The organism is Janthinobacterium sp. GW460-12-1-14-LB5 (genome assembly GCF_059423585.1).
The window spans coordinates 173,015-230,685 of sequence record NZ_JBWKYD010000009.1 but is presented as its reverse complement, the minus strand read 5'-3'; the positions used below and the strand labels follow the sequence as shown (position 1 = coordinate 230,685).

Genomic DNA, 57,671 nt, shown 5'->3' with positions numbered 1-57,671 from the left:
GCATGTGCTGGGGCAAGCCACCTACACGGACGATATCGCCGAATTGCATGGCACCTTGCACGCGGCGCTGGGCCTGTCGCAAAAGCCGCACGCGCGCATCACTGCCATGGATTTATCTGCCGTGCGCGCCGCTGCCGGTGTCGTCGCCGTCTACACGGCGCAGGACATTCCCGGCACCAATGATTGCGGTCCCATTATCCACGACGATCCCATCCTGGCTTTTGATCTGGTGCAATATGTGGGCCAACCGATCTTCATCGTGGTGGCCGATACGCACGACCATGCGCGCCGCGCCGCGCGCCTGGCGCAAGTGTCATACGAGGAATTGCCCGCGATCATGACGCCGCAGGCGGCGAAGGCGGCGCAATCGTACGTGCTGCCGCCCATGCAACTGACGCGTGGCAACTACCAGACCGCATTCGAGAAGGCGCCGCATGTGGTCAAGGGCCAGCTGTATGTGGGCGGGCAGGAACAGTTTTATTTGGAAGGACAGATTTCCTACGCCATCCCGAAAGAAGCGCTGGGCATGCTGGTGCTGTGTTCGACCCAGCATCCGAGCGAGATGCAGCACGTGGTGGCGCATGCGCTGGGCGTGCATTCGCATAACATCACCGTCGAATGCCGTCGCATGGGCGGCGGATTCGGCGGCAAGGAATCGCAATCGGCCCTGTGGGCGGCGGCGGCGTCGATTGCGGCGGCCAAACAGAAGCGTCCCGTGAAACTGCGCGCCGACCGCGACGACGACATGCTGGTGACGGGCAAGCGCCACTGTTTCTACTATGAATACGAAGTGGGCTACGACGACGATGGCCGCATCCTTGCCGCCAAGGTCGACATGACCACGCGCGCCGGCTATTCGGCCGACTTGTCCGGCCCCGTCGCCACGCGCGCCGTCTGCCACTTCGACAACACCTACTATTTGTCCGACGTGGACATCCGCGCCGCCTGCGGCAAGACGAATACCCAGTCGAACACGGCATTCCGGGGCTTTGGCGGGCCGCAGGGCGCCATTGCCATCGAGTATGTCATCGATGAAATCGCCCGCCACTTGCAACGCGATGCGCTCGATATCCGCCTGCTCAATTTTTATGGCCGCAACGATGCGGAAGGGCGCAACGTCACGCCGTATGGCCAGAAAATCGTTGACAACGTCATCCATGAGCTCGTCGCGGAACTGGAAGACAGCAGCGATTATCGCGCGCGCCGCCGCGCCATCGATGCCTTTAACGAGGCCAGTCCTGTCTTGAAGAAGGGGCTGGCGTTTACGCCCTTGAAATTTGGCATCGCCTTCAACGTCACGCATTTGAACCAGGCTGGTGCCTTGGTCCACGTGTACGTCGATGGCTCCGTGCTGGTCAACCATGGCGGCACGGAAATGGGGCAGGGCATCAATACCAAGGTCATGCAGGTGGTGGCGCACGAGCTGGGACTGGATCTCGAATGCGTGCGCGCCACGGCCACCGACACCAGCAAGGTGGCGAACACGTCGGCCACGGCGGCATCCACCGGCGCCGACCTGAACGGCAAGGCGGCGCAGGATGCGGCGCGGCAGATCCGCGAACGCCTGGCCGATTACGCGGTCAAACTGTACGGCGGCGACGCTGTCAGTGTGCGCTTCTTCGACAACCATATCCACGTGCATGGCCATGTCGTCGCGTTTGCCGAGCTGGTGCAGAAGGCGTATCTGGCCCGTGTGCAACTGTGGTCGGATGGTTTTTACGCCACGCCGGGCTTGTCGTGGGATGCGAAGACGATGACGGGCCATCCGTTTTCCTACTACGCGTATGGCGCGGCCGTGGCCGAAGTGGTGGTCGATACCCTGACGGGTGAATGGAAATTGTTGCGCGCGGACGCCTTGTACGACGCGGGCCAGTCATTGAATCCCGCGATTGATCTGGGTCAAGTGGAGGGCGCATTTATCCAGGGTATGGGCTGGCTGACGACGGAGCAGCTGTGGTGGAATGCGGCGGGCAAGCTGATGACGCACGCGCCATCGACCTATAAAATTCCTGGCATTTCCGATTGCCCGGAAGATTTCCGTGTGAAACTGTTCCAGAACCGTAATGTGGAAGACAGCATCCACCGTTCCAAGGCCGTGGGCGAACCACCGCTGCTGTTGCCGTTTTCCGTGTTCTTTGCCATCCGCGACGCCATTTCCAGCGTGGGCCATCACGCCGTGCAGCCGCCGCTGAATGCCCCCGCCACCAGCGAGGAAATCCTCAAGGCGGTCATGGCCGTGCAAGCGGTTTGCGCTGGCGCATAGGGGGCGATGATGAGCGACTGGTTGACGGCAATCGAGAGTGGCACGCAGGCATCCGTGCTGGTGACGGTTGCCTTGGTGGAAGGTTCCGGGCCCCGCGAGCCGGGCGCGAAGATGCGCGTCACCCTCGATGGCCAGGTCGACACCATCGGTGGCGGCCACCTGGAATTGCGTGCCGTGGAAATTGCCAAGACCATGCTGGCGACAGGAGACACGCATGCGCGGCTCGAACGTTTTGCGCTCGGTCCCAGCCTGGGCCAATGCTGCGGCGGCGTCGTCCACCTGGCGTTCGAGCCTGTTGATACCAGCCTGGCTGCGGTGTTGTCCGCCCTGCGCGAACGCCGCCAGCTCGACAGCTGGAAAGTCACGGCGCTCGATGGCACCGCCGCGTCGGCCCTGTTCGATGCCGATGGAAAATTGATCGCCGGCACGCCAGGCCAGGCGCCCGACACGTTCTCACGCGAGCGCGCAACCCATGTGGCGCAGGGGAGTGAAGGGCGGCGCTGGCTGGTCGACCCCTGCCTGGCGCCGCGCGCCCATCTGACCCTGTTTGGCGCCGGTCACGTGGGGGCCGCCATCGTGCGCGCACTGGCCCACCTGCCTTGCAATGTCACCTGGGTCGATGAACGCGAAGACATGTTTTCCGTGGCGTTCCCTGCGGAGTTGCCAGATAACGTGCGCATCGCCGCCACCGATACGCCCGAGGAATTCGTCGCCATGGCGCCGCCGGGCGGCAGTTTTCTTGTCATGACGCATAGTCATGCGCTGGATCAACGCTTGACGCAAGCCATCATGGCACGCGAGGATGCGGGCTGGTTCGGCCTGATCGGTTCGCACACGAAACGCAAGCAGTTCGAGCACCGCCTGCGGGCGCGCGGCGTGCCGGACGAACGCATTGCCGCCATGGTGTGCCCGATCGGCATGCCCGGCATCCGCAGCAAGGTGCCGGCCGTGATCGCCGCCTCCGTTGCCTGCCAATTGTTGATGGTGTGGGAGGAAGCCGCCAGCGCGGCCCTGGCCGCACCGCTGCGGCTGGCCTCTGCCAGCGCGCCACCGCGCCGCCCAGCACGCGCCGCCATTCACCCGTTATAGAAAGAAGTCATGCCGATTGTTCCTGCCACATTGCAAGCTTACCGTGCCAGCTTGCTGCACTTCCACGCCGATCCCGCTTTCAATGAGGAGGCGCACGCCTGGCATGCCGATGGCTTGCTGATCGTGGCCGATGGCAAGGTCGTGGCCGCTGGCGACTACGCGCAGCTGCTGGCGACCTTGCCGCCTGGCAGCGAGATCGTCGATTACCGGGGCAAGCTGATCGTGCCCGGGTTTATCGATACCCACCTGCATTTTCCGCAGACGGAAATGATCGCCTCGCCCGCGCCCGGCCTGCTGCCGTGGCTGGAAACGTACACGTTTCCCACCGAACGCGCGTTTGAGGATCCTCAACATGCGCGCAACGTGGCCGAGTTTTTCCTCGATGAACTGCTGCGCTGCGGCACCACGACGGCCATGGTGTATGGCAGCGTGCATCCGCAATCGGTCGATGCCTTCTTCGGTGCCAGCGAGGCGCGCGGCTTGCGCATGGTGGCGGGCAAGGTCATGATGGATCGCAATTGCCCAGAGTTCCTGCGCGATACTGCCGAGTCCGGCGCGCGCGAAAGCGAGGCGCTGATCCAGCGCTGGCACAAGCATGGCCGCTCGCTGTATGCGATCACGCCCCGCTTCGTGCCGACGTCGACGAACGAGCAGATGCACCTGGCGGGCGAGCTGGCGCGCGCCTATCCGGATACCTATCTGCAAACCCATGTGTCGGAAAACGAGGATGAATGCCGCTGGGTGCGCGAACTGCACCCGCAGGCGCGCAGCTACCTCGACGTGTATGACCACTACGGCATGCTGCGCCCGCGCGCCATGTTTGGCCACTGCATCTGGCTCGATGAGCGCGACCGCGCACGCATGGCGGAAACGTCTTCGGCGGCCGCTGTTTGTCCTACATCAAACCTGTTCCTGGGCAGCGGCCTGTTCGATTTCGAGCGGGCCGATGCGGCGAGAGTGCTGCTGTCGCTGGCCACCGATGTAGGTGGCGGCACCTCGTTCTCGATGTTGCAAACAATGAACGAAGCCTATAAAGTAGCACGCTTGAAAGGCAGCTATCTGCCCGCCTTGCGCATGTTTTACCTGGCGACCTTGGGCGCTGCACGGGCCATGCAACTGGAAGGCACCCTGGGCAATTTCGCAGCTGGCACGGAAGCGGACTTCATCGTGCTCGACAAGCAATCGACGCCGCTGCTGGCGCGCCGCACGGCTGGTTGTCAAAGCCTGGAGGAATTGCTGTTTGCCTTCGCGCTGCTCGGTGACGACCGCGCCGTGGCCGCCACCTATTCAGGCGGGCAATGCGTGCACGTGCGGGGGCAGGGCTGACCTACCCGTTGTTCAACACGAATCATCCTGAGCGAGAATGCGAATGCACATAAAACTCACCGGCTTGGCGCTTGGCGCCGCGCTGGCCTTGACCGGAACGGCGCAGGCCGCCCCGACTTCCAACGAAGCGGCCACGGCGCGCCATTTTGCCGCTCTGGTTGGCGGTGCGCAGCCGAAGACAGCCGAGTTGAGCCTGTTCTTTTCCATGATGCCCAAGGGCGGCGACCTGCATCACCATTACTCGGGCGCCATCTACGCCGAGCAATTCCTCGACTGGGTCGACAAGGAAAACTATTGCGTCAACAAGACAACGTACCGCATCGAAAGCAACAAGGACGTCGTCGCGGCTGAGCGCGCCAAACCGGCCGGACAGCGCAGCTGCCTGTCGTCCACGGAAGTGTTTGCCGATGCGGGCCTGTATGCGGAGCTGCTGCAGCGCTGGTCCACCAAGGACTTTTATAACCACGGCGCCATCCAGACGCCGCCCGACCGTACTTTCTTTGATACTTTCGGCTACTTCGGCCCTGTCGCCTCGACGAATACGGCCGACGGCCTGAAAACCCTGAAGCAGCGCGCCATCGCGGAAAACCTCAGCTACATCGAGACGATTTTCGAACTGTCGCCCTTCGTGCAAAACACCCAGTTCGACCAGCAAGTGCTGGCGCCGGGCTTGCCGCCGGCAGCGTTGCAAGCCGTACTGGCCAAGTGGACAGCCAGCCTGGAGCAGGACGCCAGCTTCCAGAAAAGCATCACCGCCTACAACGATAACGTGAACGCCAGCAGCGCCGGCATCGACGATGCGCACTTCACCATGCGCTACCAGGCGTATGTGCTGCGTTTCCTGTCGCCATCGCAAGTGTTCTCGTCCATGGTGGCCGCGTTCAAGGCGGCCAGCCTGAATCCGCTGCTGGTGGGCGTCAATATCGTGGGCCAGGAAAGCGTGAACGTGTCCATGCGCGATTACAGCCTGCACATGGAAATGTTCAAGTTCCTCAAGGCAAAATATCCGAACGTCAAGATCGCCCTGCACGCGGGCGAGCTGGCGCTGGGCATGGTGCCGCCGGAGGGCATGGCGTTCCATATCGCCGAAGCCGTCGATGTAGCCGGCGCCGACCGTATTGGCCACGGCATGGATATTGCCTACGAGCACAATGCGCTGGCCACCATGCAAAAGATGCGCGAACGGGGCATTCCCGTGGAAGTGAACCTGACCAGCAACGATTACATCCTCGGCATCAAGGGGCAGGCGCATCCGGTCACCCTGTACCGCAAGTATGGCGTGCCGTTCGTGATCTCCACGGACGACGCGGGCGTGTCGCGCAATACCTTGTCGAATGAATACGTGCTGTTTGCCAGCCAGTACAAGACCGATTATGCGGAAATCAAAAAGCTGTCGTACAACAGCCTGCGCTATTCCTTCCTGGCGGAAGCGGACAAGCAACGTTTGCTGAAAGCGCTCGATGCCCGTTTTACCCGATTTGAAGCCTTGATCGCAAATAGTAATACTAAGGCAACTGTTGTAAAACCGTAAAAGTATTTCACCTCTCCCTCCTGCCACGCGACCGCAACTAGCGGTCGCGTAGTCTCCTGATCTTCATAGTTACAAAACCCTCCTTTTCTCCTTTTTGTTGTGCCTTTACGACAAAAAATGATGCGCTAGTAGTGCTTTCTTGCAATTATTTTCTGAAACAATTTCCAAGTCTTGCCGCTCATCTATAATTTCGCCCCGATGAGGTGAGCTTGCTCGGTTGATACAAAAAATGCGGCTTCCAGCGGTGATTTATATTTTTTATATATAAATTATTAAAAAAAAACGTATTTGTCAGCCTACAGACCTTAATGCATAGTTGGACGGCGAAGAATTGAATAAGTCATTTTTGATATCGCTTTTGTGACAATTCAGGATGTCTAGCGGCTCCTGTCACATTGCGGTCATATCCGTGTAACGGATTTGAAATATTCGATCTTTATACTGCCGTGTCTAGTTGGATAGTTTCCGTGTTTCACCACAATATAAGCAAGTCAAAATCTTGTAAGTTACAACACACTCTAGGGGGTTCAAATGCAGTTCATTCAACAACCAAAATTGCGACTAAGTATGATCGCAGTGGCATGCCAATTGGCCTGCTTCGGCATCTCTACTGCGCATGCGCAAAGTGCCGGCGAAGCCACAAAAGTGGTCATTACCGCGAAAAAAACCGGTATGGGCCTGATGGTGACGGAAGATGCGCCAAAAGCACGCAGCACGATTACGGCAGAAGAACTGGAAAAGCAGCGTCCAACGGGCAATGCGTACGAAGCCCTGGAGATGTTGCCAGCTGTCAATAGCTACAACTACGATGCAACTGGCCTGTTCGGCGGCGGCCTGACACTGCGCGGCTTTAACTCCGACCAGATCGGCGCCACGATCAATGGCGTGCCGGTGAATGACTCCGGTAGTTTTGCCATCTACCCACAAGAATATGTCGACCAGGAAAATACCTGCTCGCAAACCGTGACCCAGGGTTCGACCGATGCAGATTCGCCACAAGTGGGTGCCACCGGCGGCAACTTCGGTATCAACACCTGTAATCCTGAAGACAAGCATCGCCTGCGCATGATGCAGACCATCGGTCAACTGAACATGAAGAAAACCTTCGTGCGCGTCGACACCGGCCTGTTCTCTGACAAGCGCACCAAGATGTTCGTGTCCGCTTCGCATGCTGAAGCCGACAAATGGAAAGGCAAGGGCGGCGCCAAGCGCGACCATATCGATGCTGGTATCAATTACGATTGGGACCGCTTCAACTATATTCATGCCACTTTGCTGTACAACGAGGCGATGAACAACAATATTAATAACCTGACCTTGTCGGAAATCAACAAGAACGGTTATTACTTTGATTACGCCGATACTTTCAAGGGCCATCTGAAGCCGGTAAAAGGCGTGGAACAAAAAGAAAGCACACAGTCGCCAGCTTTCTACAAACTGGGCATCAATCCATTCAAGAATGCCATCGCATCGGCTACGGCAAAGTTTCGCCTGAACGAAAACCTGGATCTGAAAGTGTTGCCATACATCTGGTACGGCTATGGTAACGGCGGCGTGCAACAGCGCGCCCAGTCGGAAAAAGGTTTTTATGACGCGACCACCGGCCTGCGCAATAGCGGCGTCGACTTGAATGGCGACGGCGATACCCTCGATACCATCCTGGTCGCCAACGCCAGCGTCACCAAGACCTTCCGTCCTGGCGTGACCGCGTCGCTGAACTGGGTATCGGGTAACCACGATGTGCTCGGTGGCTTCTGGTACGAACGTGCGCGCCATCAGCAAACCGGCCCGATGCTGGCGCTGAGCAACGATGGTATCTCGCAAGATCCTTGGCTGCAAAACGGCCAGATCCTGCGTCCGGATGGCACGCCAGCGCAAAGCCGTAACTGGATGTCGATTTCGACCGCTTATCAGTTCTTCCTGCAAGACACGATCAGCTTGAATGATGACAAGCTGAAGATCAATATCGGCGTGCGCAGCCCGAACGTGAAGCGCGACTTCACCAACTACGGCGACGAAAACAACAACGTCAAGCCGTACAACCTGATCAAGAAATACAACACCTTGCTGCCGCAGTTGGGTGCGCGTTACCGCATCACCAACGACGACCAAGTGTTCATTTCTGTCGCTAAAAACGTCAAAGCACCCCCTAACTTCGTGTTTGGCAACATCGGTACCAGCGTGAAAGTGGTCAATGGCGTCGCCAACTTTGTTGGTGATGTGAAACAAGAATCGTCGTGGAATACCGATATCGGATATCGCCATCAAGATGACAAGTTCATCGCCTCGGTGACGGCGTTCTTCGTCGATTTCAAGGATCGTCAGGCAACCACCTTCGATCCAATCACGCAAGCGAGCAGCTACACCAACGTTGGCCGCGTTACCAACAAGGGCCTGGAATTCGAAATCGGCAATACGCCGATCAATGGCTGGGCGATGTACGGTTCGCTGGGTTTCAATAACAGCAAAATCAAGGACGACATGCTGTCCGCGACGAATGTGTACCTGCCGACTGCTGGCAAGGAAATGATCAACACGCCGAAGAAGAAAGCCGGCTTGTCGATCGAATATCAGAATGGCTCGTTCTGGACCCGCGTGAAAGCGCGCGCCACCGGCCAGCAGCAAGCATCGATGGTCAATGATGAAACGGCACCAGGCTACACCACCTTCGGTATCGACGGCGGCTACACCTTTGCCAACTTCGGTTACATCAAGCGTCCTAAGCTGACGTTTAACCTGAGCAACATCACGGACAAGCAGTACCGCAATCCGTCCTCGACCACCGTCAAGAACACGCAGCCTATCGCTGGTGTGACGACGTCGGTTGATACCCAGCGTTACTACCTGGGCGCACCACGCTTCGTATCGGTCACCCTGTCGATCGATATCTAATCGACGCTGACGCGCAGCCTGCAGGCCAGGCTGCGCGCGATGTGTTGCAACGGGCCTCAGGGCCCGTTTTTCTTTTCTGCCGGCGTTGTGCAGCCGGACCTTGTTTAACCCGTTTGCGCAATGCCGTACCCCGGCCGTTGCGCTATGCTGCGAAGCCTATGAAAACACTGCCCTTATCCCTGATCGCGGTGGCCATCGCCGCCGCCATGACCGGCTGCGCCACCCATCCTGTGGCACCCGTCAATATCAACCTGGTCGCCCTGAACGATTTTCACGGCAACCTCGACCGCAGCAAATTTACCTACACGAGCGCCGCCGATGCGGAGCGCAAGACGGTGCAGGCCGGCGGCATCGATACCCTGTCCGGCGCATTGACGGCGTGGCGGCGCGAAGATGCGCAGCTGATTTTTGTCGGCAATGGCGACCTGGTCGGCGCCAGCCCCGCCATGTCGGCGCTGTGGGCGGACGAACCGAGCATCGTCGCCATGAATATGCTGGGCATGAAGGCCAGTTCCGTCGGCAACCATGAATTTGACCAGGGCAAGGCGGAATTGCTGCGCCAGCAGCGCGGCGGTTGCGAATCGTCGCGCGCCGACAAGGCGTGCAAGTTCACGCCCGATTTCAAGGGCGCCAGCTATACCTATATGGCGGCCAATGTGATCGACACGCAGACGGGCAAGTCCTTGCTGCCCGCCTACCGCATCGAAGAGGCGCATGGCGTGAAGGTGGGCCTGATCGGCGCCGTGCTGAAAGATACGCCGTCCGTGGTGACGGCCGCCGGCATTGCCGGCCTGCAGTTCGGCGATGAAGCGGACGCCATCAATGCCACCTTGCCGCAGCTGCGCGCGCAGGGCGTGGGCGTGTTCGTCGTGCTGCTGCACCAGGGCGGCGAGACGAAGGAAGCTGTCGACCAGCCCGACTGCAGCCATCTGAAAGGCGAAGTGGTCGACGTGGTGAAACGCCTCGATCCGGCGATCCAGCTGGTCATCAGCGGCCATTCGCACCAGGGCTATCTGTGCCGTGTCGATGGCCGCCTCGTGACCCAGGCACAGATGGGAGGGCACATGTTGACGCGCATCAAACTCAAGGTCGATCCCGTCAAGAATGCGCTGATCGATGCCAGCGCGCAAAACGTCGTCATGTTGCCAGGCATGTATGAGCCGGACCCGGCCGTGGCTTCTTACCTGGAATCGGTCAAGCAACGCAGTGCGGCCGAATTGTCGCGTCCCGTGGCCGCCATCGCCGTATCTAGCGTGGGCCGCAGCACCAAGGGCGGCGGCGCTTCCCCATTGGGTGACCTGGTGGCAGACAGCACCCTGTTCGGCGCGCGCGCTGCCGGCGCGCAAATCGGCCTGATGAACAATGGCGGCATCCGCAAGGACCTGGAAGCGGGTGCCGACCTGATGACGAATGTGGGTCAGAACCAGGCCGTGGTGCCGTTTGGCAATACCTTGATCGTCGTCAGTCTTTCCGGCGCGCAAATCCGCACCTTGCTCGAACAGCAATGGCCGGGCGAAGAGGCCGGCGAAGGCAATTTGCTGCAAGTGTCCGAAGGTTTTAGTTATCGCTGGGACAGCACGCGGCCCCAGGGCCAGCGCGTGCTGCCCGGCAGCATCATGCTCAATGGCGTCGCCATTGATGACGGCCAACAATACCGTGTCGCGGCCAACAGTTTCCTGGCCGGCGGCGGTGACCGCTTCACCGTGCTGGCAGCCGGTACGCGCCGTCTGGACACGGGCGTGCGCGACATCGATGCCTTCAGCAATTACCTGATCGACCGCGCGCGGGCCGGCAAGCCGGCTGGCAGCGCCACGGCGGCGGGCCGCATCGTGCGCGTCAAATAATCTACAAGGAATAACCATGCGTCATTTATCTGTTTCCCTGCTCGTCACTACCCTGTTCGCGGGCACGGCCCACGCCGATTTCACAATACCCGGCTTTGAGCTGGTGCACACCTCGCCCGTGGAAACGAGCTTGACCAATCCCGATCTGCGCGAGCCCGTCGCCGTGTGGAGCGAGCTGTTCGATGGTGCAAAAAAAGAGATCGTCATCGCCCAGTTCTATGCCGTCAGCAAGCCGGGCACGGCCTTTGAAAAGGTGCTGGCCAGTTTGACGGCCGCCGGCCAGCGCGGCGTGAAGATCCGCTTCCTGCTGGACCAGAAGGGCGTGGGCCTGTCGGAAGCGGCGACCATCGCCCGCATCAAGGCGATTCCCAACCTGGACTTGCGCCTCATCGATTTCAATAAAATCACCGGCAACGGCATCGTGCACGCGAAATACCTGGCCGTCGATGGTGAAGTCGCGTACATCGGCAGCCAGAACTTCGACTGGCGCTCGTTCGAGCACATCCATGAAACGGGCTTGAAGATCACGGAACCTGCCATGGTGGGCCAGGTGCAGGCGATTTTTGAACAGGATTGGCAAGCCCAGGCGCTGACGTCGCAAGGCAGCCGCGCCACGGTGCTCAACAGCAAGGTGGTGCCAGCCAATTACGCGCAAAACGCCTTCCTGCTGGCCAGCCCGAACGCGTACAACCCGGCCGGCGTGGGCGACTCGGAAACGGGCTTGCCCGCCCTGCTGGCGGAAGCGAAAAACGAAGTGCGCATCCAGTTGCTCGACTATGCGCCGCTGTCGTATGGCCCGAACCGCACGCGGCCGTACTACGCCGTGATCGACAACGCCGTGCGCGCCGCCGCCCAGCGTGGCGTGAAGATCAAGCTGATGGTGTCCGCCTGGAATACGGAAGCGCCGGCCATCGCCTACCTGAAAAGCTTGGCCCTGGTGCCGAACGTGGAAATCCGCATCGTGACGATTCCCACGGCCTCGACGGGGTTCATTCCGTTTGCGCGCGTGATCCACAGCAAGACCATGAGCATCGACGGCAAGCTGGCCTGGGTCGGCACGAGCAACTGGGCGGGCGGCTATTTTGATTTGTCGCGCAACCTGGAAGTGGTGCTGCGCAACGACGCCATGGCACAGCGTATTGCCGCGCTGCATGAGCAGACGTGGAGCTCGGCGTATGCGCAGCCGATCGACATCAACAAGCAATATCCGAAGCCGGCGAAAGCCACGCCACAGGGCAAGGAGTAATGGTGAACATGAAAAAACTACTCTGCGTGCTGGCGCTGGGCGCCGCTTTCGCTTCCGGCAATGCGCTGGCCTGGGGCAACGACGGCCACCGCGCCGTAGGCGCCATTGCCGATCAATTGCTCAAAGGCAGCGCGGCCCAGGCGCATATCTCCCAATTGCTGTTGCCGGGCGAAAGCCTGGAAAAGATCGCCAATTGGCCCGATTGCGTGAAGGGCACGTATTGCGGCCCGCAATCGCCGGAAATGTTGACCTATGTCGCGGCGAACCCCAAGCATGGCGAGTACCATTACACGAACGTGCCATTCCAGAATGCGCACTATCATGACCATGGCGTGGGCACGGCCGACGACGATATCGTGCAGACGCTCAAGCGGGCGATCCTGGTGTTGCAAGGCAAGGCCGATGCGGCCAGCAATCCGCACGGTTTCAGCCAGCGCGAAGCGCTGATCCTGATCACGCACCTGGTGGGCGATATCCACCAGCCGCTGCATGTGGGCAATGCGTTTCTCGGCAAGGATGGCCAGTTCTTCGTGCCTGCCACGCAGGCGCAGATCGACGACGTCGCCATTTTCAATGCGCGCGGCGGCAACGATTTGCTGCTCGACGATGCGAAGATGACGGCGCTGTCGGACGCCGTGATCCCCGCGCCGCTGCCCACGGAAGACGGCACGGCCAAACCGGCCAGCAGCTATCCGAAGTCGTCCACCAGGCCCCTGCATTCATACTGGGACACGACCGTGGTCGATTACGCCATGCGCCGCCTGAGCACGCGCACGCCGCAGCAGTTCGCGCGCACCGTGATCGCCAGCGTGCCTGTGGTGAGCGCCAATAGTGGCGACCCCGCCACCTGGCCGTATCAGTGGGCCGATGCCGCGCTGGCGGCGTCAAAGCTTGCTTTCACGGACGTGGCGGCGGGACCGGCCACGCAGCAGACCAGCCGCAAGGGCGATGTCTATAATGTGTGGAGCTTGACGGTGCCGGACAATTACCCGGTGCCCAGCTCGGCGTTGGCCAAGCAGCAGCTGACCGAGGCGGGCTATCGCCTGGCTGCCGTGCTGCAGGCGATCTGGCCACAGTAAGGTGGCATCCGAAAGCGGCCTGCGGGCCGCTTTTTTCATGCCAGGGTGATGGCGATGCCCATCTCGCGGAAGGGGGCGACCAGGGCGTCTTCCACGTCGCGGTGCACGACGATATCGTTGATATGGCTCAAGGGTGCGATTTGGAACGGCGAGGTTGTGTTGAACTTTTCAGGCGACGCCAGCACAACGGTGCGTGCGGCGGCCTCGCTCAGGGCGCGTTTCACGCACGCTTCCTCGTAATCACCGGTGGTGATGCCCGCTTGCGGATGCAGGCTGGACACGCCCATGAAATACAGGTCGGCGCGGATGCGGCCGATGGCTTCCACGGTGGCCGCGCCGACGCCCACGATCGAGTGCTTGTACAGGCGCCCGCCCAGCATCAGCACCTCGATGAACGGGTGATGCACCAGTTCGACGGCAATCGACGGGCTGTGCGTGACGACGGTGGCGCGCAAGTCGCGCGGCAGCTGGCGCGCCAGCTGCACGGCGGTCGTGCCGCCATCAATGAACGCCACTTGCCCCGTTTGTATCATGGCGCCCGCTGCGCGGCCGATGGCGGGCTTGGCTTCCGGCGAAATCTGTTCGCGGGCCGCAAACGGCGCCAATGCTGGCGAGCTGGATAGCAAGGGCAGGGCGCCGCCGTGCACGCGTTCCAGTAAACCCTCTTTCGCCAGCTCGCGCAAGTCGCGCCGTATCGTGTCTTCCGACAAGCCAAGGGCGTCGCTGACGGCCTTGGCGACGATCTGCCCTTCGCGCTGGAGCAAGTCCAGCAGGTATTGTTTGCGTTGATGTGTGAGCACGGTTTTTCTTATATTTTCTTGATATTGCACGAGTTTGCATGATAAAGTCGACGAACGCAAGCACAAGGAGACGATATGCGCGAAGAAAATAGCAAGCAGGAACGGGTCCGCATCCAGCAGGTGCAAACCCTGTCGCATGACTGGTATCTGCTGCAAAAGACCACGTTCGACTATCTGCGCCACGATGGCGAATGGCAGACGCAGACGCGGGAAACCTATGACCGCGGCGATGGCGCCACCATCCTGCTGTACAACAAGGTCAAACGCACGGTGGTTTTGATCCGCCAGTTCCGCTTTCCCACGTATCGCGAGGGCCACGACGGTTTCCTCATCGAATCGGCGGCCGGCTTGCTGGAAGAGGCCAGCGCCGAGCAGCGCATCCGCGCCGAAGTGGAAGAGGAAACCGGTTACCGGGTGGGGCAGGTGCACAAGGTCTTCCAGGCCTTCATGAGTCCCGGTTCCGTGACGGAGCGCTTGCATTTCTTCGTGGCCGAATACGACCCGGCCAGCCGCATCGGCGACGGCGGCGGCCTGGCGCACGAAGGGGAAGACATCGAAGTGCTGGAACTGCCCCTGGCGCAAGCGCTGCGGATGGTGGCGGACGGGCGCATCTGCGATGGCAAGACCATCATGCTGCTGCAGCATGCGCAGCTGCATTTGATGCCGCGCAAAAGGGGGCTGCAGATTTTAGTGGCTGGCCCGTATCGTTCCGGCACGGGCGACGATCCGGCCTTGATGGCGCGCAATGTGGCGGCCATGGAAGCCGCCTGCCTTCCGTTGTATGAAAAGGGACACATGCCCGTGCTCGGTGAATGGCTGGCCTTGCCGATGCTGGCGCTGGCAGGCTCAACCGGGGTGGGCGATGCCGTGTACGAGGAATTGTTTCACGCGCATGCGACGCGTTTACTGAGCCATTGCGATGCCGTGCTGCGCCTCGGTGGCGCATCGGCTGGGGCAGACCAGATGGTCAACGTGGCGCGCAGCCTGGGTCTTGCCGTATTTTTTTCACCGGACGAGATTGCACAGGCATAAAAAAAGCGAAGCCCGCGGGCTTCGCTTTTTTGCGCCACGTCAAAGCCAGGCTTAACGAGACTTTACAAACGGAATGCCAATCGCCTTCGGCGCGATGGATTTCGCCATCAAGCCCGCCAGCACGATCACGGTGACGACGTATGGCACCATCTGGATCAGCGAACCGGGGATGCGGCCCACGACGGGCAAGTCCACGCCTTCAATTTGAATCTGGATGGCGGCGAAGAAGCCGAACATCAGGCAGCCGAGGAAAGTGTAGACGGGGCGCCAGTTGCCGAAGACCATGGCCGTCAGGGCCAGGTAGCCGGCGCCAGCCGACATGTCGCGCAGGAAGAAGCCGCTTTGCACGATGGCAAGATACGCGCCCGAGAACGAGCACAGGATGCCGGCCACCAGCATGGCCAGGTAGCGCGTCGCTTCCACGCTCACGCCAGCCGAGTCGGCCGCATGCGGGTTTTCGCCGCAGGCACGCAGGCGCAGGCCGAAGCGCGTGTGGTACAGCAGCCAGTGCACGAGCGGGATCAGCAGGAACGCCACGTAGACGAGGATGGAATGGCCACCGATCAGATGGGCATACACCCAGCCGATGAAGGGAATGTGTTCCACGTACTGCGTGCCCGGCAAGACCACGTCGAACAGCCGCGCCGAACCGAGGTCGGGCGTGCGGCCGCCCTGCTGGAAGAAAAATTGCGCCAGCACAAACGTCAGTCCGCTCATGGCGATGTTGATGGCCATGCCGGCCACCAGTTGGTTGCCCTTTTGCGTGATGCTGACGTACGCCTGCAGCAGGGCCAGGGCGACGCAGACGAGCATGCCGGCAGCCATGCCGTAATACGGGTTTTGCGTCGTGTAGGCCACGGCGGCGGAAGCGAAGGCGCTGGCCAGGATCTTGCCTTCCAGGCCGATGTCGATCATGCCGCTGCGTTCGGCGAACAGGCCGGCCATGGCGGCAAAGATCAGGACGGGCGCATTGCGCACGGTCGATACCAGGATGCTGGCGAAATGAAAGTCGTCGAGTGTCATGGTGTTAGCCTTTGGTGCGCTTGAGCAGGGCGGAAATGGCCGGTGCGTAGAAGTTTTCCATGGCGCCGCAGAACAGGATGATCAAGCCCTGGATGAAAATGAAAGTTTCCGTCGGGATATTCGGTTTTTCCAGCGACAGGTCGAATCCGCCCTGGATCAGCGCACCGAACAGCACGGCCGACAGGAAGATGCCGACTGGATGCTGGCGGCCCATCAGGGCGATGGCGATACCGATGAAGCCGGCGCCACCGACGAAGTTGAGCGACAAATAGTGCGTCGACCCCATGATGGAATTGACGGAACCCAGGCCCGCCAGCGCGCCGGAGATCAGCATGACGATGATGATCATCTTGCTGATCGACACGCCCGCATAGTGGGCCGCATGCTTGTTGAGGCCCGTGGCGCGCAGCTTGAAGCCCCACGACGAACGCCAGACCATCACGCCATAGATCACCAGCGCGGCGATCGCCAGGATAAAGCTGATGTTCAGCGGCGTGTCGCCCAGCGACGGGAACCAGGTGGAGAGGCGCGGCATTTCGCCGCTTTCCGCAAACACGCGGCTGGCCGTGTTCTGCTCGCCCGGCGGAATCAGGTACTTTACGATAATAAAATTCATCAGGCTGGCGGCGATGAAGTTGAACATGATGGTGGTCACGACGATGTGGCTGCCGCGCTTGGCTTGCAGGTAGCCGGGCAAGAAGCCCCATAATGCGCCGAACAGGGCCGCACCGATCATGGCGGCGGGAATCAGGAGCCAGGCGGGCAGGGTCTGGTCGAAGGCCAGCATGGCCACCGTCAAGCCCAGGCCGCCGATATACATCTGGCCTTCGGAACCGATATTGAACAGCCCGGCCTGCATGGCCACGGAAACCGACAGGCCCGTGAAGATGAAGGTGCTGGCGTAGAACAGGGTGTAGCTCAAGCCTTCCGGATTGAGGATGGCGCTGTTGATCAGGATCAACAGCGATTCGGCCGGGTCTTCGCCCAGCATATAAATCACCAGGGCGGCGACCAGCAAGGCCGACAGCAGGTTTAACATGGGCATGACAAAGGCTGTCGCCCAGCGTGGCAAGTCGTTATTCATGATTTATGCATTCCCCCCATCAACAGACCGATGCGGGTGGTATCGAATTCTTCAATTTTCAGTTCGCCGGTGATGCGTCCGCCGCACATGACGAGAATGCGGTCGGCCAGCGCCCGCACTTCTTCCAGTTCGACGGACACCAGCAGGATCGCCACGCCCGCGTCGCGCAGGGCCAGCAATTGCGTATGGATGCTTTCGATGGTGCCGATGTCGACGCCGCGCGTGGGTTGCCCCACCAGCATCAGTTTCGGTTTGGCCAGCACTTCGCGCGCGATCACCACCTTTTGCTGGTTACCGCCCGACAACAAGCCGATGCGCAGGTCCGGATTGGCCGGGCGCACGTCGAAGGTTTTCAGCAGTTCGGCGCAGCGCGCGCCGATGGCCTTGAAGTTGAACAGCCCCCAGCGGTTTTTCAGGTGATCCTGGTAACCGAGGATGGTGTTTTGCATGACGGAAAAATTCTTCACCACGCCATCGCGCAAGCGGTCTTCCGGAATGTGGGCGATGCCCAGTTCGCGGAAGGCCAGCGGCAAGCCGTCGGCATCGTGGCGCTTGGCAAATGGCAAGTCCTTGTCCAGGAAGCGCAGCTTGCCGGACGTCGGCAAGCGCATGCCCGAGAGGATTTCCAGCAGTTCGCTCTGGCCATTGCCCGAGACCCCCGCGATGGCGACGATTTCGCCGGCGCGCAAGTTGAAACCTATGTCGGCCAGCAATTTGACCTGCTGCTCGTCAGCCAGTTGCAAACCGTCAACTTCCAGCACCGTGGCGCCCGGATTGTACGGTGCGCGCGGCAAGTGGCTCTGGATGGGGCGGCCCACCATCATGTTGGCCAGTTCTTCCTTCGAGGTGCCGGCGGTCGCCACGGCGCCCACCACCGTGCCGCCGCGCATGACGGTGACGTTGTCGGTGATTTCCAGGATCTCTTGCAGCTTGTGCGTGATCAAGATGATGGTCTTGCCTTGTTCCTTGAACAAGCGCAAGATTTCAAACAGCGAGGCCGTTTCCTGGGCCGTCAGCACGGCCGTCGGCTCGTCGAGGATCAGGATATTGGCGCTGCGGTAAATCTGCTTGAGGATTTCCACGCGCTGTTGCGCGCCGACGGACAGGTCTTCGATCTTCGCCAGCGGGTCGACGTCGAGGCGGTAGCGCGCGCAAATCTCGCGCAATTTCGCTTCCGCTTCCGTGCGGTGGCTGGCCAGGCGGAAACCGCCTTCCGTGCCCAGCATGATATTGTCGAGGACGGTGAAGTTTTCGACCAGCATGAAGTGCTGGTGCACCATGCCGATGCCGAGGTTGATCGCTTCCTGGCTGTTGCGGATAGGCTGTACTTGACCGTCGAGCAAGATTTCTCCGCCGTCGGCACGGTAATACCCGTACAGGATGCTCATCAAGGTCGATTTGCCGGCGCCATTCTCTCCCACCAGGCCGTGGATACTGCCCTTGGCGATGGAGAAGCTGACGTCGGCGTTCGCCTTCACATGTCCAAACTGCTTGGAAATGCTGCGAAATTCTACTGCTGGCTGCATAGGTTCATAACTGGATAGTTTCATGGAAACGCGCCGCGCGGAGACAGGCCCCGGCGGCGCGCTAAAAGATACGGAGAAAAATTAAACCGGGCAGCTGCTGCCGACGCGGTAATCGATCACTTTGATCTTGCCATCGATAATGTCCTTACGCGCACCCAACACGCGTTTTTCGATTTCCGGCGTAATCAGCTTGCGGTTGTTCGCGTCGAGCGCCCAATCCACGCCGCCTTCTTTCAAGCCTTTATAGCTGACGCCACCTTTCCAGGTGCCGTTCTTGACTTCCATGAAGCTGTCGTAGACCGTGTTGTCGACGCGCTTGACCATCGAGGTCAGGATGCTGCCTGGATACAAATGGTTCTGGTTCGAATCGACGCCGATGGCCAGCTTGCCTTTTTCCTTGGCCATTTGCAGGGTGCCCATGCCGCTGCCGCCAGCGACGGCGAAGACGACATCGACGCCGCGCTCGAATTGCGAGCGGGCCAGTTCGCCACCCTTGGCCGGGTCATTCCAGGCGCCGGACGTGGTGCCGACCATGTTTTGCGTGATTTCCGCTTTTGCATTCACGGCCTTGACGCCTTGCGCGTAGCCGCAGGCGAAGTTGCGGATCAGGGGAATATCGATGCCGCCGATGAAGCCGACCTTCTTGCTCTTGCTGGCCATGGCCGCAGCCACGCCCACCAGGTAGGAGCCTTCTTCTTCCTTGAAGACAACGGAATTGACGTTGCTGCCGGCAGCCTGGCCATCGATCAGCACGAATTTGACGTTCGGGAATTCCTTGGCGACCTTTTGCACGGCTTGCGTTTGCGCAAAGCCGATGGCGGCGATCATGTCGAGTTTCTTGCGGGCCAGGCCGCGCATGACTTGCTCGGCTTGCGTATCGCTCGATGCCTGGACTTCGATGAAGGAAATGCCCGTGTCTTTTTTGAAGCGCGAGGCGCCTTCGAAAGCGGATTGGTTGAACGACTTGTCGAACTTGCCGCCCGCGTCATACACGACACCCAGTTTTGGGGTAGCCGCGGACGCTTGAGCAGTCAGAAATACGGCTGCGATCGTCAAACTAAATTGTGTAAGTTTCATGAATTGGCTCCTGGAAGATCGATATTGTATATTTTTTATAGGTGAAACATATAATTTGGGGCCGATTTAGCCTGTTTTTGATGCACGAGGTGATAATTCCTTATCAACATTGCACTGTATTGCACAAGATCATTGCTGGCCTCGACTGCTTTGATGTCGACAGTGTGATGCTCATGCAACAGTCGCGCCCCGTCTCTTTTATAGGTACAACATCGAATGGGGCTGCCGGAGCGGGCTGGGATGCGCCGTCAGTGGACGGGCTGGGCAAGCACGGAACCGGCGCCGCGATGGGCGTCCGAATCACTATGCATCATGCCAGATATGTATGACAAATACGTTTTTGTTTATGTATTTATATGCGGCGCATATAAATGGCCTGTCAGGCTGATGGGGGATTGATGATATTCAGGAAAGCCCGCACGACGGGAGCGTCATCGAGGGTCGTGTAGCTGATGTACAGGTTGGCCGACGGCGGATTCGTCTTGATGGGCAGGAAGACGACGCCGGGCCAGCCGATGCGGCTCGTCGTTTCCGGCACCAGGGTCACGCCCAGGCCCGCGCCCACCATGGCCAGCAGGGTTTGCGGCTCGCTCGCTTCCTGGAAGATCACGGGTTCGAAACCCGCGTTGATGCAGCATTGCACCAGGTAGCGGGGGAACGCGGATTTGTCGAGGTTGAGGGTCAGCATCGGCTCGTGGGCGATGTCGATCAGCTCGATGGCGGTGTTTTTCGCCAGTGGATGGTGTTCATTGACGGCCACGCAGACGTTTTCGCGGAAGCACAGTTCCTGGCGCAGGTTGTCGTGGCGCAAGTCGTCGTCATTGAGCTTGGGTTCGCGCCAGAAACCCACGTCGATCTGCTTGGCGCGCAAGGCTTCATATTGCACCGTGGGACCGAATTCATGGATGGTCCAGGTGACGCGGGGAAATTTGGTCTGGAATTCTTCCAGCAGGCTGGGGATGGGGCCCCACATGGCCGAGCCGACGATGCCCACGCGCAAGCGGCCCACTTCGCCGCGGTCGATCTGGCGGATGGTGTCGATGGTCATGCGCATCTTGGCCAGCAGTTCGGCCGCCTCGTTCATCAGCGCCTTGCCCGCCACGGTCAGCTCGAAGGTGCGCGTGGTGCGCGCAAACAGGCGAACGCCCAGTTCGCTTTCCAGTTTCATGATCTGCTGGCTCAGGGGCGGCTGCGAGATATGCAGGCGCTCGGCGGCGCGGCTGAAGCTTTTCTCCTCGGCAACGGCAAGAAAATACTTTAACTGTTTCAGATCGATGGACATGCTTTCCTTGCATTACCTGATACTAAGCGGGAACCTAAGCGCGGGAACGGCGCGCGAGCCTGAAGGCTGCGCGCTTTTTTACGGCAGTCCTATTATCGTGCCACGACAGCCTGCATGGCAATGGCCAGCGCGGTGCCGACTTGCGCATTGTGCTTGACCAGGGCGATATTCGTCGCCAGGCTGCGGCCATCCGTCAGTTGCTTGATGCGCGACAACAGGAAAGGCGTGACTTGCTTGCCCTTCACGCCGCCCGCATCCGCTTCCTGCAGCGCCTGCGTGGTGATCGCATCGATTTCTTCCTTGGGCATCGCTTGCGCGGCGGGCACAGGATTGCTGACGATCACGCCGCCTTTCAAGCCCAGCTGCCACTTGGTGCCGATGAAGGCGGCCTGCTCGGCGGCCGTGTCGAGGCGGAAATCGGCCTTGAAGCCGCTTTCGCGCGTGAAGAAGGCGGGAAAACCTTCCTGGCCCACGCTGATGACGGGCACGCCATGGGTTTCCAGGTATTCCAGGGTCAGGCCGATGTCGAGGATGGATTTGACGCCCGCGCAGACGACGGCGACCGACGTTTGCGCCAGTTCCTGCAAGTCGGCGGAAATGTCGAAGCTGGTTTCCGCGCCGCGGTGCACGCCGCCGATGCCGCCCGTGACGAACACGGCGATGCCGGCCAGTTCCGCGCAGATCATGGTGGCGGCCACGGTGGTGGCGCCCAGTTTGCGCTGCGACAAGACGAATGGCAAGTCGCGGCGGCTGACCTTCATGGCGTCGGGCGAGGTGCCCAGCAATTCCAGCTGTTCCGGCGACAGGCCCACGCAGATCTTGCCGTCGATGATGGCGATGGTGGCCGGCACGGCGCCGCCGTCGCGGATGATCTGTTCCACTTCGCGCGCCATTTCCACGTTTTGCGGATACGGCATGCCGTGCGAAATGATGGTCGATTCCAGCGCCACGATGGCCTTGCCGGCGGCGCGCGCGTCGAGGACTTCTTGCGAGAACGAGAGGAAGTTATGCAATTGCGTCATGTGTCAATCCTGTTGAAAGAGGGTAGGGGGAGGCGGCGCCAGGTCGGCGTCGTCGATGTCGTCGAGGGCGCCGGCCGAAATCTGGGGCGAGACGGTGGCAGCCGATTCCAGGGTCATGGCCGCCAGCTTCAAGCCGCGCCGGCATGCCAGTTTCAGATCGCTGCTGTCGTGGTAGAGCGACCAGCAGACGGCGGCGGAAAACGCGTCGCCGGCGCCCGTCACGTCGACGGCATCCACTTCGCGCGCGGCCAGGTGGACGATGGGCGCGTCCGGGCTGTCGCCATCGGTGAAGTACACGCCTTCGCCGCCGCAGGTGACGATCACCTGGCGCGCGCCCTGGCGCTGCACTTCGCGGCAGGCGGCGCGCACCTCGAACGCCGTTGGCAAGGCCCGCGCCACGCGCGTTTCCAGTTCGCCCCGGTTGAGGATCAGCAGATGCAAGCCCGTCAGGTCTTGCGGCAGGTGCGCCATCTTCGGCTGCGAGACGGCGACGATGACCAGCGGCGTCGCGCGGGCAGCATCCTGGCGCGCATCGGCCAGCAGTGCCTGCACGCTGTCGTGGCCCAGGTTCAGGTCGCAGACGGTGAGGGCGGCGGCGGCGCGCTGCGGCTGGCGGCTGTGCAAGAAGGCGGGCGTCAGCTGTTCATACAGTTGCATGTTCGCCATCGCCAGCAGCATTTCGCCATGTTCGTCGAGCACGGCCGTGTAGGTGCCGCTGCTGGTGTTGCTCAAATGCAAGCTGCCGCGCATGTCGATGCCTGCATCTTCCGCGTGCGTCTGCAGCGCATGGCCAGCCGCATCGTCGCCCAGCGCCGTCAGCAGGGCGACGGGGATCGACAACCGGGCCAGGTTTTCCGCGATGTTACGGCCCACGCCGCCAAACACTTCTTCCGAACGCACGGGATTCGAGGTGCCCATCTGCAGCGTTGCCAGGGTGCGCATCTTACGGTCGAGGTTGGCGGCACCAATGCACAGCACGGGGCGGCTGTCGGGCAGCACGTAGGCGCGTCCCAGCAGGCGGCGTTCACGGATGAGTCCGGCGATATGGCCAGCGACGGCCGAGCGCGACAAGCCCAGCTCGCTCGCCAGGTCTTGCTGCGAGATGAATGGGTTGTTGCGGATCAGCGCATATAGCTGGTCTTTTTTATTGGTATCGGTCACAGGTTTTCACTGAAGGGTTAAACATTTGTCCGAAACTGTAAACATTTGTCTTTGCGGTGTCAAGCTCGTCTCAAAGGGGCGCGAAACGTGTTCGTATGGAGCTTGTATGCATGCATTTCCGGGGCATTACCGGGGCGTGGCCGCTGCTGGCGGACGAACGCTTGCCTGGACTATAATATCGCCGATTTATATTTAAATTGTATAAATTGGTAAGAAAAATGGTATTTGCCATACATATTCCGTTTGATGCATAGTGGCGGCAAATAGAGACAATACGCATTTCGATATACCTGTAACACCATACAAACCCGATACCTGGGCCGCAGCCCCTCACCGGGCGCGGCTGCGCAGGCAGCAACCATCATCATTAGTCAATCAGAGGATAACCATGTCGAACAACGCCCCTTTCCACGCCGCCGAAATCATCCGTGCCCGCGCTCCTGAAAATTTCAAGCCGCGCGTGGCGATGATCCTCGGCTCCGGCCTGGGTGTGTTGGCCGAGCAGATGACGGACGCCGTCAGCATCAGCTTCGACGAATTGCCAGGTTTTCCGATCAGCACCGTGCACGGCCATGCGGGCGAGCTGGTGGTCGGCACCCTGTCGGGCGTCGCCGTCGTCTGCATGAAGGGCCGTGGCCACTTCTATGAAGGCTATGGCATGGGCGTGATGACGAGCGCCATCCGCACCTTGAAACTGCTGGGCTGCGAAATGCTGTTCGTCACCAACGCCGCCGGTTCCCTGCGCCCTGAAGTGGACGCCGGCAGCCTGGTCGCCATCAGCGACCATATCAACCTGCTGCCAGGCACGCCGATGGTCGGCCCGAACGACGACCGCTTCGGCCCGCGCTTCTTCAGCATGGCCAACGCCTACGACGCCGAACTGCGTCAGCAAGTCAAGGACACGGCAGCCGCCAGCGGCATCACCCTGCACGAAGGCGTGTTCGTCGCCTACCCTGGCCCGAACTTCGAGACGGCCGCCGAAATCCGCATGATGGCCCGCCTGGGCGCCGACACGGTCGGCATGTCCGTGGTGCCGGAAGTGGTCTCGGCCCGCCATTGCGACCTGAAAGTGGTGGGCGTGTCCGTCATCACCAACCTGGCCGAAGGCATGTCGCCATTCGCCCTGTCGCACGAACAAACCCTGAAATACGCGGCCATCGGCGCGAAAGACCTGGTCAAGCTGATTCTGGCTTTCCTCTCCAAAGTAGCTGAAAAGCCGCAAGCCTAAGCACTTTTTTTACGCAGTAGCGGCGCGCCGGCCACCGGCGCTGCCGCGCGGCAGGCCGGGGAAATCCGGCCTACACTGTTCGCATCACCCCGCATCAATCCATAAAGCGAGCCTTATCATGTCACGCGCATTTATCCTCCTGCTTGATTCCTTCGGCCTTGGCGCGACGCCAGACGCCGCCAAGTATGGCGACGCAGGTGCCAATACCTTTGGCCACATTGCCAGCACTGTCGCCAAAAGCGGCAAGACCTTGAAACTCCCGAACATGGAACGCCTGGGACTGGGCGCCGCGGCGCACCTGGCCAGCGGCGAATGGGCCACGGGCTTCGACCAGCGCGACGGCTTCACCGGCGCCTACGGCGCGGCGCGCGAGCGCTCCACCGGCAAGGACACGCAGAGCGGCCACTGGGAAATCGCCGGCGTGCCCGTCGAATTCGACTGGGGATATTTTCCCCGCACCACGCCGTCGTTCCCGGCCGACCTGACCGACAAACTCAAAGCCCTGTCCGGCGTGCCCGGCTTCCTGGGCGACTGCCATGCCTCGGGCACGGACATCATCAACAAGCATGGCGACGAGCACGTCGCCACCGGCAAGCTGATTATCTATACCTCGGGCGACTCGGTGATGCAGATCGCCGCGCACGAAGAATCGTTCGGCCTTGAGCGCCTGTACGAAGTGTGCGAAATGGCCTTCAAGCTGGTCGAGCCGTACAACATCGGCCGCGTCATCGCCCGCCCGTTCACGGGCAGCAACGGCAACTACACGCGCACTTCCAACCGCCACGACTATGCGGTGGCGCCGCCAAGCAAGACCCTGCTCGACCACGTGAAGGATGCGGGCGGCGAAGTCGTCGGCCTGGGCAAGATCAGCGACATTTTCGCCACCCAGGGTATTTCCAGAGTCGTGAAGGGCGTCGACAACATGGCGCTGTTCGAAGCGCTGCTGAAGACGGCCGATGAAGTGCAGGACAAGTCGCTCACTTTCGTGAACTTCGTCGATTTCGACCAGGCGTTCGGCCACCGCCGCAACGTCGAGGGCTATGCCGACGCGCTGCGCGAAATGGATGCGCGCCTGCCGGAATTCATGGCCAAGCTCAAGGAGGGCGACCTGGTTGTGATCACTGCCGACCATGGCTGCGACCCCACCTGGCACGGCTCCGACCACACCCGCGAACACATTCCGATGATTTTCTTCGGTCCCGGCGTCGCCCCGCGCGCACTGGGTATTTCCGAGACGTTCTCCGATATTGGCCAAACCCTCGCCAAGCACCTTGGCGTACCACCACTTGCTAATGGAACCAGCTTGTTATGACACTCATGCACCCCGAATTCAAGCGTAACGAGGCCGTCGGCCTCGACCTGGGCTGGATCAACCAGATCCGCGTCAACCGCGCCGCGACGGACCGCCGCGCGGCCAGCCTGGCGAACCGCCGTACCGTGAAAAAGGAATACCAGGCCGCCTGGCTGGTGAAAGCCATCCAGATGATCGACCTGACCACCCTGGGCGGCGACGATACGCCGGGCCGCGTGGAGCGCCTGTGCATGAAGGCCATGCGCCCGCTGCGCGCCGACCTGATGGCCGCACTGGGTCTGACGGAACTGAGCACCGGCGCCGTGTGCGTGTACCACGAGATGATCGCCCCGGCCGTGAACGTCATCCAGGGCCGCTTGCCTATCGCTGCCGTGTCGACCGCCTTCCCGGCCGGCCTGACGAACATGGAAACGAAGCTGCGCGAGATCGAACTGTCGGTCGCCGCGGGCGCTTCGGAAATCGATATCGTCATCACGCGCCAGCACGTCCTGAACGGCAACTGGCAAGTGCTGTACGACGAAATGCTGGCTTACCGCAAGGCGTGCGGCGAAGCGCACGTGAAGGCGATTCTCGCCACGGGCGACTTGCTGACCATGGAAAACGTGGCCAAGGCGTCGTGGGTCTGCATGATGGCCGGCGCCGATTTCATCAAGACGTCCACCGGCAAGGAAAGCGTCAACGCCACCATTCCCGTGGCCCTGACGATGGTGCGCACGGTGCGCGAATACTATGAACAGACGGGTTTCAAGGTGGGCTTCAAGCCGGCCGGCGGCGTCAGTTCGGCCAAGAGCGCGCTGCAGTTCCTGACCCTGATGAAGGAAGAGCTGGGCAACGAATGGCTGCAGCCGCACCTGTTCCGCATCGGCGCTTCCAGCCTGCTGACCGACATCGAGCGCCAGCTCGAGCACTACGTCACCGGCAGCTACTCGGCCAATCATCGTCACGCACAACCTTAAAGAACAATCGTCATGCCAACAATTAACGAGATTCTCACTACTATGGACTACGGCCCTGCTCCCGAAAGTCAAAAAGAAGCGCAAGCGTGGCTCGACGGCCATCAGCGCACATTCGGCCTGTTCATTGACAACGCCTGGAGCGAGCCGGCCGAACTGTTCGCCTCGACCAATCCTGCCGATGGCACGCAGCTGGCCGAACTGACGCAAGCCACCGATGCGGACGTGGAACGGGCTGTGGAAGCGGCGCGCCGCGCGCTGCCCGTATGGCAAGGCATGGGAGGCCATGGCCGCGCCAAGGTCATGTACGCGCTGGCCCGTCTGCTGCAAAGGCATTCGCGCCTGTTCGCCGTGCTCGAAACCCTGGACAACGGCAAGACCATCCGCGAAACGCGCGATATCGACCTGCCGCTGGCCGCGCGCCATTTCTACCATCACGCCGGCTGGGCGCAGCTGCAGTCGGAAGAATTCGCCGACTACCGCGCCGTGGGCGTGGTGGGCCAGATCGTGCCGTGGAATTTCCCCCTGCTGATGCTGTCGTGGAAAATCGCTCCGGCCCTGGCGGCCGGTAACACGGTCGTCTTCAAGCCGGCCGAATTCACGTCGCTGACCGCCATGCTGTTCGCCGAATTGTGCGTGCAGGCGGGCGTGCCGGCCGGCGTGGTCAACATCGTCACGGGCGACGGCAGAGTGGGCTCGGCCATCGTCAACCATCCTGGCGTCGACAAGATCGCGTTTACGGGCTCCACCGAAGTTGGCCGCTTGATCCGCGAAGCGACGGCCGGCAGCGGCAAGAAGCTGTCGCTGGAATTGGGCGGCAAGTCGCCGTTCATCGTCTTCGAAGACGCGGACCTGGACGGCGCCGTGGAAGGCCTGGTCGATTCGATCTGGTTCAACCAGGGACAAGTGTGCTGCGCCGGCTCGCGCCTGCTGGTGCAGGAATCGGTCCAGGAGCGCTTCCTGAACAAGGTACGCGCCCGCATGGAAAACCTGCGCCTCGGCTCGCCCCTGGACAAATCGATGGATGTGGGCGCGCTGGTCGACCCCGTGCAGCGCCAGCGCATCGCCGCGCTGGTCGATACCGCCCGTGCCGAAGGCTGCGACGTGTGGCAACCGGCATGCGAATTGCCGGCTGACGGTTCGTGGTTCCCGCCGACCCTGATCACGGGCGCGTCGACCTCGGCGGCCGTGGCACAGGCTGAAATCTTCGGCCCCGTGCTGGTGGCCATGAGCTTCCGCACGCCGCCTGAAGCGGTGCAGCTGGCGAACAACACGGTGTACGGCCTGGCCGCCAGCGTGTGGACCGAGTCGATCAGCCTGGCCCTCGACATCGCTCCCGCCATCAAGGCCGGCGTGGTGTGGATCAACAGCGCCAACCAGTTCGACGCCGCTTGCGGCTTCGGCGGCTACCGCGAATCGGGCTTCGGCCGTGAAGGCGGCCGCGAAGGCATGCTGGAATACATGACGGCCCTGGCCGAAGATGCACGTCCGGCCTTGCCGGTGGTGGAAGCGAAAGCCAAGACCAATGCGAAGCCGGCGGCAGCCGACCCGTTCGCAATCGACCGCACGGCCAAGATGTACATCGGCGGCAAGCAGGCGCGCCCTGACAGCGCCTACAGCGTGCCCGTGTTCGGTGCCAACGGCACCCTGCTGGCCGAAGTGGGCGTGGGCAGCCGCAAGGACATCCGCAACGCCGTCGAAGCGGCCCATAAGGCGTCCGGCTGGACCAGCGCCACGGCGCACAACCGCGCGCAAGTGCTGTACTACATCGCCGAAAACCTGGCTGCGCGCGCCGACGAATTCGCCGCCCGCATCACCGCCATGACGGGCAGTAAAAATCCGGAGAAGGAAGTGCAGGCATCGATCGAACGCCTGTTCTATTACGCCGCCTGGGCCGACAAGTACGACGGCCTGGCGCACCAGCCGCCAACCAAGGGCATCACCGTGGCGCTCAACGAAGCGGTCGGCGTGATCGGCATCGTCTGCCCGAATGAAGCGCCTTTGCTGGGCTTCATTTCGCTGGTGGCGCCGGCCATCGCGCTGGGCAACCGCGTGGTGGTGGTGCCGTCGGAAGCGCATCCGCTCTCCGCGCTGGACCTGTACCAGGTGTTCGACACGTCCGACCTGCCGGGCGGCGTCGTCAACATCATCAGCGGCAACGCCGATGAACTGGCGCGCACCCTGGCCACGCACGCCGACATCGACGCCGTCTGGCGCCATGACGGTTCCGGCGAAGGCTGCGCGGAAGTCGAGCGCCTGTCGGCCGGCACCCTGAAGCGCACCTGGGTCGGCGGCGCCAAGGGCCGCGACTGGTACAGCGCCGCGCAAAGCGGCGGCCGTGCCGTGCTGGCGCATGCGTCGCAAGTGAAAAACGTGTGGATACCTTACGGCGTCTGATTGACAACTGGAGTTGCAAAGCTGGGGTCAGAACCTTAGGGACTGACCCCAGTCTATTATGATCGGAGTTAATTCATGTTTTTGACCCAGGAAATCATCCGCAAGAAGCGCGACAAGGGCGTCTTGAGCGCCGAGGAAATCCAGTTTTTCGTGCGCGGCATCACTGACGGCAGCGTCAGCGAAGGGCAGATCGCGGCACTCGGCATGGCCGTCTATTTCAACGACATGAACATGGACGAGCGCGTGGCGTTCACCCTGGCCATGCGCGATTCCGGCCAGGTGCTGGACTGGCGCTCGCTGAACCTGCCGGGACCCATCGTCGACAAGCATTCGACGGGCGGCGTGGGCGACGTCGTCTCCCTGCTGCTGGGGCCAATGGTCGCCGCATGCGGCGGCTACGTGCCGATGATCTCGGGCCGCGGCCTGGGCCACACGGGCGGCACCCTGGACAAGTTCGACGCCATTCCCGGCTACTGCACGGTGCCGGACAATGCACTGTTCCGCAAGGTGGTGCAGGAGATCGGCGTGGCCATCATCGGCCAGACGGCGCAGCTGGCGCCGGCCGACAAGCGCTTCTACAGCATCCGCGACGTCACCGCCACGGTAGAATCGGTGGCGATGATCACCGGCTCCATCCTGTCGAAGAAACTGTCGGCCGGGCTGGACGCGCTGGTGATGGACGTCAAAGTGGGCAGCGGCGCCTTCATGCCGACCTACGACAAGTCGGTGGAACTGGCCGAGAGCATCGTCGCCGTTGGCAATGGCGCGGGCATGCAGACGTCGGCGATCCTGACGGACATGAACGAGTCGCTGGCGCCATACGCCGGCAATGCGCTGGAAGTGCGCGGCGCCATGGATTACCTGACGGGCCGTTCGCGTCCCGCGCGCCTGCACGAAGTCACCTTGTCGCTGTGCGCCGAGATGCTGGTGCTGGGCGGCCTGGCCGCCACGGAAGAGGACGCGCGCGTGAAACTGACCGCCTCCCTCGATTCGGGCGCGGCGGCCGAGCGCTTTGCGCGCATGGTAGCGGCCCTGGGCGGTCCGGCTGACCTGGTCGAGAACCCGGACAAACACCTGGAACAGGCACCGTTCGTCGTGCCGGCACCGGCGCTGTCGGCCGGCTTTGCCAACGTGCGCGATTGCCGCGCCATCGGCCTGGCCGTGGTGGCCCTGGGCGGTGGCCGCCGCCGTCCGACGGACAGCATCGATTTCGCCGTCGGCCTGACGGACCTCGTGGGCCTGGGCGAGCAGGTGGCCGTTGGCCAGCCGCTGGCCATGGTGCACGCGCGCACGGAAGAGGCGGCGCAGCAAGCCGTCAAGGAAATCCAGGAAGCGTATACCATCAGCGCCGTGGCGCTGGCGGGCAATCCGGTGATTTATCGTACCATTCGTCCATAACTTAACCCTGGAAGCAAAATCTGGGGTCAGACCTTGAGGGTCTGACCCCGGCCTTTCGCGGGTTTTACAGATAGATAAGCAAATGAACAACCAAGAACTGATCGCCGAAGCCAACGCCGGCCGCGAACTGGCCTACGCGCCGTATTCGCGTTTCAAGGTGGGCGCGGCATTGCTGTGCAAGGATGGGCGCGTCTTCCGCGGCTGTAACGTGGAAAACGCCGCGTATGGCCTGTGCAACTGCGCCGAGCGCACGGCGTTTTTCAGCGCCATCGCGCATGGCTGCAAACCGGGCGACTTCGCCAAACTGGCCGTCACGGGCGACACGGTCGAGCCGATTTCGCCATGCGGCGCCTGCCGCCAGGTGATCTTCGAGATGGGCGGCGCCGACCTGCCGGTGATCCTGACGAACCTGAAAAACGACGTCATGGAAGTGACGGCGGGCTGGCTGCTGCCGCACGGCTTCGGCAATTCCGACCTGGACATGAAGTAACAGGATCCGCTTGAACAAGACGATCGACATCCAGGCCGCCGTGGCCATCGCCGCGGCCGAAGCCATGGCGGCCAAGACGCAGGGTACCTTTGGCGTGGGCGGCGTGCTGCTCGATGGCGCAGGCAACGTGCTGCAATCGATGCACAACAACGTCGTGCGTCAGGGGCTGGTGTTCGATCCCACCGCGCATGGCGAGCGCCAGCTGGTGGACTGGTATTTCGCCGAGCGGGCCAAGGGCACGCCCTTGCCGCCGCCGGGGGAACTGACCATCGTCACGTCGCTCGATCCCTGCTGCATGTGCACGGGCGCCATCCTGGCGGCCGGTTTCAACGTGGTGGTGGCCGCGCCCGACGTCAAGGCGGGCATCAATTACGATGGCAGCGCCACGTTTACGGCCTTGCCGGCGCCGCTGCAGGCGCAGGCCGGCCGCAGTTTTTGCTATCCGGCCGTGCGCGGCGCCACCGAGTATGCGCGCGCCCCTTCCGGCGCCGCGCCCAAATCTTTTTTCATCGGCAAGAGCATCCACGAGGCGACGCAGGCACTGTGCTCGCTCGTGTTCGAAGCGACATCGGCGCAGGTGATGCAGCTGCTGAACGCCGGCGACGACGTGCCCCTGCGCGATCCGGCCGCCTTGCCGCCCGAGCACGCGGTGGTGCGCGCCTTGCGGCGCCGCTATCCCGACGCCCTGACTTACCGCTGCGACCCGCACGCGCCCGATGCAGGCCTGGCGCCATTCCTGCAGGCGGCCATGGAACAGGATCTGCGCGATGGTGGCCAGGGCGATGCGGCCGCCTTGCTCGATTCCTTCGGCAACCTGCTGCTGTGCACGCCGGGAAAATTGAGTCAATCGGCCATCCGCACGCCGTTCATGGAATGCACGCGCCAGTATGCGCAGCTGCGCTATGAATTGATGGCGAATGCGGCGCCGGCGCTGCAGGAAGAAATCAAAAGCTACCTGGGCCACCCCAAGCACGGCACCTTCGTGCTGGCCATCGGCCCGGATGACAGCGCCGCCAGTTTCATGACCCTGGGCGCCTACGGCTCCACCATGGAAGGGGCGCTGCCGGAGAATAATCCGGCGCAGTTCCAGTACGTGCGCCCGGCCATGGCGCAAGACGCGCTGCTGGCGCTGTGCGACGCCATGCCGCCGCTGTACCGCAAGCTGATACGCATCCGGCCGCGCCAGGTGGCGGACCAGGCCTTGATCAGCGCCCTGGCCTAGGCATCGTCATCGGGCAGGTTTTTCAGCAGAAAGTCGCGCACGTTGTCGCCGGCCACGCGGCGGATCTGCGCTTCCGACAGGCCCGCGTCCAGCAGCGCCTGCGTCAATCGCGGCAGGCCGGCCGCGTCGATGGCCGTGGTGACGGCGCCGTCGAAGTCCGAGCCATAGGCCACGTGTTCGGCGCCGATCAGTTTTACCGTGTACTTGATGGCGCGCGCGATCGATGCCACGTCCTTGCCGCAGACGGCCGTATTCCAGAAGCCGATGCCCACCAGGCCACCCTGGGCGGCGATGCGTTTCAATTGCGCGTCGCTCAGGTTGCGCCCGTTGGCGCAAGTGCCGCGCACGCCCGTGTGCGACACCATCACGGGGCGTTTCGCCAGGGTTAACACGTCGTCGATGGTGGCCGGCGAGGCATGCGCCAGGTCGACGATCATCTTGCGCTGTTCCATGGCGCGCAGCCATTGCCGGCCCAGCGGCGTCAGGCCGCCTTTTTTCAAGCCATGCTGGGAGCCGGACAGTTCCGTGTCGAAGAAATGCGTGGGCGCGGCCATGCGGTAGCCGGCCTGGTATAGGGTATCGAGGTTGTCCAGCTTGCCTTCGAGCGCATGCGCGCCTTCCAGTGTCAGCCAGCCGGCCAGCAGGGCGGGATCTTGCTCACGCGCGGCGATGAAGCTGCGCAGCTGGGCGCGGCTGCCGATCACGCGCACCTTGCCATGGCTCTTGGCCGCTTGCTGGCGCAGCTCGTCGGCCTGGTAAGTGGCGCGCGCCAGCAGGCTGGTCCAGGTGGCCGGCGGCAAGCCTTGCGCCACCACCAGTGCCGTGATGTTGTCCGTGTCGCTGCCATTGCGCTCGATATTCATCTTGCGCGGCGTCTTGGTGACGACGGAAAAGGCTTGCAGCGCCACGTTGGCCCGCTGCAGGCGGGGGAAGTCGACGTGGCCGCGCTGGCTGTCTCGGTTCAGATTGCGTTGCCACAGCAGGCTGTCCGCGTGCAGGTCGGCGATCCACAGGCTCTGGTGCAGGGCCATGGCCGCTGTCGACGGCGCCTTGCCGGATGGTGCGTGGATACGGTTGAGGTGCTCGTCGACGAGGACGGGGGCGGACAGGAAACCGCCGATCAGCGCAAGGCTGGCGGCGGTGAGGGTGCTGATAATCATTGTTCTCCGTTTTACCATGGATCGTAGGTGCCCAGGCTCCAGATGTGGCCTTCCGGGTCGCGGCAGGTAAAGCCCCGTCCGCCGTAATCTTCATCCTTGATGTCGAGCACGATCTCGGCGCCGGCTTCGCGCGCGCTACGGTAGACGGCGTCGGCGTCGTTGACGACCAGGTAGCAATTTTGCGTGTTGGCGCCGCCGATTTCACTGGGCAGTTTCATCAGGCGGCCATAGTCGCTGTCGAGAACCGGCGCCACCATGACCATGCCGTTGCCAAAGCTGAGCTGGGCGTGCGCGACGCCACCGTTGCCGTCAGGCACGATCAATTGTTTTTCAAAACCGAGCGCCTTGCACAGCCATTCGATGGCGGCGGGCGCGTCATGGTAGCGCAGGCAGGGAATGGTCGTATTTACTGTAGCTTTTGCTATCGTGGTCATCAGAAAACTCCTATGGCTGTGGGGGAGTAGCTTCGATCATGGATACTGCGTGGCGTTCCGTATCAACCCCATCCATCGGAATGGGTTTGATGCTGGTCAGTGCTGTGCCCATCCATATTGCCATAGAATAATCATTGCACTCTTGCTACGGCGCAAATTTTTATTGCGGCGATTGCTGTGAGTCCGCCGCTTTCTGTTCCGCGCCGGCATCGTCGCTGTTGCTTGCCCATTTCAGCAGCATGACGAGGGCAAACAGCATGATAGCCAGCGGCAATATGGTGATCAGGAACGCCAGGCCCAGGCAGCACGCCAGCAGCATGGGCCAGGACATGGCGCGCAGGGCGGCCATTCCCTGGCGCGCATAAGCGCACAGCTCGTTCCAGATTGCGCTGAAGGAAGTGCCGCCCGGTGCCGGATTGATGTCTTTCATGCCGTTCTCCTGTCGTGTGTGGGCCGCTGCGTATGCAGGCTGGCGATGAATCCACTATAGGCAAAACCTTGCTGTCAGACATCGCCTATGCGACGAATGGCAGGAATGGCGCACCGAACGGCGACAGGCGAAGACAAACGGTTACTCGAAGACCTTCAGTTTCAGCTGGAAGCTGAGGGCGCCATACAGGCGATCCTTGTAGGACGGCACGATGGCGATATTCACGCCCACGCGCTGGTATTCATAGCTGATGGTGGGTACCAGGGCCGGGAACCAGCCGCCGTCGCGCATCTTCGGATAGCCGCTGAAGCCGCCAACGACGGCGCCGACGCGCAGCGGGCCCACCTTGATGGGCTGATAGTACACGCCCAGGTAGTTCGAATAGGCGCGGTCGCTATTGTAGAAGCGGCCGGCCGTGGCCGAGGCGACCGTGGAAAAGCGGTATTCGGCACCCAGGCCCGGATTGCTGTCGTTCAGGTTCTTGTCGCGCTGAAAGTGATGCGAATAAAAGCCCGCGTTAAGCCAGGTTTCGCTCAGCGGCTGGTTGTCTATCATGCCGACTGTCTGCGCCTGTGCCGTGGATGCCGCTGCCAGCAGGGCCGCGCAGACAGCTTTGCCCAGCAATGACGCGGTGCGCGCCGATGACCATTGTTTCATGCCTGTTCCTTATCCTGTCGATATTGCGCCGCCCGTGCAAACGCTCCAGCGCGCCATGCTATCACTGCCAGATTGTTCCTTGGAAATTTCGTTACGTGCCCGGTGCTGCCGCAGGCAGGGCGATGGCGGCCTGCACCATGTGCGTGAGCAGAATTTCTGCATCCTCGTAATCCTTGCGCGTAAGCTGCTTGCGCTCCAGCACCAGGGCCATCTGTGCCGAAAAATCCGCATACGACTGGGTCATGGCCCAGATGGCGAACATCAGGTGCGTGGCGTTGACGGGTGCGATCCGGCCGGCCGCGATCCAGGCTTCGAAGACGGCGATATCCTTGCGCAGCAGGGGCACGACTCTTTCTCGTATCTGTGCCCCGTATAGGGGCGCGCCATTGATCACTTCCAGCGCATACACGCGCGAGGCCCATGGCTGTTCGCGCGAAAAACGCAGCTTGGCGCCGATATACGCGCGCAGCACGTCGCGCGGCTCGTCGTGTTCATTGGCCAGCGATTCCATGCGCGCCAGCCAGTCGTCGAGCACGTCGTCGAGCACGCGCTGGTACAGCAGCTGCTTGGACGGGAAGTAGTACATCAGGTTTTGCTTCGACAGGCCGGCCCGCTCGGCGATGCTGGCGATCGACGCGCCTTCATAGCCGCTTTCCGCGAAGGCGCGCACGGCTTGCTCCAGGATGTCCGCTTCCAGGCGGTCGCGGTTTTGCAGGCGCCTGCCGCCGGCATTTTTCACGGGAAGGGCAGGGGATTTGTCGCTGGCCATGGCGGGTTCTTTAGCGTGGGCGTATCGATTGCAGGAAGGCCTGCAGCACGGGGGTATCGGTGTAGGCCACGTTGAAGCGGAACCACACCGTCTCGGGCGCGCGCAGCATGAAAAACTCGTTCGGCGACAGCAGGATGCCCGCCTTCAATGCCATGTCGGCGATAAGCTTGCCATTCCATTCCGGCGTTTGCACGTCGGGCCAGCCGGCGCTGACGAACATGCCGCCGCGGGGCCGCGCCACGGGCGCCATGCCCGCCTGCGCCAGGCAGTCGATGCTGCGCTCGCGGGCCGCATCGAGCTGCGCCACGAGGCGTTCCACCATGCGCTTGTAGGGCCGCGCGCAGATGGCGTGGTAGACGGCGCGCTCGTTGATTTCCGACGTCGTCAGTCCCGCCAGCATTTTTACGCGCACCAGTTCGGCCACCAGCGGCGGCGAGGCGCAAATCGACCCCACGCGCAGCACGGGCGACAGGGTCTTGGAAAAACTGCCCACGCGGATCACGCGGCGCAAGCCATCCATCGCCGCCAGCGACGCTTCGCCGCGCGCCGCCAGTTCGCGGTAGATATCGTCCTCCACCAGCCAGAAATCGAATTGCTCGGCCAGCGCCAGCAGGCGGTGCGCCTGCGCCTGGCTCAAGGAAGTACCGAGCGGATTTTGCAGCACCGTGTTGACGAACATGAGTTTCGGCTGCGTGCGCGCGGCTTCAACGGCCAGCGCATCGAGATCGAGGCCTGCCTCGCCGCGGGCAATGCCCACGGGGATGCAACCGTGGTGGCGTATCAGCGACTGCAGGTTGCTGTAGCCGGGGTCTTCCACCAGTACCGTGTCGCCCGGTTTGGTCAGGCTGCGCAGGATCAAGTCAAAAGCATGCGTGGCGCCGTGCGTCAGCAAGACCTGGTCCGGTTCCACCTGGAACAGCTCTTCCGACAGGCATGTTGCAAGGTGCTGGCGCAGCGAAGGAAAGCCCAGCGGGTGGCCATAGCCGCGCAGGCGGCTGGCGGGAATGCGCATGGCCTGGCGCACGGCGTCGAGCACGGTCGCCTCGCCATACATCTCGGGCGGCAGCCAGCCCGCCCCCACCGGCAGGGCGTCGGACACGCCCGAATACAGGTCCGGCGTGAGGGCATCGATGGCGGTGGGACTGGCGTGGATGCTTGCCTGCGGCGAGGCGGCGATATCGTGGCGCGCGACGAAATAGCCGGAACCTCGCCGCGACGACAGCAGGCCGAGGTTGACCAGGCGGTCGTACGATTCGACGACGGTAAAGGTCGACACGCCATTGCAGCGGGCGAACTGGCGCACGGACGGCATGCGCGTGCCGATGCGCAGGGCGCGGCTGCCCACCATGACGCTGATGGCGACGACGATCTGCTCGACCAGGCCGCCCTTTTTCTGGCGGTCGATGTCCAGCACGGGCCAGCCGCTGGCATTGCCGTCGCCCTCGTCCTGCTTCACCTTGTGTGTCACCGGTGGCTCCATATGCTGCCTTGCACAAAACTGTAGTGGTTTTTCGACCTGTACGGTTGGGATGTTTTGCCGTTTGTGTATCTGTGCCATTGGGGATGGCCTGTCTATTATTACATCAGCTTTTTGCCAACTGGTAAATTATTTTACGCTTCGTCAAAAACGATCCTGGCCCCGCGCCAGCCCATCCCAAGGAGAAGGTCATGAACGAAACAAGGCCGGAATCGATGTCGGCATTCTGGATGCCGTTTACGAATAACCGTGATTTCAAGGCCAACCCGCGCTTGCTGGTGTCGGCCGAAGGCATGTACTACAAGGACGTCGATGGCAACGCCATCCTCGATGGCACGGCGGGATTGTGGTGCGTGCCATGCGGCCATGCGCAGCCGAAAATCGTCGGCGCCATCCGCGAGATGGTGGGCCAGCTCGACTTCGCGCCGACCTTCCAGATGGGCCATCCGGCCGCCTTCGACCTGGCGGAAAAACTGATGGATTACACGGGGCATAAATTTGGCCACGTGTTTTATACGAACTCCGGTTCCGAGGCCGTAGATACGGCCCTGAAGATCGCGCTGGCCTATCATCGGGCGCGCGGCGAGGGCGCGCGCACCCGCCTGATCGGCCGCGAACGCGGTTACCACGGCGTGGGCTTCGGCGGCATTTCCGTGGGTGGCATCGGCGGTAACCGCAAGACCTTCGGTCCCCTGCTGCCGGGCGTGGACCACCTGCCGCACACGCACAACCTGAACCAGAATGCCTACACGGTGGGCGAGCCTGAATACGGTACCCACCTGGCCGACGAGCTGGAACGCATCGTCGCCCTGCACGACGCATCGACGATTGCCGCCGTCATCGTCGAACCGGTGGCCGGTTCCACTGGCGTGCTGATCCCGCCGAAAGGCTATCTGAAACGCTTGCGCGAACTGTGCACCAAGCACGGCATCCTCTTGATCTTCGATGAAGTCATCACGGGTTTCGGCCGCATGACGACGCCGTTCGCCGCCGATTATTTCGACGTCGAGCCGGACCTGATGACGACGGCCAAGGGCCTGACCAACGGCATGGTGCCGATGGGTGCCGTGTTTAGCAAAAAGTACATCCACGACGCCTTCATGGATGCGCCACCGGGCATCGAACTGTTCCACGGCTACACGTATTCCGGCCACCCGCTGGCCTGCGCCGCCTCGCTGGCCACCTTGCAGGTGTTCGAGGAGCAGGACATCCTGGGCCACGCTAAAGCGATGCAGGCGTACTGGAGCGACGCCGTGCATTCGCTGAAAGGCTTGCCGCACGTGATCGATTTGCGCAGCATCGGCCTGATCGCTGGCATCGAACTCGATCCCATCGCCGGCAAGCCCGGCACGCGCGCCTTCAACGCCTTCAAGCAGGCCTTCGCCGACGGCGTGCTGATACGCACGACGGGCGACATCATCGCCCTGTCGCCGCCGCTGGTGCTGGAAAAACAGCATATCGACGAGCTGTTTGGCAAGCTGGCCAAGGTATTAAAGAATCTCGACTAAGGAAGACCATGAACGATCTCGACACGATTACCCACTACATCAACGGCGCCAAAGTCGACACCCAAAGCGGCCGCTACGGCGACGTCTACAACCCCGCCCAGGGCGAACCCGTGGCCCGGGTCGCGCTGGGCACCGTGGAAGACGTCGATGCGGCCGTGCAGGCGGCCGCCGCCGCCTTTCCCTCGTGGTCGGCCACGCCGCCGCTGACGCGCGCCAGGGTCCTGTTCCGCTACCTGCAGCTGTGCCAGCAGCACACGGATGAATTTGCCGCCATGCTCACGCGCGAGCATGGCAAGACCTTTGCCGATGCGCAGGGCGAGGTGGCGCGCGGCATCGAGATGGTGGAATTTGCCGTCGGCATCCCGCAACTGTTGAAGGGGGAATTCACGGACCAGATTTCGCGCGGCATCGACGCCTGGTCCATGCGCCAGGCGCTCGGCGTGGTGGCCGGCATCACGCCATTCAATTTTCCCGTGATGGTGCCGATGTGGATGTTCCCGGTGGCGATTGCCTGCGGCAATACCTTCGTCTTGAAACCGTCCGAGCGCGATCCATCGGCCTCCCTGCTGCACGCGAAATTGCTGAAAGAAGCGGGCTTGCCCGACGGCGTCTTCAACGTGGTGCAGGGAGATAAAGTGACCGTCGACGCCTTGCTCGACCACCCCGTGGTGCAGGCAATCAGCTTTGTCGGCTCGACGCCGATTGCCGAATACATCTATGCGCGCGGCAGCGCCAGCGGCAAGCGCGTGCAGGCTTTGGGCGGCGCGAAGAACCACATGGTGGTGATGCCCGACGCGGATATGGAGATGACGGTCGACGCGCTGATCGGCGCGGCCTATGGTTCGGCGGGCGAGCGCTGCATGGCCATCTCCGTCGTGGTGGCCGTGGGCGATGCGGGCGACAAGTTGATCGACGCACTGGCAACGCGCACGGCCGCACTGAAAGTGCGCGACGGCATGGAAGATGGTGCGGAAATGGGACCGGTCGTGTCGCTGGCGGCCAAGCAGCGGATCGAAAAACTCATCGCCTCGGGCGTGGAGCAGGGCGCCACCTTGGTCGTCGATGGCCGCAACCACGTGGTGGCGGGCCGCGAGAACGGCTTCTTCGTCGGCGGCACCTTGTTCGACCACGTGACGCGCGACATGAGCATCTACAAGGAAGAAATTTTCGGCCCCGTGCTGTGCGTGCTGCGGTGTCCTGACGTGGTGCAGGCAGTGGAGCTGATCAACGCCAACGAGTATGGCAACGGCGTGGCCATCTACACGCGCGACGGCGGCGTGGCGCGCGAATTCGTGCGCCAGATCCAGGTCGGCATGGTGGGCGTCAACATCCCCTTGCCCGTGCCGATGGCCTTCAACAGCTTTGGTGGCTGGAAGCGCAGCATGTTCGGCGACCACCACGCGTATGGCCCCGAAGGCGTGCGCTTCTACACGCGCCACAAGGCCGTGATGCAGCGCTGGCCGAACACGGCAAGCGCTGGTGTGGAATTTGCTTTTCCCCAGATGAAGTAAGGGTTTTAAATCAAACACCGGCCGCACAAAAAAAGGAAACCGCGATGATCGAGTCCTTGAGCTATTTGCCGCATCCCGCCTTGCCCAATGAGGAATTGGCGGGCCATTTCACGGACCTGGCGCCGCCCCTGACGGCGCGCCAGGCCGCCATCGAAAGCGCCCGCTGCCTGTATTGCTACGACGCGCCGTGCAGCCGCATCTGTCCGTCGGAAATCGACGTGGCCAGCTTCATCCGCAACATCCACGACAAGAACATCAACGGCGCCGCCGCCGGCATCCTGAAGCAGAACATCCTGGGCGGCAGCTGCGCGCGCGTCTGCCCGACGGAAATCCTGTGCGAAGACGTCTGCGTGCGCAACCATGACGCCGAAGGCCAGCCCGTGAAGATTGGTCTCTTGCAGCGCTACGCCGTCGACCACATGCATTTTACGGCACACCCGTTCCAGCGGGCGGCAAGCACGGGCAAGACCATCGCCATCGTCGGCGCGGGCCCGGCGGGACTGTCGTGCGCGCACCGCCTGGCCATGCTGGGCCACGACGTGGTGATCTTTGAAAAGGAAGGCAAGGCGGGCGGCCTGAATGAATACGGCATCGCCAAGTACAAGCTGACGGACGATTTCGCGCAAAAGGAAATCGACTTCCTGCTGGACATCGGCGGCATTGACATCCGATGTCGCCAGACACTGGGCGAGAACGTGCAGCTGCGCGACCTGCACGCGCAGTATGACGCCGTCTTCCTCGGCCTGGGCCTGGGCGCCAGCCGCAAACTGGGCTTGACGGGCGAGGAGGCACCGGGCTTGCTGGCCGCCGTCGACTATATCAGCGCGCTGCGCCAGGCGAACGACCTGGCCGCGCTGCCCGTGCCGAAGCGCGCGCTTGTGATTGGCGCTGGCAATACGGCCATCGATATGGCCGTGCAGATTCAAAGGCTAGGCGCCGAGGACGTCACCCTGGTCTACCGGCGCGGCTTCGACGCCATGACGGCCACCCACCATGAGCAGGATATCGCCAAGGCCAACCAGGTGCGCATGCTGACGTGGGCCCAGCCGCAGCAGGTGCTGCTCGATAGCGAGGGCAAGGTGGCGGGCATGCGTTTCGAGAAGACCCGCATGCAGGGCACGCGCCTGGCGGGCACTGGCGAAACGTTCGACGTGGCGGCCGATGCCATCTTCAAGGCCATCGGCCAGAGCCTCGATACGCAGGTGCTGGATGACCCGATGGCATCCTTGCTGCAGCGCGAGGGCGACAAGATCGCCGTCGACGCGGGTTTTCGCACGGTGCTGCCGGGGATTTATGCGGGCGGCGACTGCGTGGCGCCGGGGCAGGATTTGACGGTGCAGGCCGTCCAGCATGGCAAGCTGGCCGCATTGGCCATCCATTCCGATTTGTTGAATAAAGTGGAGGCTGCATAATGGCTGATCTCAGCATCGAATTTTGCGGTATCAAGGCGCCGAATCCCTTCTGGCTGGCGTCCGCGCCACCGACCGACAAGGCCTACAACGTGGTGCGCGCCTTCGAGGCCGGGTGGGGCGGCGTCGTGTGGAAGACGCTTGGCGAAGACCCGGCCGCCGTCAACGTCTCGTCGCGTTATTCCGCCTTGTACGGCAAGAACCGCGAAGTGGTGGGTTTCAATAACATTGAACTCATTACCGACCGTTCGCTGGAGATCAACCTGCGCGAAATCACGCAGGTGAAAAAGGACTGGCCCGACCGCGCCATGATCGTCTCCCTGATGCTGCCCTGCGAAGAGCACTACTGGGCCGATATCCTGCCCAAGGTCGAGGCGACGGGAGCGGACGGCATCGAACTCAATTTCGGCTGCCCGCACGGCATGCCGGAGCGGGGCATGGGCGCAGCCGTGGGGCAGGTGCCCGAGTACGTGCAGATGGTCACCGCCTGGTGCAAGAAGCACAGCAAATTACCCGTCATCGTCAAGCTCACGCCCAACATCACGGACGTACGCATGCCGGCGCGCGCGGCCAAGGCGGGCGGCGCGGACGCCGTCTCGTTGATCAACACCATCAATTCCATCACCTCGCTGGACCTGGACCGCATGGTGGCCTTGCCGATTGTCGGCGGAGCCAGCACGCACGGCGGCTATTGCGGGTCTGCCGTGAAACCGATCGCCCTGAACATGGTGGCGGAAATCGCGCGCGATCCGCAGACGCGGGGCTTGCCCATTTCCGGCATCGGCGGCATCGGCAACTGGCGCGATGCGGCCGAATTCCTCGCCCTGGGCGCCGGCTGCGTGCAGGTGTGCACGGCCGCCATGCTGCATGGTTTCCGCATCGTCGACGAGATGAAGGATGGCTTGTCGCGCTGGATGGACGAGAAGGGCTATGCACGCATCAGCGATTTTTCCGGCAAGGCCGTGGCCAACACGACGGACTGGAAATACCTGGACATGAATTACCAGGTGATCGCGCAGATCAACCAGGACGACTGCATCAAGTGCGGCAAGTGCTACGTGGCTTGCGAAGACACCTCGCACCAGTCGATTGCGCAACTGATCGACGCGGCCGGTACGCGCACATATGAGGTGATCAAGGAGGAATGCGTGGGCTGCAACCTGTGCGAAATCACCTGTCCGGTGCAGGGCTGCATCACGATGGTGCCGCAGGCGACGGGCAAGCCGTACATGAACTGGACGCAGGACCCCAGGAATCCACGGGCATTGGCGGAATCGGCATAGGGCACGTTTTTTGCGTACGTATATTTTATAAACAGTTGCCCAACTTTGCAGTAAGCTAGGCCGCAGCCGTTTTTAAAACGCCCAACCTCCCAACCGATGGAGCAACCCTGTGAACCACGACTATTCAGGCAATACGCAACTCTGGAATGAAGACCTGGCGCCCACCACGGCGGCGCAGCGCACCTGGCGCTGGTATCACTTTGCCGCGCTGTGGGTCGGCATGGTGATGTGCATTCCCGCCTACACCCTGTCGGCCAGCCTGATCGACAGCGGCATGTCCGGCTACCAGGCCGTGCTCACGGTATTTCTCGCCAACGCCATCGTGCTCCTGCCGATGCTCCTGATCGGCCATGCGGGCACCAAGTACGGCATCCCGTATGCCGTGCTGGCGCGCGCCTCGTTCGGCACGGCGGGGGCGCGCCTGCCGGCCCTGATGCGCGCCATCGTTGCCTGCGGCTGGTACGGCATCCAGACCTGGTTCGGCGGCCAGATGATCTACACCTTGATGGGTGTATTAATGGGGCATGAACTGGGCGGCGAGAAGATCGCGGGCCTGGGCATCAATGGCAGCCAGCTGCTGTGCTTCCTGGCTTTCTGGGGCATCCAGTTCTATTACATCCTGCACGGCATGGAATCGATCCGTAAACTCGAAACCTACACGGCGCCGCTGAAAATCCTCATCTGCTTCGTGCTGCTGTACTGGGTGCACAGCAAGGCCGGCGGCGTGGCCAACCTGCTGGACCAGCCATCGCAATTCATCCCCGGCGGCAAAAAGGCGGGCCAGTTCTGGAGCGTCTTCTGGCCGTCGCTCACCGCCATGGTGGGTTTCTGGGCCACCCTGGCCTTGAACATTCCCGACTTTACGCGCTTCGCGAAGACGCAGCGCGACCAGATCGTGGGCCAGTCGGTCGGCTTGCCCGTGCCCATGGGTTTGCTGGCCATGCTGGCCGTGATCGTTACCGCCGGTTCGGTCGTCATGTACGGCAAGGCCATCTGGGACCCCGTCGACCTGGCCAGCCGCATGACGGGCGCCGCCGTGCTGATCGCCCTGATCATCCTCCTGATCGACACCGTCAGCGTCAACCTGGCGGCCAACCTGGTGGGGCCTGCGTATGACTTTTCCGCACTGGCGCCCAAGCAGATTTCGTACAAGATGGGCGGCTACATCACGGCCTTCATCGCCATCGTCATGATGCCGTGGAAGGTGCTCGAGTCGACGCAGGGCTATATCTTCACGTGGTTGATCGGTTATTCGGCCCTGCTGGGTCCCATCGCCGGCATTCTCATCGTCGACTATTATTTTGTGCGCAAGACGCAACTCGACGTCAAACAGCTGTACCGCGACGATGGCATCTATTCGTATGGCAGTGGCTGGAACATGGCGGCGCTGATCGCCTTCATTATCGCCGTGCTGCCGAATATCCCGGGCTTTCTGAACGCGGCCTTTCCCACGGCGTTTCCCGGCGTGGGAGACGGCTTTAAAACCATTTACACCTACGCCTGGTTCGTGGGCGTGGCCATCGCCGCCGTCGTGTATGGCGTCATGATGAAGGGCAAGGTGGTGGCGCACGTGCAGCAGGCGCCGCAGTCGTAATCACTCAAGGAGAGAAGATGACTACACTGATACGTGGCGGTACCGTCGTCAACGCCGACCGCGCGTTTCGCGCCGATGTGCTGATCGAGGGCGACGTGATCGCCACCGTCGGCGAGAACCTGCCCGTGCCGGCTGGCGCCACGGTGATCGACGCGGGCGGCCTGTACGTGATGCCGGGCGGGATCGACACCCACACGCACATGAATTTGCCCTTCATGGGCACGGTGACGTCCGACGATTTTTTCACGGGCACGGCGGCGGGCCTGGCCGGTGGCACCACCACCATCATGGACTTCGTCATCCCCGCGCCGAAGCAGTCGCTGATCGAGGCGTATCACCAGTGGCGCGCGTGGTCGGCCAAGGCGGCCGGCGACTATACCTTCCACGTGGCGATCACCTGGTGGAGCGAACAGGTACATGAAGAGATGGGCACGCTCGTGCGCGAGCATGGCGTGAACAGCTTCAAGCACTTCATGGCCTATAAAAACGCCATCATGGCCGATGATGAAACGCTGGTGAAAAGCTTTTCCCGCTCGCTGGAACTGGGGGCGCTGCCCACCGTGCATGCGGAAAACGGCGAGCTGGTTTTTCAATTGCAGCAAGCCTTGCTCAAGAAAGGCATCACGGGGCCGCAGGCGCATCCGCTGTCGCGCCCACCGGCCGTGGAAGCCGAGGCGGCTAACCGCGCCATCGCCATTGCCAACGTCCTCAATACCCCCGTGTACATCGTGCACGTCTCGTGCGCCGAGTCGCTTGACGCCATCACGCGGGCGCGCGCCAACGGCCAGCGCGTGTATGGCGAAGCGCTGGCGGGCCACCTGGTGATCGACGACAGCGTCTACCAGAGCGATGATTTCGATTATGTGGCAGGCCACGTCATGAGCCCGCCGTTCCGCGGCAAGCACCATCAATCGGCCTTGTGGCACGGCCTGCAAAGCGGCAACCTGCACACGACGGCCACTGATCACTGCACCTTCTGCGCCGAGCAGAAGGCGGCCGGCAAGGACGATTTCACTCGTATCCCGAACGGCTGCGGTGGCGTCGAGGAACGCATGGCCGTGGTGTGGGACGCTGGTGTCAATTCCGGCATGCTGACCCCTTCCGAATTCGTCAAGGTGTCGTCGACCAATGCGGCGCAGATCTTCAATATGTATCCGCGCAAGGGCGTCATTGCCGCAGGCAGCGATGCCGACATCGTGCTGTGGGACCCGCAGGGCACGCGCACCATTTCCGCCGCCACGCAGTTCGCCAAAGGGGGCTTCAACATCTTCGAAGGGCGCACCGTGCGCGGCATTCCCCGCACCACGATTGCCGCCGGCAAGGTGGTGTTCCACCAGGGCGAACTGATGGCCGTCGAAGGGGCGGGGCGCTATATCGAGCGTCCCGCGTTTGCCGCCACGACCGCATAAGGAGTTGACGATGGATGAATTACGTATCAATGGTGAGCGCCTGTGGGCAGCCCTGATGGAACTGGCGCAGATCGGCGCGACAGTGAAGGGCGGCGTCAAGCGCCTGGCCCTGACGGACCTCGACAAACAGGGGCGCGACCTGGTGGTGCGCTGGGGTCGCGAGGCGGGCATGAGCATTACCATCGACCAGATCGGCAATGTCTTCATGCGCCGTGACGGCACCGACAATAGCCTGCCGCCAGTGATGACGGGTAGCCATATCGACACGCAGCCCACGGGCGGCAAGTTCGATGGCAATTACGGCGTGCTGGCCGGCCTGGAAGTGGTGCGCACCCTGAACGATTTACAGATCAAGACGCAGGCGCCGATTGAAGTGGCGTTCTGGACCAACGAGGAAGGTTCGCGCTTCGTGCCTGTGATGATGGGCTCCGGCGTGTTTTGCGGCGCCTTCTCGCTCGAAACGGCGTACGCGGCGAAAGACACGGAGGGGAAAACGGTGGGCGAGGAGCTGGCGCGCATCGGCTATCGTGGAGACCAGGTACCGGGCGACCATCCCATCGGTGCGTATTTCGAGACGCATATCGAACAGGGGCCCGTGCTGGAAGACGCCGATAAAATCATCGGCGTGGTGCCGGCCGTGATGGGCCTGTCGTGGTACGACTGCGTGGTGACGGGCATGGAAGCGCATGCGGGTCCTACGCCCATGGGTTTACGCAAGGATGCGCTGCAGGTGGCCACCACCATCATGCAGGAGGTCGTCGCCATTGCCAACCGCTACCCGCCGTACGGGCGCGGCACGGTGGGTATGGTGCAGGTCTTTCCGAACAGCCGCAACGTGATCCCCGGCGAGGTCAAGTTCAGCATCGACCTGCGCAACGTGAACGACGAACTGCTCAACACCATGCATGGCGAGATCACGGCCTTCATCGACGCCACGCGCGAAAAAACAGGCTTGGGCATTTCACTGGAAAGGGTGTCCTACTATCCGCCATGTCCGTTCCACCCCGACTGCGTGGGCGCCGTGCGCAACGCCACGGCCAAACTCGGCTACTCCGTGATGGATGTGGTGTCCGGCGCCGGCCACGACGCCATCTACGCGGCCCGGCTGGCACCGGCCGGCATGATCTTCGTGCCGTGCAAGGACGGCATCAGCCACAATGAAATCGAGGACGCCAAGCCCGAGCACCTGGAAGCGGGCTGCAACGTGCTGCTGCACGCGATGCTGGAGCGGGCCGTGGCCGTGTAGCCACGACCGCTATCCCTGCGGCTTGGGCTGGAAGTTGCGCAAAAACGCCAGCAGCGCGCGCGCCGCGATGTCGGCGTCGTCGGCCGTCATGGTTTCCAGCGGGTTGTGGCTGATGCCGCCATTGCCGCAGCGGGTAAACAGCATGGCCACGTCCGTGATGGCGGCCATGGCCATGGCGTCGTGGCCGGCGCCCGACAGCAGCGCGTACGGTGCGATGCCGACGGATGCCACGGCTTGCGCCAGCTGTGCCATCAGCCACGGCGCGCATGGCGCCGCGCGCGCCGACAGCAGCAGTTCCAGCTGGTAGTCGATCTGGCGCCGCGCGCAGATGGCGGCGATGCCATCCAAAATATCGTCGACGGCAGCCTGGCGCACGCTATCGCTGGCCGCGCGGATATCGAGCGACAGGGTGCAGGCGCCGGCGATCACGTTGACGGAGCCGTTGGGCACCTGCAGCTGGCCCACGGTGCCTACCAGCGCTTCGCCCTGGCTGCAGCGCCGTTCCACCAGCAGAATGATTTCCGCGGCCGCGCTGGCCGCATCCTTGCGCATGGTCATGGGCGTGGTGCCCGCATGGCTGGCCACGCCCCCAAGACTAACCAGGTAGCGCGAGCTGCCGGCGATCGCCGTGACAATGCCCAGCGGCAGGTCGCGCTCGAGCAGCACGGGACCCTGTTCGATGTGCACTTCCACATAGCCGAGCAAGTCGGCGGGGTTGCGCGCGATGGCGCCGATGGCGCTCGCTTCGTGGCCGGCGGCGGCCAGCGCGTCGCGCATGCTCACGCCGTCCGCATCCAACTGCTCCAGCAGCGACACGTCGAACTTGCCCGTCACGGCCGTGCTGCCCAAAAACGTGCTCTTGAAGCGCACGCCTTCCTCTTCCGCGAAAGCGACGACCTCGAAATGAAACGGCAGCTTTTCGCCCCGCTCATGCAGGTGGCGCACGACGGCGATCGGCAGCACGATGCCCAGCCGGCCATCGTACTTGCCGCCGTTGCGCACGGTGTCGTAGTGCGATCCCGTCATCAGGGTCTTCGCGCCCTGCGCGTCGGACAGGTAGCGTCCGACGACATTGCCGACGGCGTCGATGTGCACCTGCATGCCCGCGTCCCGCATCCAGCCGGCCAGCTGCGCGGCCGTTTTGCGGTGCGCCGGCGTCAGGTAAGCGCAGGTCAGGTTGTAATCGCTGTCGCTCCAGCCGGCCAGCGTTTCCGCCTGCTGCATGATGGCCGGGCCGAAGTCCAGGCGCACGTCGAACAGGTCGTTCAGGCGCAGTTCGGCGATGCGTTTGATCTGCCGCAGCGATTCGGCCAGTTCATCGGCGCGCCGGTTTTTCAGGCGCCGCGCAAACGTGGCGATGATGTCCTGGCGCGTCAGGCCCTCGCCCGTCGGACCCTTGACGGCCAGGATGAAGGGAAAGCCGAACTTGGCGTTGTATTCGCTGTTGAGGCGCTGCAGGGTGGCAAATTCCTCGGGGCTGCACAGGTTCAGGCCGGACTTGGCTTGTTCGCGCGTCGATTCCGCCGTCAGCTGCCCGGTGATGGCGGCCTTGCCGGCCAGTTCCGGGTGGGCGCGGATGAGGCCCAGCTGCTCTTCGGGCGAGGCTTGCGCCAGCACGCGCTGCAGCTCCGTCTTGAGGGTCGTCAGGCTGGCAAACGGCCGGGCGGCGGCCGCGCGCTGGGCGATCCATGGCGAGTGTTCGTAGATGCCATGCAGGTGCGCGATAAAATCGGCCTGGCTGCCGGCGTTCAGGTCTGAAAGGGTGGTCATGGTTTTCCGATCATGCAAGCGGTGATGATAGCGCCCCGTTCCTGCCTCCATTATATGCGCGCGCTGATAGCGGCTATCGCTGCACCAGCGCCTTGGCGGCCGCGCTGACCTGGTCGCGCAGCCATTTGTGTTCGGGCGCCTGGTGCACGCGCTGGTGCCACAGCTGGTAAAAGCGCATGGGCGGGAATTTCAAGGGCACGGTATACGTTTTCAGCGGCAGGGTCTTTTCATAGAAGCGCATGAACTGGCGGCCCGTGGTGAGCACCAGGTCCGTCTGCGTCAGCATGTAGGGGATCAGGCCGAAATACGCCGATTCCACCACCACGTTGCGCTGCAGGTTTTGCCGTTCGAGGAAGGAATCGATCACGCCGTGGTAGCCGGGCATCATCTGCGACGGCGCCACGTGCGGCAGGCTCAGATAGTCATCGAGCGTCATGGCGTCGCTGGCCGTGCGCCGCGCATAGGCGTTTTCCGCATGCATGGCGCAGACGATGGGATCTTCGAACAGCTTCGAGATGTGCAGGTGCGCGGGCGGCTCGTCCCAGTTGGCGATGACCAGGTCCAGGCCCCCGTCGGACAATTGCCGGATATGATCGATGCCCGGTCCCAGGCTATGCAGCACGACGCGGCTTTTCGGCGAACCGCGGCGCAGCAGGGCCACCACATTGGGCAGGAACTGGCTGTCCAGGTAGTCGGGCGCAGCGATATGGAAGGTGCGCGCCTCCTCCTGCGCCACGAACGGCGTCTTCTTGATAAACAGGCTCTCGGTCTGGTCGAGGATGCGCTTGGCCGGATTGAGCAGGCTTTCGCCATGCTGGGTGGGCACCATGCCGCGCGCGCCGCGCACCAGCAGCGGGTCGCCCGTCAATTCGCGCAGTTTGCGCAGGGAGGCGGAAATCGACGGCTGCGGCTGATTGAGCTTCAGCGCCACGCGCGAGACATTCTTTTCCACCAGCAGCAGGTAGAGGATGCGGATCAGGTGCAGGTCGAGGTGTTGCGGCAGGCTGGACATGTGGCGGCGCCTCTGTTGTATATCGATTTGAATATGTCAAATATACGATATTTTTCATGTGATGGGCGGTAAATCCGTTTATCTTGTGTAGATTGGCACGAATATGGGTTCGGTCTGACTAGAGGAAATTTATGGAAGTATTTGCCTATCTGATTCCGTACGGCCTTGAGTGGCTGAACCTGATCGTCCGCTGGCTGCACGTCATCACGGGCATCGCCTGGATCGGCGCTTCCTTTTATTTCGTCTGGCTCGACAACACGATCCGCCCGCCCGCACCCGGCTCCGAGCTGGCGAAGAAGGGCGTCTCGGGAGAATTGTGGGCTGTGCATGGTGGCGGTTTCTATAACCCGCAAAAATACCTGCTGGCGCCCGCCGAACTGCCGAAGGAGCTGCACTGGTTCAAATGGGAAGCGTATTCCACCTGGCTGTCCGGCTTTGCGCTGCTGACGATTGCCTATTATTTCAATGCGCAGGCCATGATGATCGACAAGGCCGTGGCCGATATCTCCAGCGGCCAGGCCGTCGGCATCGGCATCGCCACTCTCGTCATCGGCTGGACCGTGTACGACCTGCTGTGCAGGTCAAAACTGGCGCAATATGAGCTGTGGTTCGGCGTGACGGTGTTCGCGCTGATCGTAGGCGCCGCCTATGTGCTCACGCATCTGCTCAGCGGGCGCGCCGCCTATATCCACGTGGGCGCCATGATCGGTACCATCATGGTGGCCAATGTGCTGATGCTGATCATTCCCGGCCAGCGCAAAATGGTCGAAGCCATGGCCGCCGGCAAGCTGCCCGATCCCAGGCACGGCATGAAGGCCAAGCAGCGCAGCGTGCATAACAATTATTTTACGTTGCCCGTGCTGTTCATCATGATCAGCAACCACTACGCGATGACTTACCGCAACGACCACGCGTGGCTGGTGCTGGCGCTGATCATGGCGGCCGGCGTCTTCATCCGACATTTCTTCAATCTGCGCCACAAGGGCCGCGTCGAGTGGCGCTATCCGGCCCTTGGCGTGGCCTTGCTGGTGGGCGTGGCCGTGGCCATCGCGCCGAAGGCGCCCGTGGCCAGCGCGCCCGTGGCGGACCCCGCCGCCCAGTTCGTGGCCGTGCATGCCATCATCGCCCAGCGCTGCGCCACCTGCCATTCGGCGCACCCGACGCAAGCCGGTTTCGCCACGGCGCCGGCCGGCATGATGCTGGATAATGAAACGGAGATTCGCCAGCACGCGGCGCAAATCTACAAGCAGGCCATCGAATTGAAGGCCATGCCAATCGGGAACCTGACGAATATGACGGAGGCCGAGCGCAGCGAACTGGGCGCCTGGCTGCAACAGACCATGCAAGGAGCAAAATGACTACGCACGCGGAAAAAATCACGGCCTGGATTGACGAGCACTTCGATGAAGAAGTCGCCTTTTTACAGCAGGTGGTGCGGCAGCCGACGGATACGCCGCCGGGCAACAACGCGCCGCACGCGGAGCTGGTCGCGCAGCTGCTGCAGGCGTATGGCTGGAACGCGGAAAAGCACGCCGTGCCGGCCGATCAGGTGGCAGCCTACGGCATGCAGAGCATCACCAACCTGATCGTGCGCCGCCCATATGCGGCAGGCGGGCCGACGGTGGCCCTGAATGCGCATGGCGACGTGGTGCCGCCCGGCGACAACTGGACGTATCCGCCATATGGCGGCCAGATCGACGGCGGCTATATCTATGGCCGCGCGACGGCCGTGTCGAAAGGCGATTTCGCCACCTATGTGTTTGCCGCGCGCGCCCTCGAAGCGTTGGGCATTCCATTGAAGGGCCAGCTCGAGCTGCACTTCACGTACGACGAGGAATTCGGCGGCTTGCTGGGACCGGGCTGGCTGCTGGAACAGCAATTGACGAAGCCCGATTTCGTCATCGCCGCCGGTTTCAGCTACGGCATCGTCACGGCGCACAACGCCTGCCTGCAGCTGGAAATCACCGTGCACGGCAAGTCGGGCCACGGCTCGATGCCGGAAACGGGCCACGATGCGCTACAGGCGGCTAACAAGATCCTGAACGCCATCTATGGCCAGCTGCCGGAGCTGAAAAAGATCAAATCGAAAGTGGCCGGCATCGACTCGCCCACCATGCTGGTGGGCCGCATCGATGGCGGCACGAATACGAATGTGGTGCCGGGCAAGGTCGTCATGAAGATGGACCGCCGCATGATTCCCGAGGAAGATCCGGTGGCGGTGGAAGCGCAGGTGCGCGCGCTGATCGAAGACGCGGTGCGCGGCGAGCCGGGCATCCGCGTCGAGATCCGCCGCCTGCTGCTGTCGCACGCGCTGCGGCCCTTGCCCGGTTCGGAGCAACTGGTCGGCAGCTTGCAAAAGAACGCGCAAGCCATCCTTGGCGAAACGATTCCCGCCGTCGGCACCCCCCTGTATGCGGATGCGCGCCTGTATGGCGAGCGGGGCATCCCCGCCGTGCTGTATGGCGCCGGCCCGCGCACGGTGCCCGAATCGAATGCGAAGAAGGCCGACGAGCGGCTGGCGCTCGATGATTTGCGCAAGGCCAGCAAGATCGTCGCCCTGACCCTGCTCGACTTCCTGGCCGCCTGACTGGGCGGCGACCATGCCGCTGGCATCCGGTAAGATGCATGCCTGGGAAATCGGGGAGGCAGCATGGATGTGATTGGCAAGAAGACGATAAGGGAACTGGCGGCCGACCTGGCCGCCGGCCGCATCACCAGCGTGGCACTGACACAGCAGATGCTGGCACGCGCCGAGGCGCACCGGGCGCAGGGCGGCTTTGCGTATGTCAGCCTCGATGGTGAAAATGCGCTGATGGAAGCGCGCGCCAGCGATGCGGCGCGCGCCGCCGGCTGGGTGCCTTCGCCGCTGGCCGGCATCCCCGTTTCGATCAAGGACCTGTTCGACGTCAAGGGTCAGGTCAGCAGGGCCGCCTCGCTGGCGCTGGCCGATGCGCCGCCCGCCGCGGCAGACGCACCGGCCGTGGCGCGCCTGCGCGCGGCCGGCGCCGTTCTGCTGGGGCGCACCAATATGAGCGAATTCGCGTTTTCCGGTCTGGGCTTGAATCCCCATTACGGCACGCCGCGCAACCCGCACGACGGCGCGCGCGTTGCGGGCGGCTCCACCTCGGGCGGCGCCGTGACGGTGGCGCTGGACATGGCGGCCGGTGCGCTGGGCACGGATACGGGCGGCTCGATCCGCATTCCGTCCGCCTTTTGCGGCTTGACGGGCTTCAAGCCGACGGCCGCTTCCGTGTCGCTGGCAGGCACCGTGCCCTTGTCGCGCTCCCTCGATTCGGCAGGGCCCATCGCGCACAGTGTCGATTGCTGCGCCATCCTGTACGCTGCCTTGTCTGGCAAGGAGATCGCCGACGGCGTATCGGCATTAAAGGGCTTGCGCTTCGGCTTTACCCTTGACTACGTCGGCACGCACGTGGAGCCGCAGGTGCAGCGGGCTTTCGACGCCGCGCTGGATAAGCTGCGGCAAGCCGGCGCCCTGGTGGAACGGTTCGATTTTCCCGAATTGCTGGAACTGCCCGGTATCAATGGCGGCGGCGGCCTGGTGGCAGCGGAAGCCTGGCACTGGCACAGGGCGTTACTGGAAGAGAATGGCGCGCAGTACGACCAGCGCGTGGCGGCGCGCATCCGCCGCGGCCAGCAGCAGGGCGCGGCGGACTATATCGACGTGCTCGATGCGCGTGCGCGCCTGATCGCCATCGCGCAGCAGCGTCTGGCGCCGTTCGACGCCTGGCTGATGCCCAGCGTGGCTATCCTTGCGCCGGAAGTCGCGCCGCTGGAAGCGGACGACGCCACCTTCTTTGCCACGAATGGCCTGGTGCTGCGCAACGCCAGCGTGATCAACTTCCTCGATGGCTGCGCGCTGTCGCTGCCTTGCCATGCCGACGGCGAGCTGCCCGTGGGGCTGGGCATCTGCGGCCTGGCGGGCGCCGACGATACGGTGCTGCAAATCGGCCGCGCCGTGGAGGCGTTGCTACGAGGGAGCGGAAAAGAATAGTGCCATAGTGCAGGAAGATGCCAATTCTGTCATGATGGCTGGCATTGACATGGGATAGTCGCGCTTCCCCGCGCCGGCAAACTTCACACTGTGCACCGATACGACCTGATTAGCTGTCATGACTGCGGCGTGCTGTACCGCAAACGTCCGCTGCGTCCCCGCGAAAAGGCGCGCTGCATCCGTTGCCGCTCGGTGCTGTACCGCGGCGCCCACGTGCGCGGCGCATCGGCCGAATTGAGCAAGGTGGTGGCGCTCACGCTGGGCGCCGCCTTTGTCTTCCTGATCGCCCAGTTTTTCCCCATCGTCGAACTCGACGTCAATGGCCTCACTTCCAGCGCCACCTTGCTCGGCTCCATCCGCGTGCTGTGGTACGAGCAGATGCACATCGTGGCGACGATGGTTTTCCTGTTTACCATCCTCTTTCCCGCCATCGAACTCGGTTCCCTGCTATACGTGGCGCTGGGGCTGCGCGGCGGCGTCAAGGTACCGGGATTCAACCGCGTGCTGCGCGCCGTGCAGACGGCGCGCGAATGGGGCATGACGGAAGTGCTGATGATCGGCATCCTGATCACCGTCGTCAAGATGACCAGCCTGGCTACGGTGCTGCCGCAACCTGGCCTGTTCGCATTTGGCGCGCTCACCGTGCTGCTGGCGATCGTCGTCTCGTTCGACCCCAAGGCCCTGTGGAACCTGGGCGACGACCTGACCCGCCAAGCGCTGCCCGGCATCCGCTACAAGGCTTTCGCGCCCGGTGAAAAGGTGGTGCCCTGCCATGCTTGCGGCCTGGTGGCGCCGCCTGCGGGCAAGGGCAGGCATCTGGCGTGCGTGCGCTGCGGCACGGCCCTGCACGTGCGCAAACCGGACAGCATCAACCGCACCTGGGCCTTGCTGATCGCCGCCATGATCCTCTACATTCCCGCCAACCTGCTGCCCGTGATGGTGACGCAATCGCTGTTCGGCGCGCAGGACGACACCATCATGAGCGGCGTGGTGCTGTTCTGGACCAGCGGCTCGAAGGGCCTGGCCATCATCATTTTCATCGCCAGCGTGGTCGTGCCAATGTTGAAACTGGGCGTGCTGGCGCTGCTGGCGTTCACGGCGCAGCGGCGTTCGCGCTGGCGGCCGCGCCAGCGCACCATCCTGTACCGCATGGTCGAATTCATCGGCCGCTGGTCCATGCTCGACATCTTTGTCGTCACCCTGACGGTGGCGCTGGTGCGCTTCAAGTCGCTGGCCGTGATCACGGCCGGACCCGGCGCGCTGGCCTTCGGCGCGGTGGTGGTGCTGACCATGCTGGCGGCGATGCAGTTCGACCCGCGCCTGATCTGGGACCCTGTCGATGGGCAGGTGCCTGGCGAGGAAGAACCCGTGGTGGTGGCAAATACCGGAAACAATACAGTGATTGGAGAACAGCATGTCTGACAAAGAAGCGGGCGGTCTTGCCGAAACGGGTGGCCAGGGCGTCCCCCCGTTGCCGGAACCCGATGTGGAACAGGGCAGCCGCTGGCTGCCGTCGCTGGTGTGGCTCATTCCGCTGCTGGCCGCGCTGATCGGCGCCGGCCTGGCCGCCAAGTCCATCCTCGACCAGGGACCCACGGTGACGGTCAGCTTCAAGAGCGCCGAAGGCCTGGAGCCGGGCAAGACCAAGGTCAAGTACAAGGATGTCGACATTGGCCAGGTGCGCGCCATCACCCTGGGCGACGACTTGAGCAAGGTGCTCGTGACGATCGACATGAGCAAGGAGGCGCGCCGCTTCGCCACCGCCGATTCGCGCTTCTGGGTGGTGCGCCCGCAGATCGGCGCCAGCGGCGTGACGGGCCTGGGCACCTTGCTGTCGGGCGCCTACATCGGCGTCGACACGGGCAAGTCGGAACAGAAGAAAGAGAACTTCATCGGCATGGAGAGTCCGCCCGCCGTGGCCGGCGACCAGAAGGGCAAGCTGTACACCCTGCATGCGGACAGCCTTGGCTCAGTCGACGTGGGCTCGCCCCTGTTCTTCCACCGCCTGCGGGTGGGTAAGGTGGTCAGCTTCGCGCTGGACAAGGATGGCAACGGCATCACCATGTCGGTCTTCGTGAACGCGCCGTACGACCAGTTCGTCGGCAAGGATGCGCGCTGGTGGCATGCCAGTGGCGTCGACGTGCGCCTCGATTCCAACGGCTTCAAATTGAATACGCAGTCGCTGGCCGCCATGCTGGTGGGCGGTATCGCCTTCGAGGCGGAAAACGGCCGCAAGCCCGTCGAACCGGCGCCGGCCGGCACCAATTACCGCCTGGCGGCCGACGAAGCGAGCGCCATGCGCGAGCCCGATGGCGAGGCCATCACCACCGTATTCTATTTCGACCAGTCCCTGCGCGGCTTGCAGCCAGGCGCCACGGTGGATTTCCGCGGCATCGTGCTGGGCGAGGTGCGCTCGGTCGGCATCGAGTTCGATCCCGTGAAGAAGAACTTCCGCATGCCCGTCACCGTCAACCTGTACCCGGCCCGCCTGGGCATGCGCTTCAAGGCGGCCGTCGACGATGAGGAAGGCTCGGTCGGCCACCAGCTGCTCGAACGCATGGTCAGCCGCGGCTTGCGCGCCCAGCTACGCACGGGCAACCTGCTGACCAGCCAGCTGTACATCGCGCTGGACTTCTTCCCGAAAGCGCCGAAGGTGGCGCTCGATCCGAACAGGTATCCGCTGGAAGTGCCGACCGTGCCGAACACCCTCGATGAATTGCAGACGCAGATCGCCAGCATCGCCCGCAAGCTCGATCAGGTACCGTATGCGGAGATCGGCAATAACCTGAACGCCACCATCAAGCAGGCCAATACCCTGTTCAAGCAGCTCGATGGCCAGGTGGTGCCGGAAATGCGCGACACCCTGACGGCGGCGAAGCAGACTTTTGGCACGGCCGAACAGGTGCTGCAAAAGGATTCGCCGCTGCAGTCGGACGTGCGCCAGGCCTTGCAGCAGCTGACGCAGACCCTGCAATCGCTCAATGCCCTGTCGGATTACCTGGAACGCCATCCCGAGTCCCTGATCCGCGGTAAAAAAGGAGATGAAAAAAAATGATGAAGCCGATGTTTGCCGCGCTGCTGGCCGCCAGCCTGCTGGGCGCCTGCTCCACGCCCCAGCCCGAGCATTTCTATACGCTCAGCGGCGGCGCCGACGCGCAGCCGGCCAAGACCGTGAAATACTATGTTGAAGTGCTGGCCGTCAGCGTGCCGCAGCAGGTGAGCCGCAACCAGTTCGTGGTGACGGCGCCGTCGGGCCGCATCGAGTTGCTGGAGCAGCAGCGCTGGGCGGGGCCGCTGGCCGGCGAGATCGGCCAGGCCCTGTCCACAGCCGTGACGAACGACCTGGGCGCCATCGATGTGTTCCGCACGCCGCATCCGGACAATCTGCCCGTGTACCGCATCAGCACCAACGTGCAGCGTTTCGAGTCCGTGATGGGGCAGTATGCGCTGATCGATGCCGTCTGGAGCGTGCGCCAGCTTTCCAGCAGCAAGGTCGTCACTTGCCGCACGGTGGCCAATGAAAAGGTGGGCGCTGGCTACGACGAACTGGTGCTCGGCCACCGCCGCGCCGTGAACCGCATCGCCGCCGATGCGGCCAGCGTCGTGCGTGCTTTTGACAACGGCAACGCCGCCTGCCCGGCCGCCTGAGCCGCTTTCCGCTACCCAGTCCCGGCGGCCGCTGGTAAAATACGGCCATGGGAATGACCTTGTTC

At 62.7% G+C, this 57,671-nt stretch carries 45 protein-coding genes and 1 pseudogene (2 of these 46 running past the window's edge); 30 read left to right on the top strand and 16 right to left on the bottom strand.

All coding sequences use genetic code 11. From position 1 onward, the window contains the following. The 8 genes from xdhB to AC07X6_RS11865 form a co-directional block, all read left to right on the top strand. On the top strand, positions 1-2,263 hold the 3' portion of the coding sequence (gene xdhB / locus AC07X6_RS11900) for a xanthine dehydrogenase molybdopterin binding subunit (RefSeq protein WP_494791088.1). It extends 83 nt beyond the left edge of the window; the window shows 2,263 of its 2,346 coding nt (coding positions 84-2,346); its start codon lies off the left edge, out of view; its stop codon occupies positions 2,261-2,263. 9 nt (positions 2,264-2,272) lie between these two features. Then, positions 2,273-3,352, top strand: a complete 1,080-nt coding sequence (xdhC, locus tag AC07X6_RS11895; protein ID WP_494791087.1) for a xanthine dehydrogenase accessory protein XdhC — start codon at positions 2,273-2,275, stop codon at positions 3,350-3,352. A gap of 9 nt (positions 3,353-3,361) precedes the next feature. After that, complete coding sequence (gene guaD, locus AC07X6_RS11890) at positions 3,362-4,678, top strand: guanine deaminase (protein ID WP_494791086.1); 1,317 nt, start codon at positions 3,362-3,364, stop codon at positions 4,676-4,678. Positions 4,679-4,721: 43 nt separating this feature from the next. After that, a complete protein-coding gene (locus AC07X6_RS11885) occupies positions 4,722-6,209 on the top strand; it encodes an adenosine deaminase family protein (RefSeq protein ID WP_494791085.1) in 1,488 nt (495 codons plus the stop codon). Positions 6,210-6,740: 531 nt separating this feature from the next. Further along, entirely contained in the window at positions 6,741-9,101 is a 2,361-nt protein-coding gene (locus AC07X6_RS11880; RefSeq protein WP_494791084.1) for a TonB-dependent receptor, read from the top strand. 158 nt (positions 9,102-9,259) lie between these two features. Next, positions 9,260-10,945 carry a bifunctional metallophosphatase/5'-nucleotidase gene (locus AC07X6_RS11875; RefSeq protein ID WP_494791083.1) on the top strand — a complete coding sequence of 562 codons (1,686 nt, stop codon included), beginning with the start codon at positions 9,260-9,262 and terminating at the stop codon, positions 10,943-10,945. A gap of 16 nt (positions 10,946-10,961) precedes the next feature. Next, entirely contained in the window at positions 10,962-12,191 is a 1,230-nt protein-coding gene (locus AC07X6_RS11870; protein WP_494791082.1) for a phospholipase D-like domain-containing protein, read from the top strand. An 8-nt stretch (positions 12,192-12,199) separates the two neighbouring features. Beyond that, positions 12,200-13,270, top strand: a complete 1,071-nt coding sequence (locus AC07X6_RS11865) for a S1/P1 nuclease (protein ID WP_494791081.1) — start codon at positions 12,200-12,202, stop codon at positions 13,268-13,270. A 35-nt stretch (positions 13,271-13,305) separates the two neighbouring features. Here AC07X6_RS11865 and AC07X6_RS11860 read toward each other — a convergent pair whose 3' ends face one another. Continuing rightward, positions 13,306-14,070, bottom strand: coding sequence for a DeoR/GlpR family DNA-binding transcription regulator (locus AC07X6_RS11860; RefSeq protein ID WP_494791080.1), 765 nt, complete (start codon positions 14,068-14,070; stop codon positions 13,306-13,308). A gap of 75 nt (positions 14,071-14,145) precedes the next feature. Here AC07X6_RS11860 and AC07X6_RS11855 point away from each other — a divergent pair. After that, a pseudogene (locus AC07X6_RS11855) lies at positions 14,146-14,730 on the top strand (NUDIX domain-containing protein); the annotation flags it as partial. A 423-nt stretch (positions 14,731-15,153) separates the two neighbouring features. Here AC07X6_RS11855 and AC07X6_RS11850 read toward each other — a convergent pair. From AC07X6_RS11850 to AC07X6_RS11820, 7 genes are all read right to left on the bottom strand, one after another. Next, positions 15,154-16,125, bottom strand: coding sequence for an ABC transporter permease (locus AC07X6_RS11850; protein WP_086145100.1), 972 nt, complete (start codon positions 16,123-16,125; stop codon positions 15,154-15,156). Between the two features lie 4 nt (positions 16,126-16,129). Continuing rightward, positions 16,130-17,209, bottom strand: coding sequence for an ABC transporter permease (locus tag AC07X6_RS11845; protein ID WP_474294894.1), 1,080 nt, complete (start codon positions 17,207-17,209; stop codon positions 16,130-16,132). Then, a complete protein-coding gene (locus AC07X6_RS11840; RefSeq protein WP_494791079.1) occupies positions 17,206-18,735 on the bottom strand; it encodes an ABC transporter ATP-binding protein in 1,530 nt (509 codons plus the stop codon). The genes AC07X6_RS11845 and AC07X6_RS11840 overlap by 4 nt, the downstream gene beginning before the upstream one ends. Positions 18,736-18,816: 81 nt before the next feature. Next, positions 18,817-19,812: a BMP family lipoprotein gene (locus tag AC07X6_RS11835; protein WP_086145103.1), complete on the bottom strand. Its 996-nt coding sequence runs from the start codon at positions 19,810-19,812 to the stop codon at positions 18,817-18,819. 379 nt (positions 19,813-20,191) lie between these two features. Further along, on the bottom strand, positions 20,192-21,094 hold the full coding sequence (locus AC07X6_RS11830) for a LysR family transcriptional regulator (protein ID WP_086140167.1): 903 nt from the start codon (positions 21,092-21,094) through the stop codon (positions 20,192-20,194). Between the two features lie 92 nt (positions 21,095-21,186). Next, positions 21,187-22,107: a pseudouridine-5'-phosphate glycosidase gene (locus tag AC07X6_RS11825; protein ID WP_494791093.1), complete on the bottom strand. Its 921-nt coding sequence runs from the start codon at positions 22,105-22,107 to the stop codon at positions 21,187-21,189. Between the two features lie 12 nt (positions 22,108-22,119). Continuing rightward, the gene (locus AC07X6_RS11820) at positions 22,120-23,277 is read right to left on the bottom strand and encodes a carbohydrate kinase (protein ID WP_492959404.1); all 1,158 of its coding nucleotides are present in this window, start codon (positions 23,275-23,277) and stop codon (positions 22,120-22,122) included. Between the two features lie 388 nt (positions 23,278-23,665). On the opposite strand from AC07X6_RS11820, the gene xapA reads away from it, so the two are divergent. The 7 genes from xapA (at position 23,666) to AC07X6_RS11785 (ending at position 32,277) form a co-directional block, all read left to right on the top strand. After that, entirely contained in the window at positions 23,666-24,505 is an 840-nt protein-coding gene (gene xapA / locus AC07X6_RS11815; protein ID WP_436575811.1) for a xanthosine phosphorylase, read from the top strand. 118 nt (positions 24,506-24,623) lie between these two features. Continuing rightward, a complete protein-coding gene (locus AC07X6_RS11810; RefSeq protein WP_070219353.1) occupies positions 24,624-25,817 on the top strand; it encodes a phosphopentomutase in 1,194 nt (397 codons plus the stop codon). Then, positions 25,814-26,773 (top strand): deoxyribose-phosphate aldolase, encoded by a 960-nt coding sequence (gene deoC, locus AC07X6_RS11805; RefSeq protein ID WP_494791078.1) that lies wholly within the window; start codon positions 25,814-25,816, stop codon positions 26,771-26,773. The genes AC07X6_RS11810 and deoC overlap by 4 nt, the downstream gene beginning before the upstream one ends. A gap of 12 nt (positions 26,774-26,785) precedes the next feature. Further along, positions 26,786-29,167 (top strand): aldehyde dehydrogenase family protein, encoded by a 2,382-nt coding sequence (locus AC07X6_RS11800; protein WP_494791077.1) that lies wholly within the window; start codon positions 26,786-26,788, stop codon positions 29,165-29,167. Positions 29,168-29,242: 75 nt separating this feature from the next. After that, entirely contained in the window at positions 29,243-30,565 is a 1,323-nt protein-coding gene (gene deoA / locus AC07X6_RS11795; protein WP_494791076.1) for a thymidine phosphorylase, read from the top strand. Positions 30,566-30,647: 82 nt separating this feature from the next. After that, positions 30,648-31,055, top strand: coding sequence for a cytidine deaminase (locus AC07X6_RS11790; RefSeq protein ID WP_035824999.1), 408 nt, complete (start codon positions 30,648-30,650; stop codon positions 31,053-31,055). Between the two features lie 4 nt (positions 31,056-31,059). After that, complete coding sequence (locus AC07X6_RS11785) at positions 31,060-32,277, top strand: nucleoside deaminase (RefSeq protein ID WP_494791092.1); 1,218 nt, start codon at positions 31,060-31,062, stop codon at positions 32,275-32,277. Here AC07X6_RS11785 and AC07X6_RS11780 read toward each other — a convergent pair. The 6 genes from AC07X6_RS11780 to AC07X6_RS11755 all read right to left on the bottom strand — a co-directional run bounded on the left by AC07X6_RS11780 (position 32,274) and on the right by AC07X6_RS11755 (position 37,195). Then, positions 32,274-33,437: a dipeptidase gene (locus AC07X6_RS11780; protein ID WP_494791075.1), complete on the bottom strand. Its 1,164-nt coding sequence runs from the start codon at positions 33,435-33,437 to the stop codon at positions 32,274-32,276. The two genes, AC07X6_RS11785 and AC07X6_RS11780, sit on opposite strands and share 4 nt — an antisense overlap. A gap of 11 nt (positions 33,438-33,448) precedes the next feature. Then, positions 33,449-33,871 (bottom strand): VOC family protein, encoded by a 423-nt coding sequence (locus AC07X6_RS11775; RefSeq protein WP_230538797.1) that lies wholly within the window; start codon positions 33,869-33,871, stop codon positions 33,449-33,451. Between the two features lie 160 nt (positions 33,872-34,031). Continuing rightward, a complete protein-coding gene (locus AC07X6_RS11770; protein WP_230538796.1) occupies positions 34,032-34,301 on the bottom strand; it encodes a hypothetical protein in 270 nt (89 codons plus the stop codon). A gap of 141 nt (positions 34,302-34,442) precedes the next feature. Further along, a complete protein-coding gene (locus AC07X6_RS11765; protein ID WP_494791074.1) occupies positions 34,443-34,958 on the bottom strand; it encodes a hypothetical protein in 516 nt (171 codons plus the stop codon). Between the two features lie 91 nt (positions 34,959-35,049). Next, positions 35,050-35,727: a TetR/AcrR family transcriptional regulator gene (locus AC07X6_RS11760; protein ID WP_494791073.1), complete on the bottom strand. Its 678-nt coding sequence runs from the start codon at positions 35,725-35,727 to the stop codon at positions 35,050-35,052. Positions 35,728-35,737: 10 nt separating this feature from the next. Next, positions 35,738-37,195, bottom strand: a complete 1,458-nt coding sequence (locus AC07X6_RS11755; protein WP_494791072.1) for an aminotransferase-like domain-containing protein — start codon at positions 37,193-37,195, stop codon at positions 35,738-35,740. 200 nt (positions 37,196-37,395) lie between these two features. On the opposite strand from AC07X6_RS11755, the gene aptA reads away from it, so the two are divergent. The 7 genes from aptA (at position 37,396) to AC07X6_RS11720 (ending at position 47,164) form a co-directional block, all read left to right on the top strand. Then, positions 37,396-38,712 carry an omega-aminotransferase AptA gene (gene aptA, locus AC07X6_RS11750; RefSeq protein ID WP_494791071.1) on the top strand — a complete coding sequence of 439 codons (1,317 nt, stop codon included), beginning with the start codon at positions 37,396-37,398 and terminating at the stop codon, positions 38,710-38,712. An 8-nt stretch (positions 38,713-38,720) separates the two neighbouring features. Next, on the top strand, positions 38,721-40,223 hold the full coding sequence (locus AC07X6_RS11745; RefSeq protein WP_494791070.1) for a CoA-acylating methylmalonate-semialdehyde dehydrogenase: 1,503 nt from the start codon (positions 38,721-38,723) through the stop codon (positions 40,221-40,223). Between the two features lie 44 nt (positions 40,224-40,267). After that, the gene (locus AC07X6_RS11740) at positions 40,268-41,635 is read left to right on the top strand and encodes an NAD(P)-dependent oxidoreductase (RefSeq protein WP_494791069.1); all 1,368 of its coding nucleotides are present in this window, start codon (positions 40,268-40,270) and stop codon (positions 41,633-41,635) included. Next, positions 41,635-42,915 carry an NAD-dependent dihydropyrimidine dehydrogenase subunit PreA gene (gene preA / locus AC07X6_RS11735; protein ID WP_230538789.1) on the top strand — a complete coding sequence of 427 codons (1,281 nt, stop codon included), beginning with the start codon at positions 41,635-41,637 and terminating at the stop codon, positions 42,913-42,915. The genes AC07X6_RS11740 and preA overlap by 1 nt, the downstream gene beginning before the upstream one ends. 109 nt (positions 42,916-43,024) lie before the next feature. After that, positions 43,025-44,509 carry an NCS1 family nucleobase:cation symporter-1 gene (locus AC07X6_RS11730; protein ID WP_494791068.1) on the top strand — a complete coding sequence of 495 codons (1,485 nt, stop codon included), beginning with the start codon at positions 43,025-43,027 and terminating at the stop codon, positions 44,507-44,509. A gap of 17 nt (positions 44,510-44,526) precedes the next feature. Continuing rightward, positions 44,527-45,918 carry a dihydropyrimidinase gene (gene hydA / locus AC07X6_RS11725; RefSeq protein ID WP_494791067.1) on the top strand — a complete coding sequence of 464 codons (1,392 nt, stop codon included), beginning with the start codon at positions 44,527-44,529 and terminating at the stop codon, positions 45,916-45,918. Between the two features lie 10 nt (positions 45,919-45,928). Then, positions 45,929-47,164 (top strand): Zn-dependent hydrolase, encoded by a 1,236-nt coding sequence (locus tag AC07X6_RS11720; protein WP_494791066.1) that lies wholly within the window; start codon positions 45,929-45,931, stop codon positions 47,162-47,164. 9 nt (positions 47,165-47,173) lie between these two features. On the opposite strand, the gene AC07X6_RS11715 is transcribed toward AC07X6_RS11720, so the two are convergent. Together AC07X6_RS11715 and AC07X6_RS11710 are read right to left on the bottom strand one after the other, a co-directional pair. Further along, on the bottom strand, positions 47,174-48,934 hold the full coding sequence (locus tag AC07X6_RS11715) for an allantoate amidohydrolase (protein ID WP_494791065.1): 1,761 nt from the start codon (positions 48,932-48,934) through the stop codon (positions 47,174-47,176). Positions 48,935-49,007: 73 nt separating this feature from the next. Further along, positions 49,008-49,946, bottom strand: coding sequence for a LysR substrate-binding domain-containing protein (locus tag AC07X6_RS11710; RefSeq protein WP_100875714.1), 939 nt, complete (start codon positions 49,944-49,946; stop codon positions 49,008-49,010). 131 nt (positions 49,947-50,077) lie between these two features. On the opposite strand from AC07X6_RS11710, the gene AC07X6_RS11705 reads away from it, so the two are divergent. The 7 genes from AC07X6_RS11705 to AC07X6_RS11675 form a co-directional block, all read left to right on the top strand. Then, positions 50,078-51,304, top strand: a complete 1,227-nt coding sequence (locus AC07X6_RS11705; protein WP_494791064.1) for a urate hydroxylase PuuD — start codon at positions 50,078-50,080, stop codon at positions 51,302-51,304. Next, on the top strand, positions 51,301-52,533 hold the full coding sequence (locus AC07X6_RS11700) for a M20/M25/M40 family metallo-hydrolase (protein WP_494791063.1): 1,233 nt from the start codon (positions 51,301-51,303) through the stop codon (positions 52,531-52,533). The genes AC07X6_RS11705 and AC07X6_RS11700 overlap by 4 nt, the downstream gene beginning before the upstream one ends. Before the next feature lie 63 nt (positions 52,534-52,596). Beyond that, the gene (locus AC07X6_RS11695) at positions 52,597-53,958 is read left to right on the top strand and encodes an amidase (protein WP_494791062.1); all 1,362 of its coding nucleotides are present in this window, start codon (positions 52,597-52,599) and stop codon (positions 53,956-53,958) included. A 129-nt stretch (positions 53,959-54,087) separates the two neighbouring features. After that, positions 54,088-55,380 carry a paraquat-inducible protein A gene (locus AC07X6_RS11690; RefSeq protein WP_442908029.1) on the top strand — a complete coding sequence of 431 codons (1,293 nt, stop codon included), beginning with the start codon at positions 54,088-54,090 and terminating at the stop codon, positions 55,378-55,380. Beyond that, the gene (locus tag AC07X6_RS11685; RefSeq protein ID WP_494791061.1) at positions 55,373-57,013 is read left to right on the top strand and encodes a PqiB family protein; all 1,641 of its coding nucleotides are present in this window, start codon (positions 55,373-55,375) and stop codon (positions 57,011-57,013) included. Before AC07X6_RS11690 ends, AC07X6_RS11685 begins: the two co-directional genes overlap by 8 nt. Next, the gene (locus tag AC07X6_RS11680) at positions 57,010-57,606 is read left to right on the top strand and encodes a PqiC family protein (protein WP_494791060.1); all 597 of its coding nucleotides are present in this window, start codon (positions 57,010-57,012) and stop codon (positions 57,604-57,606) included. The genes AC07X6_RS11685 and AC07X6_RS11680 overlap by 4 nt, the downstream gene beginning before the upstream one ends. Positions 57,607-57,653: 47 nt before the next feature. After that, positions 57,654-57,671, top strand: partial view of a DUF2946 domain-containing protein gene (locus AC07X6_RS11675; protein WP_494791059.1) — the 5' end (the start) only. 390 nt of this gene lie beyond the right edge of the window; 18 of the gene's 408 nt are visible here — the first part of the coding sequence; it begins with the start codon at positions 57,654-57,656; the stop codon falls past the right edge of the window.

Excerpts from the sequence above, each read along its gene's own strand:
- xdhC (WP_494791087.1), top strand. The coding sequence starts at position 2,273 with ATGAGCGACTGGTTGACGGCAATCGAGAGTGGCACGCAGGCATCCGTG.
- guaD (WP_494791086.1), top strand. The coding sequence starts at position 3,362 with ATGCCGATTGTTCCTGCCACATTGCAAGCTTACCGTGCCAGCTTGCTG.
- AC07X6_RS11885 (WP_494791085.1), top strand. The coding sequence starts at position 4,722 with ATGCACATAAAACTCACCGGCTTGGCGCTTGGCGCCGCGCTGGCCTTG.
- AC07X6_RS11880 (WP_494791084.1), top strand. The coding sequence starts at position 6,741 with ATGCAGTTCATTCAACAACCAAAATTGCGACTAAGTATGATCGCAGTG.
- AC07X6_RS11875 (WP_494791083.1), top strand. The coding sequence starts at position 9,260 with ATGAAAACACTGCCCTTATCCCTGATCGCGGTGGCCATCGCCGCCGCC.
- AC07X6_RS11870 (WP_494791082.1), top strand. The coding sequence starts at position 10,962 with ATGCGTCATTTATCTGTTTCCCTGCTCGTCACTACCCTGTTCGCGGGC.
- AC07X6_RS11865 (WP_494791081.1), top strand. The coding sequence starts at position 12,200 with ATGAAAAAACTACTCTGCGTGCTGGCGCTGGGCGCCGCTTTCGCTTCC.
- AC07X6_RS11850 (WP_086145100.1), bottom strand. The coding sequence starts at position 16,125 with ATGACACTCGACGACTTTCATTTCGCCAGCATCCTGGTATCGACCGTG.
- AC07X6_RS11845 (WP_474294894.1), bottom strand. The coding sequence starts at position 17,209 with ATGAATAACGACTTGCCACGCTGGGCGACAGCCTTTGTCATGCCCATG.
- AC07X6_RS11840 (WP_494791079.1), bottom strand. The coding sequence starts at position 18,735 with ATGCAGCCAGCAGTAGAATTTCGCAGCATTTCCAAGCAGTTTGGACAT.
- AC07X6_RS11835 (WP_086145103.1), bottom strand. The coding sequence starts at position 19,812 with ATGAAACTTACACAATTTAGTTTGACGATCGCAGCCGTATTTCTGACT.
- AC07X6_RS11830 (WP_086140167.1), bottom strand. The coding sequence starts at position 21,094 with ATGTCCATCGATCTGAAACAGTTAAAGTATTTTCTTGCCGTTGCCGAG.
- xapA (WP_436575811.1), top strand. The coding sequence starts at position 23,666 with ATGTCGAACAACGCCCCTTTCCACGCCGCCGAAATCATCCGTGCCCGC.
- AC07X6_RS11810 (WP_070219353.1), top strand. The coding sequence starts at position 24,624 with ATGTCACGCGCATTTATCCTCCTGCTTGATTCCTTCGGCCTTGGCGCG.
- deoC (WP_494791078.1), top strand. The coding sequence starts at position 25,814 with ATGACACTCATGCACCCCGAATTCAAGCGTAACGAGGCCGTCGGCCTC.
- AC07X6_RS11800 (WP_494791077.1), top strand. The coding sequence starts at position 26,786 with ATGCCAACAATTAACGAGATTCTCACTACTATGGACTACGGCCCTGCT.
- deoA (WP_494791076.1), top strand. The coding sequence starts at position 29,243 with ATGTTTTTGACCCAGGAAATCATCCGCAAGAAGCGCGACAAGGGCGTC.
- AC07X6_RS11790 (WP_035824999.1), top strand. The coding sequence starts at position 30,648 with ATGAACAACCAAGAACTGATCGCCGAAGCCAACGCCGGCCGCGAACTG.
- AC07X6_RS11780 (WP_494791075.1), bottom strand. The coding sequence starts at position 33,437 with ATGATTATCAGCACCCTCACCGCCGCCAGCCTTGCGCTGATCGGCGGT.
- AC07X6_RS11775 (WP_230538797.1), bottom strand. The coding sequence starts at position 33,871 with ATGACCACGATAGCAAAAGCTACAGTAAATACGACCATTCCCTGCCTG.
- AC07X6_RS11770 (WP_230538796.1), bottom strand. The coding sequence starts at position 34,301 with ATGAAAGACATCAATCCGGCACCGGGCGGCACTTCCTTCAGCGCAATC.
- AC07X6_RS11765 (WP_494791074.1), bottom strand. The coding sequence starts at position 34,958 with ATGAAACAATGGTCATCGGCGCGCACCGCGTCATTGCTGGGCAAAGCT.
- AC07X6_RS11760 (WP_494791073.1), bottom strand. The coding sequence starts at position 35,727 with ATGGCCAGCGACAAATCCCCTGCCCTTCCCGTGAAAAATGCCGGCGGC.
- aptA (WP_494791071.1), top strand. The coding sequence starts at position 37,396 with ATGAACGAAACAAGGCCGGAATCGATGTCGGCATTCTGGATGCCGTTT.
- AC07X6_RS11745 (WP_494791070.1), top strand. The coding sequence starts at position 38,721 with ATGAACGATCTCGACACGATTACCCACTACATCAACGGCGCCAAAGTC.
- AC07X6_RS11740 (WP_494791069.1), top strand. The coding sequence starts at position 40,268 with ATGATCGAGTCCTTGAGCTATTTGCCGCATCCCGCCTTGCCCAATGAG.
- preA (WP_230538789.1), top strand. The coding sequence starts at position 41,635 with ATGGCTGATCTCAGCATCGAATTTTGCGGTATCAAGGCGCCGAATCCC.
- hydA (WP_494791067.1), top strand. The coding sequence starts at position 44,527 with ATGACTACACTGATACGTGGCGGTACCGTCGTCAACGCCGACCGCGCG.
- AC07X6_RS11720 (WP_494791066.1), top strand. The coding sequence starts at position 45,929 with ATGGATGAATTACGTATCAATGGTGAGCGCCTGTGGGCAGCCCTGATG.
- AC07X6_RS11715 (WP_494791065.1), bottom strand. The coding sequence starts at position 48,934 with ATGACCACCCTTTCAGACCTGAACGCCGGCAGCCAGGCCGATTTTATC.
- AC07X6_RS11710 (WP_100875714.1), bottom strand. The coding sequence starts at position 49,946 with ATGTCCAGCCTGCCGCAACACCTCGACCTGCACCTGATCCGCATCCTC.
- AC07X6_RS11705 (WP_494791064.1), top strand. The coding sequence starts at position 50,078 with ATGGAAGTATTTGCCTATCTGATTCCGTACGGCCTTGAGTGGCTGAAC.
- AC07X6_RS11700 (WP_494791063.1), top strand. The coding sequence starts at position 51,301 with ATGACTACGCACGCGGAAAAAATCACGGCCTGGATTGACGAGCACTTC.
- AC07X6_RS11695 (WP_494791062.1), top strand. The coding sequence starts at position 52,597 with ATGGATGTGATTGGCAAGAAGACGATAAGGGAACTGGCGGCCGACCTG.
- AC07X6_RS11685 (WP_494791061.1), top strand. The coding sequence starts at position 55,373 with ATGTCTGACAAAGAAGCGGGCGGTCTTGCCGAAACGGGTGGCCAGGGC.
- AC07X6_RS11680 (WP_494791060.1), top strand. The coding sequence starts at position 57,010 with ATGATGAAGCCGATGTTTGCCGCGCTGCTGGCCGCCAGCCTGCTGGGC.